At 66.3% G+C, this 41,327-nt stretch carries 40 protein-coding genes and 1 pseudogene; 23 read left to right on the plus strand and 18 right to left on the minus strand.

Translation table 11 applies throughout. The annotated features are described in order from the left end of the window. Nucleotides 1-1,051: NAD(P)/FAD-dependent oxidoreductase (locus VML93_RS13285; protein ID WP_325611231.1), on the plus strand; the 1,051-nt coding region annotated here is incomplete at its 5' end. Here VML93_RS13285 and VML93_RS13290 read toward each other — a convergent pair. The 4 genes from VML93_RS13290 to VML93_RS13305 form a co-directional block, all read right to left on the minus strand. Continuing rightward, nucleotides 1,048-1,611: a YbhB/YbcL family Raf kinase inhibitor-like protein gene (locus VML93_RS13290; protein ID WP_325611232.1), complete on the minus strand. Its 564-nt coding sequence runs from the start codon at nucleotides 1,609-1,611 to the stop codon at nucleotides 1,048-1,050. The genes VML93_RS13285 and VML93_RS13290 overlap by 4 nt on opposite strands. 51 nt (nucleotides 1,612-1,662) lie before the next feature. Then, on the minus strand, nucleotides 1,663-2,109 hold the full coding sequence (locus VML93_RS13295; RefSeq protein ID WP_325611234.1) for an SRPBCC family protein: 447 nt from the start codon (nucleotides 2,107-2,109) through the stop codon (nucleotides 1,663-1,665). A gap of 43 nt (nucleotides 2,110-2,152) precedes the next feature. After that, nucleotides 2,153-3,157: a zinc-binding dehydrogenase gene (locus VML93_RS13300; protein ID WP_325611235.1), complete on the minus strand. Its 1,005-nt coding sequence runs from the start codon at nucleotides 3,155-3,157 to the stop codon at nucleotides 2,153-2,155. A gap of 116 nt (nucleotides 3,158-3,273) precedes the next feature. After that, complete coding sequence (locus VML93_RS13305) at nucleotides 3,274-4,008, minus strand: hypothetical protein (RefSeq protein WP_325611237.1); 735 nt, start codon at nucleotides 4,006-4,008, stop codon at nucleotides 3,274-3,276. 47 nt (nucleotides 4,009-4,055) lie between these two features. Between VML93_RS13305 and VML93_RS13310 the strand changes: the two are divergent. Next, nucleotides 4,056-4,785: pseudogene (locus VML93_RS13310) on the plus strand (MBL fold metallo-hydrolase). Here the strand turns inward: VML93_RS13310 and VML93_RS13315 are convergent. After that, nucleotides 4,760-5,128, minus strand: a complete 369-nt coding sequence (locus tag VML93_RS13315; protein WP_325611239.1) for a hypothetical protein — start codon at nucleotides 5,126-5,128, stop codon at nucleotides 4,760-4,762. The pseudogene VML93_RS13310 and the gene VML93_RS13315 sit on opposite strands and share 26 nt — an antisense overlap. A gap of 139 nt (nucleotides 5,129-5,267) precedes the next feature. On the opposite strand from VML93_RS13315, the gene aceA reads away from it, so the two are divergent. The 3 genes from aceA (at nucleotide 5,268) to VML93_RS13330 (ending at nucleotide 9,273) form a co-directional block, all read left to right on the plus strand. After that, the gene (gene aceA, locus VML93_RS13320) at nucleotides 5,268-7,556 is read left to right on the plus strand and encodes an isocitrate lyase ICL2 (protein WP_325611240.1); all 2,289 of its coding nucleotides are present in this window, start codon (nucleotides 5,268-5,270) and stop codon (nucleotides 7,554-7,556) included. A 177-nt stretch (nucleotides 7,557-7,733) separates the two neighbouring features. Further along, nucleotides 7,734-7,970 (plus strand): hypothetical protein, encoded by a 237-nt coding sequence (locus VML93_RS13325; RefSeq protein WP_325611242.1) that lies wholly within the window; start codon nucleotides 7,734-7,736, stop codon nucleotides 7,968-7,970. Between the two features lie 139 nt (nucleotides 7,971-8,109). Then, nucleotides 8,110-9,273: an LLM class flavin-dependent oxidoreductase gene (locus tag VML93_RS13330; RefSeq protein ID WP_325611244.1), complete on the plus strand. Its 1,164-nt coding sequence runs from the start codon at nucleotides 8,110-8,112 to the stop codon at nucleotides 9,271-9,273. A 4-nt stretch (nucleotides 9,274-9,277) separates the two neighbouring features. Here the strand turns inward: VML93_RS13330 and VML93_RS13335 are convergent, their stop codons facing one another. After that, entirely contained in the window at nucleotides 9,278-10,840 is a 1,563-nt protein-coding gene (locus VML93_RS13335) for an FAD-dependent monooxygenase (RefSeq protein WP_325611245.1), read from the minus strand. 25 nt (nucleotides 10,841-10,865) lie between these two features. Here VML93_RS13335 and VML93_RS13340 point away from each other — a divergent pair, with 25 nt between their 5' ends. Further along, the gene (locus VML93_RS13340; RefSeq protein ID WP_325611247.1) at nucleotides 10,866-11,378 is read left to right on the plus strand and encodes a hypothetical protein; all 513 of its coding nucleotides are present in this window, start codon (nucleotides 10,866-10,868) and stop codon (nucleotides 11,376-11,378) included. A gap of 35 nt (nucleotides 11,379-11,413) precedes the next feature. On the opposite strand, the gene VML93_RS13345 is transcribed toward VML93_RS13340, so the two are convergent. Next, nucleotides 11,414-11,872: an SRPBCC family protein gene (locus VML93_RS13345; protein ID WP_325611249.1), complete on the minus strand. Its 459-nt coding sequence runs from the start codon at nucleotides 11,870-11,872 to the stop codon at nucleotides 11,414-11,416. 163 nt (nucleotides 11,873-12,035) lie between these two features. Between VML93_RS13345 and VML93_RS13350 the strand changes: the two genes are divergently transcribed. The 4 genes from VML93_RS13350 to VML93_RS13365 are packed head-to-tail and all read left to right on the plus strand — an operon-like array spanning nucleotide 12,036 to nucleotide 15,827. After that, on the plus strand, nucleotides 12,036-12,788 hold the full coding sequence (locus VML93_RS13350; RefSeq protein ID WP_325611297.1) for a lysophospholipid acyltransferase family protein: 753 nt from the start codon (nucleotides 12,036-12,038) through the stop codon (nucleotides 12,786-12,788). A 7-nt stretch (nucleotides 12,789-12,795) separates the two neighbouring features. After that, on the plus strand, nucleotides 12,796-13,368 hold the full coding sequence (locus tag VML93_RS13355) for a TIGR03086 family metal-binding protein (RefSeq protein ID WP_325611251.1): 573 nt from the start codon (nucleotides 12,796-12,798) through the stop codon (nucleotides 13,366-13,368). Between the two features lie 56 nt (nucleotides 13,369-13,424). Next, entirely contained in the window at nucleotides 13,425-14,708 is a 1,284-nt protein-coding gene (locus VML93_RS13360) for a serine hydrolase domain-containing protein (protein ID WP_325611253.1), read from the plus strand. Nucleotides 14,709-14,726: 18 nt separating this feature from the next. Then, the gene (locus tag VML93_RS13365; protein ID WP_325611254.1) at nucleotides 14,727-15,827 is read left to right on the plus strand and encodes a serine hydrolase domain-containing protein; all 1,101 of its coding nucleotides are present in this window, start codon (nucleotides 14,727-14,729) and stop codon (nucleotides 15,825-15,827) included. 10 nt (nucleotides 15,828-15,837) lie between these two features. Here VML93_RS13365 and VML93_RS13370 read toward each other — a convergent pair whose 3' ends face one another. Continuing rightward, complete coding sequence (locus VML93_RS13370; protein ID WP_325611256.1) at nucleotides 15,838-17,268, minus strand: TIGR00366 family protein; 1,431 nt, start codon at nucleotides 17,266-17,268, stop codon at nucleotides 15,838-15,840. Nucleotides 17,269-17,371: 103 nt separating this feature from the next. Between VML93_RS13370 and VML93_RS13375 the strand changes: the two genes are divergently transcribed. From VML93_RS13375 to VML93_RS13385, 3 genes are all read left to right on the plus strand, one after another. Further along, nucleotides 17,372-19,207 (plus strand): fatty acyl-AMP ligase, encoded by a 1,836-nt coding sequence (locus VML93_RS13375; protein WP_325611257.1) that lies wholly within the window; start codon nucleotides 17,372-17,374, stop codon nucleotides 19,205-19,207. A gap of 98 nt (nucleotides 19,208-19,305) precedes the next feature. Beyond that, a complete protein-coding gene (locus tag VML93_RS13380) occupies nucleotides 19,306-19,674 on the plus strand; it encodes an STAS/SEC14 domain-containing protein (protein ID WP_325611258.1) in 369 nt (122 codons plus the stop codon). A 74-nt stretch (nucleotides 19,675-19,748) separates the two neighbouring features. Next, nucleotides 19,749-20,516 carry a YqjF family protein gene (locus tag VML93_RS13385; protein ID WP_325611260.1) on the plus strand — a complete coding sequence of 256 codons (768 nt, stop codon included), beginning with the start codon at nucleotides 19,749-19,751 and terminating at the stop codon, nucleotides 20,514-20,516. 16 nt (nucleotides 20,517-20,532) lie between these two features. On the opposite strand, the gene VML93_RS13390 is transcribed toward VML93_RS13385, so the two are convergent. Next, entirely contained in the window at nucleotides 20,533-21,360 is an 828-nt protein-coding gene (locus VML93_RS13390) for an FHA domain-containing protein (protein WP_325611262.1), read from the minus strand. Nucleotides 21,361-21,385: 25 nt separating this feature from the next. Then, on the minus strand, nucleotides 21,386-22,153 hold the full coding sequence (locus VML93_RS13395; RefSeq protein WP_325611264.1) for an SDR family oxidoreductase: 768 nt from the start codon (nucleotides 22,151-22,153) through the stop codon (nucleotides 21,386-21,388). A 157-nt stretch (nucleotides 22,154-22,310) separates the two neighbouring features. Between VML93_RS13395 and VML93_RS13400 the strand changes: the two genes are divergently transcribed. Beyond that, nucleotides 22,311-23,141 (plus strand): hypothetical protein, encoded by an 831-nt coding sequence (locus VML93_RS13400; protein WP_325611266.1) that lies wholly within the window; start codon nucleotides 22,311-22,313, stop codon nucleotides 23,139-23,141. On the opposite strand, the gene VML93_RS13405 is transcribed toward VML93_RS13400, so the two are convergent. Next, complete coding sequence (locus VML93_RS13405; RefSeq protein WP_325611268.1) at nucleotides 23,138-23,869, minus strand: DUF4190 domain-containing protein; 732 nt, start codon at nucleotides 23,867-23,869, stop codon at nucleotides 23,138-23,140. The genes VML93_RS13400 and VML93_RS13405 overlap by 4 nt on opposite strands. Nucleotides 23,870-23,950: 81 nt before the next feature. Here VML93_RS13405 and VML93_RS13410 point away from each other — a divergent pair, with 81 nt between their 5' ends. Next, nucleotides 23,951-24,427, plus strand: coding sequence for a nuclear transport factor 2 family protein (locus tag VML93_RS13410; protein ID WP_325611270.1), 477 nt, complete (start codon nucleotides 23,951-23,953; stop codon nucleotides 24,425-24,427). A 111-nt stretch (nucleotides 24,428-24,538) separates the two neighbouring features. Beyond that, nucleotides 24,539-26,071, plus strand: coding sequence for a wax ester/triacylglycerol synthase domain-containing protein (locus VML93_RS13415; protein ID WP_325611271.1), 1,533 nt, complete (start codon nucleotides 24,539-24,541; stop codon nucleotides 26,069-26,071). Nucleotides 26,072-26,085: 14 nt separating this feature from the next. Here VML93_RS13415 and VML93_RS13420 read toward each other — a convergent pair whose 3' ends face one another. The 3 genes from VML93_RS13420 to VML93_RS13430 all read right to left on the minus strand — a co-directional run bounded on the left by VML93_RS13420 (nucleotide 26,086) and on the right by VML93_RS13430 (nucleotide 29,025). Beyond that, a complete protein-coding gene (locus tag VML93_RS13420) occupies nucleotides 26,086-27,147 on the minus strand; it encodes an alpha/beta hydrolase (RefSeq protein WP_325611273.1) in 1,062 nt (353 codons plus the stop codon). Nucleotides 27,148-27,297: 150 nt separating this feature from the next. Continuing rightward, on the minus strand, nucleotides 27,298-28,041 hold the full coding sequence (locus VML93_RS13425; RefSeq protein ID WP_325611274.1) for a DJ-1/PfpI family protein: 744 nt from the start codon (nucleotides 28,039-28,041) through the stop codon (nucleotides 27,298-27,300). 33 nt (nucleotides 28,042-28,074) lie between these two features. Further along, nucleotides 28,075-29,025 (minus strand): GlxA family transcriptional regulator, encoded by a 951-nt coding sequence (locus VML93_RS13430; protein WP_325611276.1) that lies wholly within the window; start codon nucleotides 29,023-29,025, stop codon nucleotides 28,075-28,077. Nucleotides 29,026-29,146: 121 nt separating this feature from the next. Here VML93_RS13430 and tpx point away from each other — a divergent pair, with 121 nt between their 5' ends. After that, the gene (gene tpx, locus VML93_RS13435; protein WP_325611278.1) at nucleotides 29,147-29,641 is read left to right on the plus strand and encodes a thiol peroxidase; all 495 of its coding nucleotides are present in this window, start codon (nucleotides 29,147-29,149) and stop codon (nucleotides 29,639-29,641) included. A gap of 57 nt (nucleotides 29,642-29,698) precedes the next feature. On the opposite strand, the gene VML93_RS13440 is transcribed toward tpx, so the two are convergent. The 4 genes from VML93_RS13440 to VML93_RS13455 form a co-directional block, all read right to left on the minus strand. Then, nucleotides 29,699-30,646, minus strand: coding sequence for a nitronate monooxygenase (locus VML93_RS13440; RefSeq protein WP_325611279.1), 948 nt, complete (start codon nucleotides 30,644-30,646; stop codon nucleotides 29,699-29,701). Beyond that, nucleotides 30,636-31,031, minus strand: coding sequence for an NYN domain-containing protein (locus tag VML93_RS13445; RefSeq protein WP_325611281.1), 396 nt, complete (start codon nucleotides 31,029-31,031; stop codon nucleotides 30,636-30,638). The genes VML93_RS13440 and VML93_RS13445 overlap by 11 nt, the downstream gene beginning before the upstream one ends. A gap of 4 nt (nucleotides 31,032-31,035) precedes the next feature. After that, complete coding sequence (locus VML93_RS13450; protein ID WP_325611283.1) at nucleotides 31,036-31,314, minus strand: hypothetical protein; 279 nt, start codon at nucleotides 31,312-31,314, stop codon at nucleotides 31,036-31,038. 168 nt (nucleotides 31,315-31,482) lie between these two features. After that, nucleotides 31,483-32,145, minus strand: coding sequence for a PE family protein (locus tag VML93_RS13455; RefSeq protein WP_325611285.1), 663 nt, complete (start codon nucleotides 32,143-32,145; stop codon nucleotides 31,483-31,485). 469 nt (nucleotides 32,146-32,614) lie between these two features. On the opposite strand from VML93_RS13455, the gene VML93_RS13460 reads away from it, so the two are divergent. The 6 genes from VML93_RS13460 to VML93_RS13485 form a co-directional block, all read left to right on the plus strand. Next, a complete protein-coding gene (locus VML93_RS13460) occupies nucleotides 32,615-34,072 on the plus strand; it encodes a condensation domain-containing protein (RefSeq protein WP_325611286.1) in 1,458 nt (485 codons plus the stop codon). A gap of 365 nt (nucleotides 34,073-34,437) precedes the next feature. Further along, nucleotides 34,438-35,823, plus strand: a complete 1,386-nt coding sequence (locus VML93_RS13465) for a hypothetical protein (protein ID WP_325611288.1) — start codon at nucleotides 34,438-34,440, stop codon at nucleotides 35,821-35,823. Nucleotides 35,824-35,884: 61 nt separating this feature from the next. Continuing rightward, a complete protein-coding gene (locus VML93_RS13470) occupies nucleotides 35,885-37,249 on the plus strand; it encodes a hypothetical protein (RefSeq protein ID WP_325611289.1) in 1,365 nt (454 codons plus the stop codon). A gap of 64 nt (nucleotides 37,250-37,313) precedes the next feature. Then, nucleotides 37,314-38,678, plus strand: coding sequence for a hypothetical protein (locus tag VML93_RS13475; protein WP_325611291.1), 1,365 nt, complete (start codon nucleotides 37,314-37,316; stop codon nucleotides 38,676-38,678). A 167-nt stretch (nucleotides 38,679-38,845) separates the two neighbouring features. Further along, nucleotides 38,846-40,258 carry a hypothetical protein gene (locus tag VML93_RS13480; RefSeq protein WP_325611293.1) on the plus strand — a complete coding sequence of 471 codons (1,413 nt, stop codon included), beginning with the start codon at nucleotides 38,846-38,848 and terminating at the stop codon, nucleotides 40,256-40,258. Nucleotides 40,259-40,445: 187 nt separating this feature from the next. After that, nucleotides 40,446-41,327: MMPL family transporter (locus VML93_RS13485; protein WP_325611295.1), on the plus strand; the 882-nt coding region annotated here is incomplete at its 3' end.

The following is a 41,327-nucleotide window of genomic DNA, read 5'->3' on the forward strand; positions in this document are numbered from 1 at the left end:
CGACCGCTACCTGCCCGACAAGGACAAGCACGCCGTGATGCGGGGAATGCTCGCGTTTCTGGCCGTCAACTCCACCTACCGCGGACCGTATACGCCCGGCAGCGCGGCCTGCCTGGCGTTCGCCCTGGCGGTCCCCGACAACAACACCGCGATGATGACCAAGCTCAAGGGCGGCATCGGCGCCCTCACCGAACACCTGCGCGAGATGTTCGTCTCGCACGGCGGTGAGATCCGATTCCGGTGCAAGGTCGAACAGATTCTCGTCGGCAAAGTCGGCGACAAAAGCACCGTGACCGGGGTGCGGCTACGCGACGGGTCGACGATCACGGCGCCGATCGTCGTGTCCAACCTGTCGCCCGACCTCACGCTCACCGAGCTCATCGCATCCGAACACGTTCCGGCGGAATTGGTTTCGCGCGTGTCGGGTCGCGATCACCGCGCGTCGTTCGTGCAGATCCACTTCGCGCTGGACGGTCTGCCGCAATTCGCGCCGCCCTATGAGCTGTTGAACGAGGAGGGCATGCAACAGTCGGTCGGCATCTTCGGCTCTCCGGAGGAGCAACAGCTGCAGTGGGAAACCTGCCGACGGGGCCTCATCCCGGACAACCCGTCAATGGGAATGCAGATCCCGTCCGTGCACGATCCGGGGATGGCCCCGCCCGGCAAGCACGCCGCCAGTGCGTTCGCGTACGCGTTCCCCGTCGAGGTGGACCGGGATCAGCATGGGCACCTCAAAAATGAGATGGCACAACGCGTTATCGACAAGATCACCCGGTTGGCGCCCAACTTCAAAGACATCATGATCCGCCACATCACGTTCGCGCCGTATCACATGAACACGATGTTCGGCGCGCCCGCCGGCGACTTCTGCCATGGGCTGCTGCACCCGGACCTGATGGGCCCCAACCGCCCTGGGCCCAGAGGCTTTCTCGATATGCCGATTCCGATCGACGGCCTCTACCTAGGCGGCGCGGGATGCCACGGCGGCCCAGGCATCACCTTCACCCCCGGCTACAACGCGGCCTATCAGGCCCTCGACGAGATGGCCTAGCCGAACGTGCCGGTGAGCTGGGCGTGCCCGGTTGCCGCACCGGCGATCGTCTGCGCCGCCTGCGCGCCGGCCAAATGGGCGGGCAGTTTGTAGTCGTTGGGAAGCTGGTACAGCGTGAACCGGTAGTGGTGCACGCCGCTACCCCCCGGCGGGCAGGGCCCGGTGTAGGAGGCCTGGCCTTTGGAATTCGGCAGAACCTTTCCGCCGCCGGGAATCTGGCCATCCGGGGTGCTGCCCGGACCGGGCGGAATTCCGGTCACGATCCAGTGGATGTACGCGCCTCCGGGAGCGTCCGGGTCGTCGACGACCAGCGCCGCGGGCGACGGCGCCGACCACGCCAACGGCGGCGCGAGATTGGCTCCCTTGCAGCTGTATTGCACCGGGATCGGCGCGCCGTCGGCGAACGCGGGACTCGTGATGGTCAACGGTCCGGGTTCCGGCGCCGCCTCGGCCGTGGCGAGCGCACCGAAGCCGGTCAGCCCCACCAGCAATGCCGGCGCCGCGATCGACGATGCGAGCCGCCTGGGGAAGCCGACTGTGCTTGCCGTTGTGGATTTCATAGGGCGATTCTCCCTGACTTTGCCGCGAGAAGGTACCCGCGCCGGCGCGGGCTACTCGCCGCCCCTCTTTACTTGCTCGACTCGCTTGCGCAGGCCCTTGGTGGCCGTGTCCATGACACCCTTGGCCCCTTGCCTGACCAGGAATCCGGGGACCGGGATGGTCAGGTCGACCATGAGCCTGAAGTGAACCTTGGTGGAATCGCCTTGCGGGGTCAGCGTGTACCGGCCGGTCTGACCCTTTTGCGATTTGGCGCTTTCCAGCGTCCAGCTCACCCCGTCGTCGTGCACCGAGTAGACCAGGATTTGCTCATCGGTGATGCCGACGATCTTGACGAACTGCCGGGACCTGGTCGGATGACCCTCGTCATCGCGCTCCAAGACTTCGACCTTCTTGTGCGAAAAGGACCACTCGGGCAACGTTTCGATGTCGTACAGCACGTTCAGGATCTCGTCGGGAGTCGCCTCGATGACGATTTCCCGGGTCTCGATAACTGCCATTCCGCAAACATAGCCAGATTCGCGGTGCCGAAAACAATTCGGCCTACGGCACCAGCACAACCTTGCCGACGTTCTCCCGCGCGGCCAGGATCCGGTGCGCCTCGGGCGCTTCGGCGAACGGCACCGCGGCATGCACAATCGGGTCCGCGGTGCCGTCGTCGAGCGCTTTGGCCAGCGGCGTGATCCAGGGCTCGAGCGTGCCCCGGTCGTCCCACAACCGCAGCATGTTCAGGCCGATGACGGTCTTCGACTCCGAGAGCTGGTCGAGCAGGTTGAACCCGCGCAGCATCGCCAACGCCTGCGGCGCCGCGGTCCGCAGCGAGCGCTTCTCACCCTGCTGCATGTTCGAAATCCCATAGCCCACAAGCCGTCCGCCGGGACGCAGCAGAGCATAGGACCGTCGCAGCGACGTGCCGCCCAGAGCGTCGAGCACCAAATCGTACGGGTCCAGGCCCTTCCACCAGCCGTCGCGGCGGTAATCGATGGCGCGGTCCACACCCAACTCGGCCAGCTTCTGATGCTTTCCGGGTGATGCGGTGCCGTGCACTTCGGCCCCGGCAGCCTTCGCGAACTGGATCGCCGCGGTCCCCACACCGCCGGCCGCAGCATGGATCAGCACCCGCTCGCCGGCCCGCAGCGACCCGTAACCGTGCAGCGCGGCCCAGGCGGTCGCGTAGTTGACCGGGACCGCGGCGCCTTGTTCGAAGCTCACCGCGTCGGGGAGCGTCACAGAGTCAGCGGCGGCAACGTTGACGATTTCGGCGTAGCCGCCGAATCGCGTTCCGGCCAGGACGCGTTCGCCGACGCGACTGGCATCGACGCCGTCGCCGACGGCCGCGACCGTCCCGGCGACCTCATAGCCGACCACCGACGGAGGCTTCGGCGCATCCGGGTACAAACCGACGCGGGCGAGGTGGTCGGCGAAGTTCACCCCCGCGGCGCGGACCGCGATCTGCATCTGGCCGGGGCCCGGCGGCGGCGGGTCGGGCCGCTGCTGCACCTGCAAGACCGAGGGGTCGCCGTGCTTGGTGATGACCACTGCGCGCATTGTTTCTCCTTGTCGGGCGTTCGTAAGCGTACGGGTCTTCGGCCACCGCCCCTTCCGGCGGCCACCACCACGCCGTCGCCGCGACCCGAGCGCGGATCATCCGAACATGTTCCGTGTCACGCACCACCGGCGTTGCCGGCGAACCAGGCCGTGGTCACGATGCGCGTCTGGGGCGGCGGCAAGTGCGCGTCGCCGGCACCGAGCGAACCAACCTTGACCGTCCACAACGGCTTTGACTGATCGATCGCCGACAACGAACTGTGCGCGCTCTGCTCGACGAGCACGACCGGGTTCCCGGTGCCGCATCCGTAGGCTCCTACCAGGCCGTCATCGCGCCCGCCCCAGGCGCCGCCGTTGCGCAGCCGGCATTGCGTGCCGTCTTCGAGTTGCAACGCAAATGGCGCCGGGGCGGGCGTCGGCTGCACCTGCGGAAGCGGACCGGTGGTCACCCGGTGCAGCTCCTGCTTCCACGGATCGTTGAGGCACAGCAGGGATCCCGGTGGCGCGGGCCAGCACACGTCCGCGCCGGCGGCGGTGGGCGCGCACGAGTAGATGTCGGCGGCGACCGCCGCCGGCGACGCACTGCAGCCGGACACCTTGATGACGTTGCCAGGAGCCTGGGTGACGGGCGCCTCCCGGTAACCGTTGGCCGGGTGCCCGCTGGCGTCGACCGCTACCGCCGTGATGACCTGGGTGCCCTTCGACGCCGCCGGCGAGGTGGAAGGTGCGGACGCCGCGGGCCGGTCCGTCTTTTCATCGCGCACCAGCAGCCACGTCACGACCGCCGCGACGACCACGACGACGGCGGCAGCGACCGCGATGAGGATCACCCGGGAAGATCTCGACGCCATTGGCGAATCGTACTGACACGGCAGGGCCGCGCGGCTACGTTTTCTGTGTGCATTTCGACTGGGAGCAGCTGACCGGCGGCGTGCACCGCTGCCGGCTGCCGTTCTGCGACGTCACCATCGGACTGGTGCGCGGCAGCATCGGAACGCTGCTCGTCGACACCGGCACCACCCTCACCGAAGCCGCTGCGATCGATGCCGACGTCCGGCACCTCACCGGCGGCCTGGTGACGCATATTGTGTTGACGCACAAGCACTTCGACCATGTGCTGGGCTCCTCGGGCTTCGCCGGCGCCGAGGTGTACTGCGCACCCGAGGTTGCCGAATACCTGTCGTCGTGCACCGACCAGATCCGTGACGACGCGCTGAGTTACGGCGCGGACGCCGCCGAGGTTGACCGCGCGATCGCGGCCCTGCGGCCACCGCAGCACGAGATCCAGGACGCCACAATCGATCTCGGCGACCGCTCAGTGACCATCACGCATCCGGGCCGCGGCCACACCACCGCGGACCTGGTCGTGATCGCGCGCGACGCGGGCCCGGTCGTGGTGTTCACCGGCGATCTGGTCGAGGAGTCCGCCGACCCCTTCATCGACGCCGATTCCGATCTGGCGGCCTGGCCGGCGACGCTGGATCGGGTACTCGCCGGCGGCGGACCCGACGCCATCTACGTGCCCGGCCACGGCAAGGTCGTCGACGCGGAATTCGTCCGCCGTCAACGGGATTGGCTTCATCGACGCGGTTAGCCGCCGGGCTACTTTGCCGTGCATGCGGCGATGAAGGCATCCGGGTCGGTCACGCTGAGCAACAGCTTGCCCAAGGTCACCGACTTCCGCCACACCTTCGCCGTTGCCGGCGGCTCGATCGTCAGGGCCACCAAGCCATTCCGCGACCCGTTGACCAGCCAGCGCGACCCCAGTCCATGGACGCCGGTCGAGTACACCCGGTCGTTGCTCGGCTCGGCCTTCGTGATCGACGCCAACGGGATGTCGGCGGTGAACGCCCACCCCATCTTGACGTGCAGGTTGCCCGCCTCGACCCGCAACTCGCTGTTCTTGGGACCCACGCCCAAGGGCACCGAGAGGGGAAGAAACCAACGGTCAAAGCGCAATTCCGGCTGCACGGCGCTGACCTTACTCGCAGGTTTGGCAGCCTCCTGAGCCGAGCCGTTTAAGCACTTTGCTGACCGGTGATTCGCCCGTGGAGCCCGGGGATAGACTCTCTGCGTCATCGGAATCGTGCTGAAAGAGGAGCGTAGGTCCATGGCCATCATCGAATCGGACACTGAGGTCCATTCACCGTTCGAACAAGAAGTCGCCGCCACGCAGCGATACATCGACGGCGCACGCTTTGCCGGGATTATTCGCCTCTACACCGCCCGCCAAGTAGTAGAGCAGCGCGGCACCATCCCCACCGACTACACCGTGGCACGGGACGCGGCGGCGGGTTTCTATGACCGGCTGCGTGAACTGTTCGCCGAGAAGAAGAGCATCACGACGTTCGGGCCCTATTCGCCGGGCCAGGCCGTGAGCATGAAGCGGATGGGTATCGAGGGGATCTACCTCGGCGGCTGGGCAACCTCGGCCAAGGGGTCCACCACCGAAGACCCGGGACCCGACCTGGCCAGCTACCCGCTGAGCCAGGTGCCCGACGACGCCGCGGTACTGGTGCGCGCACTGCTGACCGCCGACCGCAATCAGCAGTACCTGCGGCTGCACATGAGCGAACAGCAGCGGGCCACCACCCCGGCAATCGACTTCCGGCCGTTCATCATTGCCGACGCCGACACCGGGCACGGCGGTGATCCGCACGTGCGCAACCTGGTCCGGCGCTTCGTCGAAGTGGGCGTGCCGGGATACCACATCGAGGACCAGCGTCCGGGCACCAAGAAGTGCGGCCACCAGGGTGGCAAGGTGCTGGTGCCCTCGGACGAGCAGATCAAGCGCCTCAACACCGCGCGCTTCCAGCTCGACATCATGCGGGTGCCCGGCATCATTGTCGCGCGCACCGACGCCGAGGCGGCCAACCTGATCGACAGCCGCGCCGACGAGCGGGACCAGCCGTTCCTGCTCGGAGCCACCAACCTCAAGGTTCCCGCCTACAAGGCGTGCTTCCTGGCAATGGTGCGGCGCTTCTACGAACTGGGCGTCAAGGACCTCAACGGCCATCTGCTCTACGCACTGTCCGACGGTGAGTACGTGACAGCCAACGCGTGGCTGGAGCGGCAGGGCATCATGGGTGTGATCTCCGATGCCGTCAATACCTGGCGGGAGAACGAAAAAGCTTCCGTCGACGACCTTTTCGACCAAGTCGAGTCGCGGTTCGTGGCCGCCTGGGAGGACGACGCCGGGGTGATGACCTACTCCGAGGCCGTCGCGGAGGTGCTCGAATTCGACCAGAGCGAAGGCGAGCCGGCCGACATGAGCCCCGAGGAGTGGCGTGCCTTCTCCGCACGGGCCTCGCTGTACACCGCACGGGCGAAAGCCAAGGAGTTGGGCGTAGACCCGCCATGGGACTGCGAGCTGACCAAGACCCCCGAGGGCTACTACCAGATCCGTGGCGGCATCCCGTACGCGATCGCGAAGTCGCTGGCCGCCGCGCCGTTCGCCGACATCCTTTGGATGGAGACCAAGACCGCCGACCTCGCCGATGCCCGGGAGTTCGCCGAGGCCATCCACGCCGTGTACCCGGACCAGATGCTGGCCTATAACCTCTCGCCGTCGTTCAACTGGGACACCACCGGCATGACCGACGAAGAGATGAAGCAGTTCCCCGCCGAACTCGGCAAGATGGGCTTCGTCTTCAACTTCATCACCTACGGCGGACACCAGATCGACGGCGTGGCCTCCGAGGAGTTCGCCACCAACCTGAGGCAGGACGGCATGCTGGCGCTGGCGCGCCTGCAGCGCAAGATGCGCCTGGTCGAGTCGCCCTACCGGACACCGCAAACCCTGGTCGGTGGGCCGCGCAGCGACGCGGCGCTGGCTGCCTCGTCGGGACGCACCGCGACCACCAAGTCGATGGGCAAGGGCTCGACCCAGCACCAGCACCTGGTCCAGACCGAGGTGCCCAAGAAGCTGCTGGAGGAGTGGCTGGCGCTGTGGAGCGACCACTACCAGCTCGGCGAGAAACTCCTTGTGACGCTGCGGCCCCGCCGCGCCGGCTCGGACGTCCTCGAACTCGGCATCTACGGCAGCGGTGACGAGCAACTGGCCAACGTCGTCGTCGACCCGATCAAGGACCGGCACGGCCGCAGCATCCTGCAGGTGCGCGACCAGAACACGTTCGCCGAAAAGCTGCGCCAGAAGCGGTTGATGACGCTGATCCACCTCTGGCTGGTGCACCGCTTCAAAGCCGACGCGGTGTACTACGTGACGCCGACAGAGGACAACCTCTATCAGACCGAGAAGATGAAGTCGCACGGCATCTTCAGCGAGGTCTACCCGGAGGTCGGCGAGATCATCGTCGCCGAGGTCAACCACCCGCGCATCGCCGAGCTGCTCAAGCCCGACCGCGTGGCGCTGCGGAAGTTGATCACCAAAGAGGGCTGAACACCACTACATCCCGCCTTGGGTACATCCCGCCTTGGGGCTACCGCCACGAACACGGCGGTAGCCCCAACGCGTTATTGGGCACGCGTGTGACGCAAGTCCCCCTTGTAGAAACAGTTGCATAGGCATACTGTTTACTCATCGGCAACAATCTTTGAACCACGAAGGGAGAGTGCAATGACTGGACATGGAATCAGGAAAGCAGCTGCGATGGTCGGTGGTGCCGCCGCGCTGGCTCTGACGATCGCAGTCGGCGGCGTCGCGGCAGTTGACAGCGTGACCGCGTCGGCGCCCGCGCCGGCTTCGGTCAACGGGACGCCCGCGCTCCCCAGCACCCCGCCCGCCGCAACCAACGGGACCGGCGTTCACACCGCCGTGCTCACGAACTGCGTCGTCGTCCCCGGCGGCTGCTGACCACCCACATCTGCTAGGCCATTGGGTTGCTCCCCTCAACCCAACGGCCTCGCGACGTTTGCGGCGGCTGGCCGCGATCCATCGCCAGGCGCGGCCTAGGGTTAGGGTTCTGCGCAACTCGACTGCAAGGGGAACCGTCATGGCCAAGCTCAGGTTCGGTTATTTCATCGCCCCGTTCCACCGGGCCGGCACCAACCCGACGCTCGCCTTGCAGCGCGACCTGGAGTTCGTCGAACACCTCGACGCCCTCGGGTTCGACGAAGCCTGGATCGGCGAGCATCACTCCGCCGGCAGCGAGCTCATCGCCTCGCCGGAGATCTTCATTGCCGCCGCCGCGGAACGAACCAAGTGGATCAAGCTCTGCACCGGGGTCATCTCGCTCGCCTATCACAACCCGCTCTGGGTCGCCGACCGGTTGATGATGCTGGATCACCTCACCCACGGTCGCGTGATCGGCGGGGTGGGCCCGGGCTCGCTGCCCAGCGACTCGTCGATGATTGGACTGACCCCCACCGATACCCGCGAGCTGCTGGAAACCAACCTCGACATCTTGGTCCGGCTGCTGGCGGGGGAGACGGTGAGCGCCAAGACCCCCACGCACGAGCTCATCGACGCCAAGTTGCAGCTGGCTCCCCACTCCGAAGGCGGAGTCCCGCTAGCGGTGGCCGCAGTCGCCTCGCCGACGGGCGCGCGGCTGGCCGGCAAGCACGGCATCGGCCTGCTGTCCATCGGGGCGACCCTGACCATCGAAGGCTTCAACGCGCTCCAATATCACTGGAACATCGTCGAAGAGCGCGCCGCCGCGTTCGGCACCAAGGTCGATCGCAGGAACTGGAGCCTGGTCGGTCCCTTCCATATCGCCGAAACCGAAAAGCAAGCGCGCGAAGACGTGAAGTTCGGCCTCGAACCCTGGTTCCGGTACTTCCAAAAGGTGGCCGCGTTCCCGCAAATGACCATGCCGGGCGAGCAGCTCGACGAGATGATCGACGTCATCAACGACAACGGCGCGGGCGTGATCGGCACGCCCGAGCGGGCCCGGGCACAGGTGCAGCGGATGTGGGATCAGTCCGGCGGGTTCGGCTGCATGTTGCAGATGGGCCACGAGTGGGCCAATCCGGCGGCGACCAAACGGTCGGCCGAATTGTTCGCTGCCGAAGTCATGCCGCATTTCCAGGGCCAGGCGCAGCCGACGCTGGACGCCGCCGCACGCGCCAGCGAGGCCCGTCAAGGCCTCGCGGAGTCGCAGAATCAGGCCGTCGCGCACATGACCCAGAAGTATCAGGACGAGATCGCGTCGAAATAGCGGCTCAGATGCCGAACCACCGCCTGAGTACACCTCGCAACTCGGACAGTTCGTCAGGGCCAGGCCCGTCCGCCGACGACGCCCACGCCACATAACCGTCAGGACGCACCAGGACCGCGGTCGCCGGCACATCGCCGACCGGGTGTCCGGCCGCGACGGTGAGCTGGTCGTTGATGCCGGCCACCGCGGCGGCCACCACGGAGCCCTCGGTGAGATCGATGAGCAGAGGCCGCCCGGCGCGGGCGAGTTCCGCTACCCGCGTTGTCCCGCAAGCGTTTTCGACTGCGAAGTCAGGCACCCAGCGCCCGACGAGCGGGTGCGCGTCGACGCTCGCGGCATAGCGGTTCTCCGCTCCGGACAGCAGGTCGCTGAGCCGCCGGACCATCTCGGGATCAGTGATCAACTCGGCGAACAGCTGGCGCAGGGCGGTGACTTCCGCGCCGGGCCGGACCAGGGCCAGCTGGGCACGGCTGTGCATGACGACCCGCTCGGCAGCGGGCCGGCGCTCGGCCTCATAGGTGTCCAGCACCGTCGGCTCGACGCGCCCGTTGAGGACGGCCGCCAGCTTCCAGCCCAGGTTCACCGCATCCTGCAAACCCAGATTGAGACCGGGTCCGCCCATCGGCGAATGCACATGCGCGGCGTCGCCGACCAGAATCACCCGGCCCACCTGGTACTGGGAGGCGATCCGTGAGTTGAGGCCGCGGAACCGGCGCAGATCCAACGGCTCCCCGGATGACGCGGCACGCAGCGGCACGTCCGCGCCGAGCACTCGCTTGGCGGTGGCCTCCAGTTCGGCGAGGCTCATGGGCACCTCGTCGCCGATGTCTTCATCCGGCTGTTCCCGGGCCGTGCTGTCCAATTCGAAGGCGATCACCGCCGCCCGACCGCCGAGCGCGCCCCACGCGAAAACACCATGCTCGACGCGGTGGAACTGCAGGGGCGGGACGCGGCCAAACCCGGGCACGTCGAGCCCGCCGCTGACCGGATCGATCCATTCGGCGGGCGGCAGCACGTCAAAACCCACGCAGGCGACCACGTCATACGACGACATGCCGGCGAAGTCGATGCCGGCCAGCTTGCGGGTCACGCTGGTGCCACCGTCGGCGCCGATCAGATATTTGGCCGTCAATTCGTAGGCGCCGTCGGGACCGTTGACCTGCACCGTCACGTGGTCGTCGTCCTGGTCGAAACCGCTCAGCGTGTGACCCCAGCGAATGTCCACGTCGTATTCGCCGGCCCGCTGCGCAAGCAGCTGGACGAGTCTGGGTTGCTGGATCGGGAGCATGAACAGCTGGGAATCCGGATTCAGGGCGAGGTCAAGCGCAAAGGCCGCGAACATTGCCCGCGGAGCGAGCTGGGGACGCTCAGCCGCCCTGCCGAGCGCACTGTACAGGCCGCGGTGGTCGAGGATCCGAACTCCTTGGCCGACAATGCCGTTGGCCCGTGGTTGCGGGTTGGGGCCGGACAGGGGATCCAACACCACCGGCCGGATCCCGGCCAAGCCCAGTTCGCAGGCCAGCATCAACCCGTTGGGACCGCCACCCGCGATGACAGCGTCAATCACTTAGCCCAGCTTAATAGTTTCGGATATGCGCGACAACTGGGAGTTCGCTGTGCAAAATGGAACCACCATGCGCATCGTCCGGTTACTCCCCACCGCGATCCTCGCCGTCGTCGGCTGTGCGGTCGCGACGGCTGGTCCGGCCCTGGCCGACGACAGCCTCAACGGCCACTACTTCGCCGTCGTCGATGGCTCACGTTCCAATCTGCTGAGCACGATCCTGACCTTCCAAACCACATGTGATCCCGCGGGCAACTGCACAGGCTGGGTGACGACCCCCAAAACCTGGGGCGCACCGGTAAGCAAGCCCCCGGGCGGCTCGTGGACCATCAACCGCACCGACCGCGCGGGCTGGACGTGCCCCAACGGCGGAACCGCCCCCGCGGACCTGGTCTACACGTTCGCTCCGGCGAACCTGGCCGGATCGATCATCACAACGAAAGCGGCGGGCGGATGCGGCGACCCCGCAAGGCCTACCACTACCCACTCACTGCAAGTTCAAAAGTGCGTCGACGACCCCACCAAAGGGGTTTGCCCGTGACGGCACCGAAACCCCTTGGGCCGCAAGGCTAGACGCTATCCACCCGACTCGCGTTCGGCGGCCTTCACCAACTTGCCCGCGAAGAAGCGGACCGCGCCGCCCATCCCGGCCTTTACCAGCGGACCCGTCCCGCGCACCTTTTCGACAAACGAGCCACTCCACCGGATGTCGGTGCCGCCGGCCGCATTCGGCGTAAAGACCACCTCGGCCAGGTAGTCGTCGACCGGGGCAGGTCCCACCAGCTTGTAGACGTGGCGCCGGTCCTGCTCGTACTCGACGGTCTCCTCCTGCACGAACACCGGCCACGCGCCTACCTTGCGAACAGCCCCGATGCCGCTCGGCGCCGGATCACCTTGGCGCGCCCAGCTTGAACTGATGACGATCGGCTTGGCCCACTTCGACCAGTTGGCGCCGTCAGTCTCGAGCCGGAACAACGTCGCCGCAGGCGCACTACTGGTCTTGGTGACCTCGAACGAATACTTCCGACCCGACATGCCCAACTCCCTGGTGAAATCGCTGAACAACCCTGACTAGGACTGCCGCGTACCCTACCCTTGCCCGCTGCGGCGCGTGCATACTCACCCTGTGAGTCAAGCCGACACCCTTACCGTTCCGCCCGCGCCCAGCAAAGCCGACGTCGCCTCGGCGCTGCGACTCATGGAGCCCCTACGAAAGGTGGTCAAGCCCAAGGTCTACGGCATCGAGAACGTGCCCAAGAAGCGGGCCTTGCTGGTCGGCAACCACAACACGCTGGGCATGGTCGACGCGCCGTTGCTGGCCGCCGAGTTGTGGGAGCGGGGGAGGATGGTTCGCTCCCTCGGCGACCACGCCCACTTCAAGGTGCCGGGGTGGCGAGACGCACTGACCCGGATGGGCGTGGTCGAAGGCACCCGCGAGATCACCTCGGAGTTGATGCGACGCGGCGAGCTCGTCATGGTGTTCCCCGGCGGCGGCCGCGAGGTCAACAAGCGCCGCAACGAGCAATACAAGCTGGTGTGGAAGAACCGACTCGGGTTCGCGCGCTTGGCAATTCAGCACGGCTATCCGATTGTGCCGTTCGCGTCGGTGGGGGCCGAACACGGCATCGACATCCTGCTCGACAGCGATTCCAAGCTGCTCGCGCCGGTCGGTTTCCTCGCCGGGAAGCTGCTCGGCACCCCGGACGCCCCGCCGGTGGTCCGTGGTGTCGGCCTGACGCCGGTGCCGCGTCCGGAACGGCAGTACTACTGGTTCGGCGAACCGATCCCCACCAAGGAGTTCCAAGGACAAGAAGGCGACGACACCGTGGCCCGCAAGATCCGCGAGCACACCGCCGCCGCAGTCGAGAAGGGCATCGCGTTGATGCTGGCCGAGCGCGAGGCCGACCCGAACCGCTCCCTGGTGGGAAGGCTGTTGCGGTCGGACAGCTGAGTTTCAAATGACCGCCGACGCGGGCGAGCTGCACCTGGCGGTGTGCCGGCGGTTTGGTCGTGTGGTGCTGGCGGCGGACGGGAAATGGGATCGCCGGTCCCCGTGCGCGGGCTGGCAGGCCAGGGATGTGCTCGAGCACGTGATCGGCTTTCACGACGTGCTGCTGCTGCGGCCGCTGGGGCGCAAGCCCCAACGCCCCCGTGCCGACCCGCGGCAGCGGTGGCAACTGACCTACCAGCAACTCAAGCAGGCATTGGGCGATCGAGAACTGTTCGAGCGGGTCGTTTCGGTGCCGGCGGTCGAGAAGAACCCGGCGACGCAGTTGGATGCCGGCAAGCTTCTCCCGCGCCTGACGCAGGACGTCTTGGTGCATACCTGGGACTTGGCCCGGGCGGTCGGAGCGGACGACACGCTGGACCCCGCCTGGTGCGCGGTCTTCTTGGCGCAACTGCCAACCGATCCCGACGCCCTGAAGGCGTCCGGGATGTTCGCGGCGCCCGTCGCCGTCCCCGAGGACGCAGACACTCAGTCGAGGCTGCTGGGCCGCCTCGGCCGGGACCCGTCGTGGCAAAGCAGCTGACCCCGTAAATCGTCATTCCCGTGCGCCGGGCACACTCCGGGCGCAATCATTCATCCATGGCGAACGCGTCTGTCCTCACCCCTGACAATGGCCTGCCGTCCGGCGTGCAAGGCGCCTGCGATTCACGATTCGGGGCAGCCATCAAAGCGTTCTCCGCGCTGTTCCCCGCGCGCAAGTTCGGCGGCGGGGCGCTCTCGGTGTACATCGACGGCGTCCAGGTCGTCGACGTATGGACCGGATTTGCCGATCGAGACGGCAAGGTGCCCTGGACGGCCGATACCGGCGCGATGGTGTTCTCGGCGACCAAAGGGTTGGCCGCGACGGTAATTCACCGACTGGTCGACCGCGGGCTGTTGGACTACGACGTGCCCGTCGCGGAGTACTGGCCGGAGTTCGGGTTCAACGGCAAGGCCGCGGTGACCGTCAACGACGTGTTGCGGCACCGATCCGGCCTGGCCCACCTCAAGGGGGTCGGCAAAGACGAGATCATGGATCACCTGGGGATGGAGGCACGGCTGGCCGACGCGCCACTGGACTCCCAGCACGGAAAGATGGCCTACCACGCGATCACCTACGGATGGCTGCTGTCCGGGCTGGCCCGCGCGGTGACCGGCAAAGGCATGCGTGAGCTGTTCCGCGAAGAGTTGGCCCTACCGCTCGACACCGACGGCCTGCATCTGGGCCGCCCGCCGGCCGACGCCCCGACCACCCCGGCCCAGACGCTGCTGCCGCAGACGAACTTCCCGACCCCGGTGCTCGACTTCGTCGCGCCCAAGATCGCCGGGCTGTCGTTTTCCGGCCTGCTCGGCTCGATCTACTTCCCCGGCATCTTCTCCTTGCTGCAGGGCGACATGCCGTTCCTCGACGGGGAGGTCCCGGCGGTCAACGGCGTCGTCACCGCACGTGCCCTGGCCAAGGTGTACGCCGCCATCGCCAACGGCGGTGAAATCGAGGGGACGCGGCTGCTGTCGTCGGAGTTGGTGGACGGCTTGAAGGGAAAATCGGATCTGACGCCGGACCTCAACCTCGGTATCCCGTTCACCTACCACAAGGGCTTCCAATCATCGCCGGTCCCAGGACTATTGCCCGGGTACGGACACATCGGTCTGGGCGGAACCGTCGGGTGGGCCGACCCGGACACCGGCAGCTCCCTGGCCTATGTGCACAACCGTCTGCTGACCCTGATGTTGTTCGACGTCGGGTCGTTCGCCGGTTTGGCACCGCTGTTGAGTGGCGCCATCGCGGCCGCACGCAAAGACGAGCCGCTTGAGGTACCGCACTTGGGCGCGGTGTACTCCGAGCCCGACAACCAAGAGGCGGCCTCCGGCAGCGCTTCCTGAAATACGCGGCAGCACATCGTGATACGACTGCTGCTCATTCTCGTGGTGGCGCTGCCGCTCAGTGCTTGCGGCGGCCGAACCGCGCCGCCCGCCGCCCGTACCACGACGACAACCGGGCCGGCCATCGTCGTTGACCCCGCACTCGTCGCCCGCAGCCAGGCCGTGCTGGACGCCGCCATCAAGCCCGGCGCGCCGGGCTGCTCTGCTGCGGTGGGCAGCAACGGAAAACCCTTCTGGACCGGGGCTCGCGGCGTGGCCAACCTGGCCGCCGGCGACGTGATCACACCTGACACCGTGTTCGACATCGCCTCGGTCTCAAAGCAATTCACCGCGACCGCGGCGCTGCTCTTGGTCGAGGCGGGAAAGCTGGCGCTCAATGACCCGTTGTCGCAGCACGTGCCTGATCTGGCTGCGTGGGCCGGCACCGTCACCGTCGCGCAACTCATGCACCACACCAGTGGCATCCCGGACTACACCGGACTGCTGCAAGCCCAGGGCTATCAGTACCGCGACCGCACCACCCAGGATCAGGCCCTGCACGCCCTGGCGGGCGTGTCGGAGCTGGAGTTCGCGCCGGGCAGCAAGTTCGAGTACTCCAACTCCAACTACCTGCTGCTGGGCGAGATCGTGCATCGGGTGTCGGGGCGACCGCTGCCGCAGCACCTGGATGCCGCGATCTTCCGCCCGCTCGGACTGAGCATGGTGCTGGATCCGGTCGGGCATGTTCCCGGCAAGGCCGTCTCGTATGCGAAGGTAGGCGGCCAGTACCAGGTGGCCGACTCTCCGTGGGAGCAGCTCGGTGACGGCGGCATCCAAACCACGCCAAGCCAATTGGTGCGCTGGGCGGACAACTACCGAACCGGGGCGGTGGGCGGCAAAAGGCTGCTCGACGACCAACTCGCCGGCGCGGTGGAAACCGAAGCCGGCGGCGCCGACCGCTACGGCGCCGGAATCTTTCTGATGGCGAACGGCACCCTCGATCACGACGGCGCCTGGGCCGGATTCGTCACGGAATTTCGTATCAGCGCCGACCGGACCAAGTCGCTGGCCATCAGCTGCAACACCGACAAGCAGGACGTGGCAGCCCTCGCCGACGCGCTGGCGAAATTGTGGATGTAGGCCTGCGGCGTCAGATGAAGTGCGGGGCGATGAGGACTGCACCGCCGAGGATCACGAACCCGATGAGAAACGCGATCACCGTAAAGCCCATCACCTGGCGGACATTGAGCTTCGCGATGGCCAGCAGCGGCAGCAGCCAAAACGGCTGGATCATATTCGCGACCCCCTCGCCGACCGCGACCGTCATCGAGATCAGCCCGAGGTAAGCCGGCGAGTGCTGACCGACATGCAGCGCCGAGTCGACCGCGATCGGCCCCTGCACGGCCCAGTGCCCGCCGCCCGACGGAACGAACAACGAGATGATCACGGAGCCAACGAAAGTCAGGAACGGCAGGGTGTACTGGTTGGCGCCGGTCACCAGCGCCTCGGCCAGCACCGTCTGGAGCGGCTTGCCGGCTCCGGGCCCGGACGGCAGATAACCGAGCAGACCAACCAGCCCGCCGTAGAGGGGGTACTGCAGTAACAGCGGACCACTCACCTTGGCCGCACCGGAGAATGCCCGGATAAAGCGAATCGGTGTGCGGTGCAGCAGCGCGCTCGTCACGGTGAACAGCATGATCATCGAGGAGATGTTGAGCGCAAAGTGGCTCAGCACGAAATACGAGATGCCGGCGGCGAATACCAGCACATTGAGGATCCATAGGTTTTCCAGCCATTCGGCAAACGTGCGCTTCGCACCGGGATCGCGCTCCGATGTGTCTGCTGCCTCGTCGTCGTCCTCGAAGACCGCGGGATCAGGCTCGAGGCCCTCTGCCGGCGCCATCCGCCAGATCGCCAGCGCAAGCACGGCAAGCACCACGATCACCGATATCCAGCTGTAGGGCTGGAAGATCGTCAGCGAAAGCGGCACGTTCATGCCGGTTACCTTGTGTATCACGTTGATTGGGCTGCTCGCGTCGGTGTTCGCGAGCGCGATCGACGAGGACAAGCCCTGCGTCCAGAGGATGAAGCCCATGAACGCGGCGGCGATCAGGTAGCCGAAATGCGCACTGCCGCCGAGGCGTTTCGCGACCTGGCGGGCGACCAGAGCGCCGGCTACCAGTCCGAGTCCCCAGTTGAGCAAGGACAACAGCGCGCTGACGCCGAAACACAGCAGAGCTCCTTGAACCTGGTTCTTCGGCTTGCTCGCGATACGGATGATGGCCCGCTTGAGGATGGGTGCCTCGGCGAGCGTGTAGCCGGTCACCAGGATCAGCACCATCTGGAAGGCGAACGTGAAGATGTTCTGCTGTCCCCACACTCCGCCGTACCACGCCTTGAGCATGCCCGACGCCGACGCGTCTTTGACCAGCAGCGCGACCAGCCCGGCCACGACCAGGGTGAGGATGACCGCGAACAAGTAGGGGTCGGGCATCAAGCGTTCGACGTAGCGCACACACAGCGCGGTGAGATGCTGCATCAAGCCGCGTCGTTTGAGTTCTCGGTCCTGTTCTGCCGTCATCGACCTACCTCTGATTTCGTTGCCCGGGTCGCGAGAAGTGAGCCGGCCGGGAAGCAAGTACGGCACGGACTCTATCGGAGGACCGCCTGCTTAGACTTCGGTTATGGATTACGGTTCCCGGCAGGACTCCGTGGCTCCAAAAGGCCTGCTACAGATCGATGATTGCCTGGACGCCGACGGCAACATCGCGTTGCCTCCCGACCTCACGCTGATCTCGCTCATCGAACGCAACGTCGCCAACATCGGTGAGCTCGTGGCCTATCGCTACCTGGACTACGCACGCACCGAAGGCCAGGCCCACGAGGTGACCTGGGCCGAATTCGACGTCCGGATGCAAGCCATCAGTGCCCAGGTGCAGCAGTTCGCGGGACCCGGTGACCGAGTTGCCGTCCTCGCACCACAGGGCATCGACTACGTCGCCGGCTTCTACGGAGCGATCAAGGCGGGCAGCGTGGCGGTGCCGTTGTTCGCCCCCGAACTGCCGGGTCACGCGGCACGTCTGGAAACGGCGCTTCGCGATTCGCGGCCCACCGTCGTGCTCACGACGTCGGCGACCCAAGAGGGTGTCGAGAATTTCCTGACCAGCCTCCCGCGGCTGCAGCAGCCGCAAGTCATCGTCATCGACCAGATACCCGACGCGGCGGGGGAGCAGTTCAGGCCGGTCGAGCTGGATTCGGACGCCGTCTCCTATCTGCAGTACACCTCGGGCGCGACCCGGCCCCCGGTCGGCGTGGAGATCACCCACCGTGCTGTCCAAACGAACCTGGTACAGATGATCCTGTCGATCGACCTGCTGGACCGGAATACCCACGGCGTCAGCTGGTTACCGCTCTACCACGACATGGGCCTGTCCATGATCGGCTTTCCCGCGGTCTACGGCGGACACACCACCCTGATGTCGCCGACCGCGTTCGTCCGCAGGCCCCAGCGCTGGATCCAGGCCCTGTCCGCCGGATCCCGGACCGGACGCGTGGTCACCGCGGCGCCCAACTTCGCCTACGAGTGGACCGCCCAACGTGGACTGCCCGCGCCCGGTGACGATATCGACTTGGGCAATGTCGTCCTCATCATCGGCTCCGAGCCGGTCAGCATCGACGCGGTGACGACGTTCAACAAAGCGTTCGCCCCGTACGGATTGCCGCGCACCGCGTTCAAACCGTCGTACGGCATCGCCGAGGCCACACTGATGATCGCGACCATCGACCAGGCCGCCGAGACGTCGGTCGTCTACCTCGATCGCGAGCAACTGGGTGCCGGCCGGGCGGTACGTGTCGAGGCGGATGCCCCCAACGCCGTCGTACAGGTGTCGTGCGGTCAGGTCGCCCGCAGCCTCTGGGGCGTGATCGTCAACCCGGAAACGGGAACCGAACTTCCGGACGGTCAGGTGGGCGAAGTCTGGCTGCAGGGTGACAACGTCGGCAGGGGTTACTGGGGACGGCCCGAAGAAACCCGGCTGACCTTCGATAACAAACTGCAATCGCGGCTCACCGAAGGCAGTCATGCAGCCGGCGCGCGGATCGACGGAAACTGGTTGCGCACTGGCGATCTGGGGGTGTACCTGGACGGGGAGCTCTACATCACCGGGCGCATTGTAGATCTGGTCACCATCGATGGTGATAAGCACTACCCGCAGGACATCGAAGCCACAGCGACGGAGGCGTCGCCGATGGTCAGACGGGGATACGTCACGGCTTTCGCGGCGCCGCAAGGCACCGAGCAACGCCTGGTCATCGTCGCCGAGCGCGCCGCCGGCACCAGCCGCGCCGACCCGCAGCCGGCGATCGAGGCCATCCGCGCCGCGGTGTCGAATCGCCACGGGCTGTCCGTCGCCGAGGTGGTATTCCTGCCGGCCGGCGCCATTCCGCGCACCACCAGCGGCAAGCTGGCCCGCCGGGCCTGCCGCGACGCATACCTCAGCGGTGAATTAGGCACGCATTAAAGGTTCACCGGGCCGTTCGCCGGTTGTCATCTTGTGACTTTGGCCTCTTATCCGCGCATCCCCGCGCAAGCGACCATGGGGTCGAGATAGGAGCCAACATGATCGAATACCGCTTCGACGCAGCCAATGCCATCCTCTCGGTGCGGCCGGAGTCCGCGCTCGACACGAAGGATTTCGTGGAACTCGCGAAGTCCATCGACCCGCAGATCCAGGAAAGCGGCGACCTCGCGGGCCTCATTATCGATGCTCAGAGATTCCCGGGTTGGGACAGTTTCGGGGCGATGCTCACTCACTTTCGCTTCATCCGGGATCACCAAAAGCACATCAAGAAAGTCGCGGTCGTGACCGACTCGCACCTCGGAGACGTCGCCGAGCATCTGGCATCACACTTTGTGTCCGCCACGATCCGTCACTTCCCCGCCGGGCAGGTCGACGAAGCTCGGCACTGGATCATCGACGGCGCGTAGTTTCACAATGGCGCGGTTTCACAATGGCGCGGTCATGAGGGTCATCGTCACCGGCGGCATGCCACCATGGTCAGGTGACCGCGACCCCGTCTGCTGGCGAACCCGACCGGAGTCCCGACCTGGGGGGGTACCCGGTCGCTGCGCCACCGCTGCCTGGCCCGGTCACTTTCGAGCAGGACTGGAGTGACGTGACCTTCGTGCACTGGCCGGTGCGTCCGGACAGCGTTGCTCACCTGTACCCGCCCAGCGCCCGTCCGGACGTCTTCGCCGACGGCAACACCTACGTGGGGCTGATCCCGTTCGTCATGACGAACACCAACCTTGGTACCGCACTGCCGCTTTCGTACCTCGGCCGGTTCGCCGAGACCAACATCCGGCTCTACTCGGTTGACGACGCCGGCCACCACGGCGTGCTCTTCCGGTCGCTGGACTCAGAACGGCTGGCGGTGGTACCGCTCACCCGAATCGGCCTCGGCATCCCCTACACGTGGGCGCGGATGCGGGTGACGCGGTCGGCTGACCAGATCACGTATCACACTGTGCGCCGCTGGCCGCGCCGCGGATTGCGCAGCCGGGTGACGGTAGCGGTTGGCGACGTCGTGGAGCCGACACCGCTGGAGGTGTGGCTCACCGCCCGCTGGGGCGCGCACACCCGTAAGGCCGGCCGCACCTGGTGGGTGCCCATCGATCATGAGCCGTGGCGGTTTCGCGCGGCCGAGATCGTCGAGTTGGACGACGAACTGCTGGGCGGGGGCGGGGTACAACCCGACGGCGAGCGGTTACGCGCGCTGTTCTCACCCGGTGTGCGAACATATTTCGGCCGTCCCCGCCTCGTGCGGTAGGCCGTCACGTCTCCGATCAGCGGACGTTGGTCCCCTGTGCGGCGTGCCGCAGCTGTTGCATCGCCGACATGTTGGAAAACAGCGCGATCCAATTGAAGATCAAGGCCGACAACAAACCCCACCAGCCGGCCAGCAGGTTGTGCGTCTGCGCGGCGCGGTACGCCCGTTCACATTCCTCGAAGCTGCCGGTGACGACGTAGCTCTGCCGCAGCATCAGAATCACCAGACCGGTGTGCTTGTGCAGTTTGATCTGGAACACCCCGGCATTACCCTGGCCCGGCAGCCCGGGTGGCGGCATTGAATAACCTTGCGCACCAGCGGGATAACCCCCTGCATATGGTGCGGCCGGGGCAACCTGCTGAGCAGGTGCCGGCGCGGAGTAGTGCTCCGTCCACGCGCTGCCGTCGAAATAGCGCAACCGCCCGCTGCCGGCCGGGTCCGGATACCAGTCGGCCGGGGGAAGCGTGGGTGGCGGTGGGGGCGCGGGGGCCGGGGGCTGCTGGGCGGGGGCGTGCTCGGGCTGCAGGTAGACGACCAGGCCCGGAACGGCTCCCAACGAGACGTTCATCGGGTGCTGAACCGCGAGACGTTCCACCCGTTGGCCGTCGACGAACATCCCGTTGGAACTGTGGTTCACCAGAACCCAGCCGTCGGGTGTGGGCTCGAGCGTGGCGTGACGTCGCGAAATGACCGGCTCGTCCAGGCGTACATCTGCTTCGTCTGCCCGTCCGATGAGCCAGGTCCGCTCCGGTGTCGCACGCCAGGCCTGCCCGCCCACCCGCAGCACCACGGGCACGCCGCTCGGCCGGTTGCCGGCGAAGACCGGATTACTCGCACCGTCCATGAGCCTTCTCCTCGCTGAATCGTAGTCAGGGGCAGGTGTATCCACCGTCGATCACGACGTCCGACCCGGTCATGTAGCTGGAAGCCGCGCTGGCCAGGTACAGGTACAGGCCGGTGAGTTCCTCGGGCCGCCCGATCCGGCCGAGCGGGATCTTCGGCTCCCACAGGGCGTGGTACTCCGCGAGGGGCTCGACGAGCTCGGTGAGGATGTAGCCGGGGCTGACGCTGTTCACCCGGATGTTGTGCGGCGCGAACTCCACGGCCATGGCTTTGGTCAGGTGAATGACCGCCGCCTTGGAGGTGGTGTAGTGGCCGACCTGCTGGGGGATGTTGATGATGTGGCCGGACATCGACGCGGTGTTGATGATGACGCCGCCCTGTCCCTGTCTGACCATCGCCTTGGCCGCCGCCTGGGCGGTGAGGAACACGCCGGTGACGTTGGTGTTCTGGATGCGCTGGAACTCTTCGAGCGACATTTCCAGCATCGGGGTCACCGCAACGATGCCGGCGTTGCACACCGCGATGTCGATCCCGCCCAACTCCGCGGTCACCTGGTCGAGCATGCTGGTCACCTGCTCTTCCTGGGTGACGTCGCAGCAGATGGGCACGACCTTGCCGCCGGCAGCGGCGATCTCGGCCGCGACCTTCTCCAATGCGTCGAAATGCCTGGCGGCAATGGCAACTTGAGCCCCGGCTTCGACGTACGCCAAGGCCACCCGTCGACCGATACCGCTGGAGCCCCCCGTCACCAGCGCCCTCTTGCCATGCAAGTCGAACAAGTCCAACACGCTCATTGGTTGTCGATACCTCCAGCCGGTCGGAGCCGTTGCGCGGTCGGCAAATTGGTCGGCGACCTTTAGCTTGATTGAGCCTAGAGGGTGTCGGGGCCCGGATGACACCAACCGGTCAGATCGGTACCTGGCTCGCCGTTGCCGGTGTTAGCGTGCGTCAATGCACCACCACCTGGCGTATTTCTCGTCGAGTTCCTCCGGGGGTTGGGACTGGTTTTCGGTCCTGCTGACGGTCGTCATCATTGCCGTGATTATCGGCCCTTTCATCGTGCGCCGGATGAGACAGATTCGCGGTCCGGTGCTGACCGGAACGGCACAGGTTTTGTCGCTGCGGCAATTCGGGTCAGGGGCGGTGAACGGTCCGCCCCGACAGATATGCCGGTTTCGGCTGCGGGTGGAGATCCCCGGCCAGGAACCTTACGAAGTCGCGCATTGGCAGAATGTCGGGGCTTGGGAGTTGGCCGCTGTGGCCCCCGGCGAGACCGTCGCGGTCGAAGTCGATGCCACCAACCCGAAAAAGGTCCGGATCGGTGGCCGATCGACCCGGCGGCATGTCGGACCAGGCGGTTCGACGCATACCGTCTTTACTGCGCCCCCGAAAGTCGTTTTCCAGCAGTCGACTACGCAGTCGGATCCGATCGACATCGCCGACCTGTTGAAGCAGAGCCCCGGTGCCGGTCCGGTCATTTCGGCAGCCGATCTACTTGGGTCAGGTCAGCGCGCACCCGGGGTGCTCAAGTCGTTTTCTGCCACCGGGACCACGCCGCGCAGCCTGGGCAGGACTCCCAGTAGGCCGGAATTCCTTGACGCTCCGCACTATGTGTTGGAGGTCGAGCTGCAGTTCCCCAATCTGGCGCCGCTGACAGGTCGGTCCATCCAGCCGGTGCCGCTATCGCAGGTGCCCAACCTCGCCATCGGGCTCAAGCTGGCCTGCGCCGTCGATCCGGCCGACCCCGTCCACCGTTTCGTGGTGGACTGGCCCGGCGTTTAGGAGCCCTTGACCGACCCGGTTCGCGGGCTGGAAAATGTTACGGCACAAGCCATGTCGTGGTCGCCGTCTTTCCATGCCTGTTCCGAAGGAGACAAGAAGTACAGCTTGGTGGTGGGGTCGTCCGACGCACTGGGGGAGTAGGACGACAACTGGTCTCGACACTTTTGCCTGAAGTCCTGGAACACCGAATCAGCCGGGAAAGAACCGCTGGGCATCCCCAACACCGCGAACACCTCAGCGCGATGTGGACGATCGCAGCTGGTGGTGTTCACTCGGGCAACGAGGTTTTCGGTGGGCACGTCGGCCCAGCAGTCGCCGACTTTGACGTTTTGCGCGCTGGTGCTGTGGGTCGGCGCTAAGGCGCCGATGATGATGAGCGTCGTCCAGAGCACAGACCCGATGATGGAAATCACCACACCGGCGATTGCCATGCCCCGGCCACGTTGAGCGCCGCTTTTGGTTTTGACTATTCCAATGATGCCGAAAATCAGGCCGAGCAAGCTGACGCCCAGGAGGCTGAGCACCAACGACGCGACCGCGAACCCGCTGGTCGTTTGAGCCGGCGCGACCGGCTGCCCATAGACGGGCGGCGGCGGGGGGTAGGGGGGCGGGTATTGGCCCGCGGATGGCGGGGGCGGGTACGGCTGCCCGGCCGGCGTTTCGGGAGGGTACGGCGAACCCGCGGGCGGTTGGTACGGGTACGGAGGACCTGCGGGCGGTTGCGTCATGGCGTAAGGGTAGATCCTGGCGGGCCGTTGATCGCCGGATTGACGGACTCACGCCGTTGGCCGGCCTTTAGGCTGTCCGTTATGGGCAAGTTCACCAAAACCGAGGTCGAGGAAGCCGTCAGGAACTACACAACCGTGGTCGAGGGGTGCTCCGCTTCCGGCGACTGGCGCCCGTTTGCCGACCTCTTCACCGAGGATGTCGTCTACACCGAGCACCACTACGGGGTCTTTCACGGGCGTGAGGCGGTGCGGGAATGGATCGTCGGGGTCATGGCCCCGTTCCCGCACATGCGCTTCCCCAGCGACTGGACCGCCTACGACGAGGAGAATGACGCCGTCGTCGTCATGATCAAGAATCTGCTCGACCACCCGACCGACCCCGACGGTGAACCGTTCTGGTTCCCGAATTGGACGCGCCTCGTCTACGCCGGTGATGGACTGTTTTCCAGCGAGGAAGACATCTACAACCCGAACCGTGATGCGCCGCGGGTTGTCGGTGCCTGGCTGCAGGCCGGCGGCAAGCTCGCCACCGACGAGATCCCGCAGCCCAAGGCATAGATTTTTTATTCGGGTACTCAACGGATAGCTAAGCAGCACAAGCCATTTCACGACACCAGGGCGCACCGGCACGCCCTGCGGTAGCCCGGCCTGTTTAAAGGTCTCGGGTGTTTGGGAACGCGTTCGAGTAACACGCTGATCACCGAACGCATGGAGGCGCGCCTGCCGATGGAGACCGGGTTGCCGGGATGGGACGGGGTTTCGCTGCATGCGGGGAGTCCCGGGGTCCCGCTGCACGCCGTCGCGGTGCTGACCATGGAGGCGTCCGGTGGGATCAGCCACCAACGATTGCGGGAGCTGGTGGCATCGCGCTTGGCCCGCATGGCGCGTTTCCGCAGCCGCCTGGTGGGCAAGCCGCTGGGCCTGGGTCAGCCGGTGTGGGGCGAGATCGACCGCTATGACCCGACGCCACAGATTCACTCCACAACGGTTGGTAGCTCGAATGGCGGGAGTGAGTTCGCTGAGCTGATCGACGAGCTGGCCGCCCGGGAAATGGATCGGCGTGCGCCGCTGTGGGAAGCGTGGACCGTCGACGGCCTCGTCGGCAACCGGTGGGCGTTGGCGGTGACGGTGTCACCCGCGGTCATCGACGGCATCGCCGAAGGGGTCGCGGCGATGTGGGCTCAGCTGCTAGCCCCCGATCAGCATGGCGAGCCGACCAACCTGGTGATAGTTGAGGCGGGTCCTGGTGCTTTGCCGTCGGTCGGCGAACTCATTGCCGACACAGTGCTGGAGCTCTGGGAAAACTCCCTGTTGGGCGCGTGGCTGATCGCCACGGCGATGCCTGCTGCGGTACAGGCCGCGGGGCGGCTATTCTTCGGCGGCGGACCTGAGTCGCCGCAGGGGGAGTCGTCGATCAGCGCGCCGGCATCGTCCACGGTGTTCAGTGCCCACCTGACGGCGCGTCGCGCGGTCGGCTTGGCCTCAGTGAAACTGTCTCACTTGAAGGCAATCGCATACGCGTTCGGCAGCAGCGTCAGCAACGTGGCACTGACCGCTTGCGCGCTGAGCCTACGGACCTGGCTGCGCCACCATGACAGCCCGCTCGACCATCCGCTGGTAATGGAGGTGCCGTTATCGCTGTTCAAGGCCGATTCGACGGACGCCTCCGCGCGAGTCGGCTTTCCGGTGCACAGCGATGATCCCGTTCAGGTTCTGCTTGACCTCCATGCGGCAACCGACGGGCTGACCGCGGACCGCCAAGACACCGTCGTTGCTGGTCAGGCGGTTGACATCGGGCAGCTTGCGGCGCTGCTTCCGCCCAGCGTGGTACACGCCGGCATAGCGCTGTCGACCAGACTGCCGTGGCGGCCCGGACCGACCTGTCATGGCGTCGTGTCCTACGTGCCCGGGCCGTCGCGCGCGAGCTATTGCGCCGGGTCCAGGGTCGTCGGGATGCACACCGTGACGCCCCTGGCAGATGGCTCCGGGTTGGGCATCACGCTGACCCGACACGGAGAAGTGCTGGATCTCGCCGTGTGCGTGTGTCCCGACAACGTGCCCGGGGTGCAAGACCTCGCGACCGGCATCGTCGAATCCGTCGACATCCTGCTGGCCGCCGCCCAACAATCGCCACGCGGACAGGGCCCCTCGGTTATCACCCGACTCACCCAACGCGCCGAGTACCGCCGACACCTGCACTGACCGGCGCGGCTGCCTTAGATGACGGCCTCGCGGAGGTATCCGGGGGTGGCCTCCCGGATGTACTCGCCGATTTGCCGCAGTGACCGGTCAGCTTCCGGGACGATTCCCGCGGCAAGCTGGAAGCCGTGCATCTGGCCGGGCCAGATCCGCACCTCGACCGGAACATCGGCGTCGGCCAGCCGGCGCGCCGCCAGGCGCGCGTCGTGCAGCATGACCTCCGACCCTGACACGTGGATGAGGGTCTTGGGCATTCCGAACTCGACATGGTCGAGCGGCTCGATCACGTCTTCGACTTCGCCGTCGACGAGCTGACGCGAAGCGGCCTTCTCGATGAGGTCCTTGAGGAAGTCGAACACCCCGCCCGCGAACAGCGCGTCGGTTTCGCTGTTGGCGTGCGACTTCTTCGCCTCCGAGCCGAGCTCCAGCAGCGGCGACATGGCCACCAGGGCTGCGGGCTGCTCCCCGTCGGCCAACAGCCGCTCAGCCAGCGCCATCGAGAGGTAGCCGCCGGCCGAATCTCCGGCGACGACGATCTGATCTGCCTGGTAGCCCATCTCGCGCAGCCAGTAGTAGCCGTCCTCGCAGTCATTGATCGCTTGACCCAGCGAGTGCTGGGGCAGCAAGCGGTAGTCGACCATCAGCACCGGCGCGTCGGCGTAACGGGAGAGGAGCGAGACGAGCCGCGCGTGGGTGTGGTTCCCCTTGCACAGGAATGCGCCGCCGTGCAGGTACAGGACGACGCGCCCGTTGCCGTCGGCCCGTCGCACGCCCTTTGCCCGCACCAGCTCGGCGGTGCAGTTCGCCAACTCCACCGTGGAGCGCACCGTGCCGGGGATCGGCGGCAACACCCGAGCAGCCAAGTCGAGCGCACCATAGGGCCACGGCACCGGTAACTGGGAACCGAGTGACAACGCCGGGCGGACGGCGACGCGGGCACCGAACGAGAGGAGTCGACCGGCCAGGCTCGGGGCGCTTTCGACGGCCTCGACCGGCCCGCCGTCGTCGGAGTGGAACCGGCGACCGCGCGTGCGAACTTCGCCTGCGTACGGAGTGTCCCAACTCGCCAGCGTGGTCATCGCGCTTCCTCTGCTTCGTTCCGCCATCTCGGTGGCGGAAAGCCCCTTGATGTCCCGCTCTCTGCGGGGTTGCGGACGATGATTGCGAGACCGTCTAAAAGAATCCTTGAAGCAGAGGTAGAGCGGGTTGCGGAGCCCGGGCCGGCGTCGTCAGTTCGACGCGCCCAAGGGCAGTCGCTTGCGCCGCCGCGACCGCGCGGCCGCCAGTGCCTGCTGCCAGGCCAGCATCGTCGTGGCTTTCAGGTTGGCCGGCTTGACGCTGTCCCTGGACAGCATTGCCGTCGCCGCGGCTTTCGTGGTCGCCGACGCCTTCGACATGTGGCCGGAGTCGAACGGCGGCTGCGGGTCGTATTCGATCGCGAGCTGAATCGCTTTGGCGCGCCCTTCCCCGCCCAGCTGTCCGGCCAGCCATAGCGCCAGGTCAAGTCCCGCGGACACGCCCGCACTGGTGATGACATTGTCCTGATGGACGATTCGCTCGTCGCCGACGGGAGTGACGCCGAACGCCTTGAGCGCGGGAAGCGCGATCCAGTGCGATGTCGCGCGCTTGCCCTCGAGCAGCCCGGCGGCCGCCAAGATCACCGAGCCCGAACACACCGACGCGGTCCAGCTGGCGGTCTGGTGGGCGTGACGCAGCCACTCGAGCAGCTTCTCGTCACGCGCGTGCACTGGAGTCGACGGGCCGCCCGGCACCAGAATCACGTCGGGTGACGGTGTCTCAGCCAGCGAGTGCGTGGCTCCGATGATCAGCACACCGGAGTCGGCGGTGATCGGTCCGGATTCGTGCCAGACGAAGCGCACCTCGGCATGCGGTAGGTTACGCAGCACTTCGTACGGGCCGATCATGTCCAGCGCGGTGAATCCGGGGTAGGCCACGAATGCGATCTGGGTCATCGTTGTTCCTTATCTGTGGTGTCTTGCGGAGGTCTAGGCGAAGGCTTTGCGGTAGTGGTCCGGCGCGACGCCGATACGTCGAATGAAATTGCGCCGCATGGTTTCTGCGGTACCGAAACCGCAGCGGGCCGCGATGGCCACCACGGTGTCGTCGGACTCCTCCAGCTGCCGGCGCGCGGCTTCTGTCCGGATGCGTTCGACGTAGTGGCCGGGTGCCTCGCCGACTTCGTCGGTGAACACCCGGGTGAAGTGGCGTGGGCTCATCGCCGCCCGGCGCGCCAGGTCCTCGATGCTGTGCGCGCCGCCCGGTTCGGCCTCGATGGCTTCCTGCACCTCGCGGATGGGAGCCCGCTTGGCGCGCGGCATCCACACCGGCGCCGCGAATTGTGTCTGTCCGCCGGGGCGGCGCAGATAGAGCACGAGCCAGCGGGCGACCGTTTGCGCAGTCTCGGTGCCAAGGTCGTCTTCGACCAGCGAGAGCGCGAGATCAATCCCCGAGGTGACCCCGGCAGCCGTCCACACCCGCTCGGAGCTGCGGATAAAGATCGGGTCGGGATCGACGTTGACGTTCGGGAACTCACGGGCCAGCCGCCCGGCAAAGGCCCAGTGCGTGGTCGCGCGGTGACCGTCCAGCAGTCCCGCCTCGGCCGCGAGGAACGCGCCGGTGCACACGGTGACGATGCGCCGGGCTTTGTGCGAGACGTCTTTGATCCAACCGACCAGCTCGGCGCTGGATCGGGCGTCATCGACGCCGCCGCCGCCGGGGAGTACGACTGTGTCGACCGGGTCGAAGGGGTCTGGTAGCGGTTCGGCCATGAACGCCAGGCCGGTCGCCGTGGTCACCGGTTGGCCGCCGGGTGACACCATCGCGACGTCGTATGCGCCGCCGGTCAGCAGCGACGCGCCGGTGAACACCTCATGCGGCCCCACCACGTCGAGAGCCTGCACGCCGGGGAAGCCGACCATGAGCACTTTTCGAGCCATGGACCAAGTGTTGGCCAGACAACGTTGTGTCGTCTACGCCATGTACCCCACTATTTAGGCCATGCCTTCGCAGGCCGGACCTGACCGTAAGCTGCCGTGTCGGCCTTGGCAGACTGTGCGCATGGCACAGATAACCTTGCGCGGAAACGCGATCAACACCGTCGGCGAGCTGCCCGCTGTCGGGTCTCCGGCGCCTAGCTTCGGATTGACCGGCGGGGACCTTGGGACGGTCAGCAGCGATCAGTTCCGCGGCAAATCCGTGGTGTTGAACATCTTTCCGTCGATTGACACACCGGTATGCGCGACCAGCGTGCGGACCTTCGACCAGCGGGCCGCCGCGACCGGTGCAACCGTGGTGTGCGTGTCCAAGGATCTGCCGTTCGCGCAGAAGCGATTCTGCGGGGCCGAGGGCACCGAGAATGTCGTAACGGCCTCGGCGTTTCGGGACAGCTTCGGTGAGGACTACGGCGTCACCATCACCGACGGTCCGATGGCCGGCCTACTTGCCCGGGCGGTCGTGGTGATTGACGGTGACGGCAACATCGTGCACACGGAACTGGTACCGGAGATCGCCCAGGAACCCGACTACGACGCGGCGCTGGCCGCTCTGGGTTAGCGCGAGACGCGAAAGCACCCGCAGGCGGGTCGGGTGCTTTTCTGTCAGCTCGCGCTGTTAGGTGAGGCGCTGCGATGTGGCCGCCAGTACTTCACGGCACCCCGACCACATCTGCTTGATGATCTGGCCGGCCGGCAAGATCTCGTCGATGCGGCCGGCCACTTGACCCGTGTTGGCGACACTGGCGTCCATGTCCCCGTCGAAGTAGAGCCGCTGGACGCGTTGCAGTGCCGCGCCGCCTTCTTCGACGGACATTGAAACGTCGATCTTGTCGGCGGCCGGTGTCCGGATCACTCGCATCATCCGTTTGCCGTCCAGCGGAAGCATGACGGTGGACGTCTCGTCGGCGCGGACGACGGCTTGCTTGAGGTTGCCGTGTACCGGCGAATCCGCCGAGGCGAGCAACCGGGTACCCATCTGCACAGCTTCGGCACCCAAAACGAAAGCCGCCGCCATGGACCGGGCGTCGCAGATCCCTCCCGCCGCGACGATCGGCACGTCGACATGAGCCGCCACCAGCGGCAGCAGCACCATCGTCGACGCCCCGAAGCGATTCTTGAACCCGCCTCCCTCGACACCCTCGACCACCAGCCCGTCCACCCCGGCGTCGACGGCCTTGCGGGCCGTCGCCAGCGTGCCCACCACGTGAAACACAGTGATCCCCGCATCGTGGAGCCCATCGATGAGCAGCGCAGGATCGCCGGCCGAGGTAGTGACGAACCGGATGTCGTTGGCGACCAGCAGGTCCACCACCGCCGGGTCACGGTTGAACAGCAGCGCGATATTCGCGCCGACCGAGCCGTCGGTGAGATCGCGCACTCGTCGCAGGTCGGCTCGGCCCTGCTCAGAAGTGGTCTCGATAATCCCCAGGGCGCCGGCGCTGGACACCGCCGCGGCGAGCTGCGCGCCGGCGATGTAGGTCATCGGGGCTTGAATGATCGGGATCTCGATCTGCGCGAGCTCGCACACGCGGTTGCGCGCCGGCACCGCCCGTTCAGTCGTCATGATGAGCACCACCGCGCGGATCGATGAGGTCGCGGAAGGCCTCCGCCCGGCAGACTGTCGCACCCATGGTTCGAACCCGATCGGTCAACGTCCTGTCCGATGTCACGACACGAATGTCCTGCGGCCGCGCGTCGGCTCCCACCAGCCGGACGATCTCGTCGTCCGCCGAGTTCGCGGCCGCCCTGGGCGCGTGCGCCACCTGGATCACCGACGCGGGGATGGCGTTTGCCGGCGGCCGCTCGAAGACCACCGTCACGTCGTCGCCCGCAGCTGACGCCCAACGATCGAGCCGCTCGACCAGCACGACCATCGCGCGGTGGCGATCCTTCCACCAACCATCCGGGCGGGTCCCGATTACGTTCATGCCGTCGACGATCCATCGCACCGGGTCAGAACCATCTTCCGCGCTTGCGCGACCGCTTCACTTCGGACCGGGATCTGCTGCTTTGGGCCGAATTCATGTGCTCTTCCAGCGCCCCCAGGGCGTTAACCACTTCCAGGTGCGAAATGACGAGCAGCCAGTTCAGCTTGTGTTGTTCGGCGGGATCGGGTTCGCTGTCGCCGCGCTCGATGTAGCTGACCAGATAGTTGCGGAGCTCCTGGCTCCCCGACATCTGCTCCGGAACCTTCATGTTGCGCAAGATGGTGGCCATTTCGGGGTTGGTCACGACAGCTCTCCTTCGCATCCTTCGCTATCGAGTGACAGCGTAGGAGACGGCGTGGTTCGTCCCTCACGCCGAACGTGAAACCACTGCGAAGAATCGCAGCAGTTGTAATCGCGCTGAGCTCACGCTCGGCGAAAGGACCCGCAGCGGGTCACCACCATCACAAGGTGATCACAAACGGCGCTCGCCGGGCAGCTGCTCGTCGTTGGGGTCGCTCTGCTCTGTGTCGTCGACCAGGGACGCGGGCATCCCCGGCCGCGAAGATCCGCCCTGCGCGCCCTGCAGCGCGCCCAGGGGAGCGGTGCCGGCGCCCAAGGCCGTGGACCCGATATTCGCGGCGTTGCCGAGGGCACCTGCGGCCCCGCCGGCACCCGCGGCGCCCGTCCCGACGGGAGCCTCGGCGAAGTTCGCCAGCAGCGGCGCGGCGGCCGCCGCACTACTCAGGCCAGGCGCATGCACCGACCCGGCCCCTGCGAGACCCGCGAGACTCGCCGCCGATCTGCCCGCCAACTGCGCGGCGGCGTGCGACGCGGCGCCGAGCCCCAAAGTGTCGGCCGCCGCCTCGTCCAGGTTCCCGTAGCTCTTGGCGATATCCAGCAGCGCCATGCCCGCGTTCATCAGCTCTGTTTGCGCCGCGACGTTCGAGGCCAGCATCTGGGCGCCCTCGGTCGCGAACGCCATTGCCGCCTGCATCGAAACCTCTTCGGCTCCGGCCGGGATCAGCCCGGTCAGCGACGCCACCGCCGAGGCACCGGACTCCAGGCCACCGCTACCGATGTTGACCATCTGATTGGCGATGTCACCAGCGGAATCATCGTGCGACAACGAATCCATCTGCGTCTTTGCTCCTATGTCTTTGTCACCGGGCACAACTACCCGGTAAGGCGCTGGGCAATCCAGCGATCAACTGGACCCGGCGCGATTGGGCGGTAGCACAATTCTAAAGGCCCGATCGGGTACCAAACGACGCAAATTCGAAGTTGGGCACTTTCCGGCCGACCAGGGGGCCTGACCTGCCCCGGAGCAGGCGCACCAAGGCGGAGCAGGCGTTTCGCCGGACCGCCCCACCTGTGAGCACAATGCGCAAAACCACGGAATCGTGGCTTATTCCGACTATCGCTTACAAGAGCGACACCGCCGAATCGGCGCCGTAAGTTCGGTCTCAACGCAATAACCGAACAACGTCGCACGGCCAGGGGACAAGGTAATTCACGCTACCGCGGAGCTCATTCGCGAATAGCTGTTCCGCGATCCCGCCGCGGCACCAAAAAAATCTCGTTGTCGCACAGATAAGGATCGAGAAATGGTTTCGCTGGGCAATCTGAACGCATGGCAACCGCCGGCTGGTCCAGTTACCACCTGGACGGTTTCACCCGCAGCGGTCGAGTCGGCTCGCGACGCACGCCGATGCGATGTGCCTGCGAGTTTCCAGCGGGCTTCGCACCTCCGGGCCGCCTACGACGGTATCGCAGCGGGCAAGCAGCTGCCCCGGCTGATGATCGCGGCCTGGGATATTCCGGGCGTGTGTGACATTCCGGCGATGACGGCCGCGATTAATGCGCATGTCCGTCGCCACGACAGCTACCACGATTGGTACGAACTCGAGAACGAGGTATTTGTCCGGCGCAGAATCGACGACCCCGAAGTCATCGATTTGGTTCCCGTGGAGTTCGGGCATATGGAGGTCGAACAAATACGTACGCATGTGACGGCGACCACACCGGCGACGCTCGAATGGGGTGGTTTCACCTTCGGCATCGTCCAGCACACCGGCCACTTCACCTTCTACGCCAGTGTCGACCACCTCTACATCGACGGCATGTCCGCAGGCGTGATCTTCTTCGATATCCACTTGGCGTACGACCACCTGCGGCAGGCCCCGAATCAAACGCAGCCTGCGCAGGCCTCCCAGATCGCGAGCTATCGCGACTACGCCGAACGGCAGCACGAGAGAGTGGGGAACTTGACCCTGACGTGCCCCGAGATCAAGACCTGGATCGAGTTCGTGCAGGGCACCGGGGGCAACTGGCCGAGCTTCCCGCTACCGCTCGGTGACACCCGGGCCAGCACCAAAGGCGAGTTTCTGACGGTCGAGTTGTTGGACGCCGCAGACACGGAGTCTTTCGACACCGCTTGCCGTGCGGCCGGTGGCCGGTTCAGCGGCGGGGTGCTGGCGTGCGCGGCGTTGACCGAGCACAACTTGACCGGTGCCGACACCTATTACGGCTTCGCGCCGCACGACACGCGGACGTCGACTGACATGTTGACCGTCGGCTGGTTTGCCGGCCTGTTTCCAGTCACTGTGCCGATCGGCAGCGGCTCGTTTCCCGACCTGGTCAAGACAGCGCAGAAATCGTTCGACGCCAACAAGCCCCTTGCCGGCGTGCCGTTTGAACGGGTCCTGGAGTTGACGACTCCGGATCAACTGGGAGTCGAACTGGGTGACCGTTCCGAATTGATGCTGTCGTTCATGGATGTCCGCAAGATTCCCGTCGCGGACTTGTTCGAACAGACGAATTTCGGTACCTACGGCGACAATCTGTCGCACGGCGGGGTCAACATCTGGATCACCCGGCACGTCGACAAAACCACAGTGACGATCTCGTTCCCGGACAACGCGATAGCGCGGGCATCGGTGCGCCGCTACATCGAAGTACTGCGCCGCGCGTTCACTCGCGCCGTTTTGAGCGGCTCGCAATGGATGGATGCCGTTGTGGATCATGCGAATTCGGCGCAAGGCGTACCCGTCATCAGCCTGTAACCGCCGGCCAGCCGGCCCCCGTGCCGTTCGGCCAACATCGCTGGGCCCTCTCTCGCCCAGCGGTGTTGGCCGAACTTCATTTCGCCGCGACGCCTCACATTGCCGGCGTGGTGTGCCGTTGAATATTGTTGCTATGAAAGCACTTTCATTACTTCTCGACCATATCGCCCGCGCTCCGCGGATCGGTGAGCACAATGCGCAAAACCGTGGAATCACCACTAATTCCGACTATCGCTCACAAGCGCGACACGGGTGCGAGTGGCGCCGTACGTTCAATCGCAACGAAACACAAGAATTACCGACAGGATTGACAACGCGAAAGACACTGGCCGGCAAAGGCAGTGACACGAAAAGGAATTCAGGAAATGAGCAACGTACTCGATCTGGTCGACCAGACCTTCTTTCGCCTCGGACAAGCGGCTGGAGTCGCGCAAGGCATCTGGGTGTACAACCGCCCGATCGACATGGACGGACTGCGCCAGTTCCATCAGCATCTCCAGCAGGGCCGGTTAGCACGACGTATCGAGCGCTCACGCTTGCGGTTCGGCCGGCATCGCTGGGTCGCCGTCGGCGATCAGCAGGAGCTCGAGATCGCGGCGCCTCGGCCGCGCGAAGAATTCGACGCCTGGCTCAACGAGCAGACCAACATCCCCCTGGATGTCGAGCACGGACCCGGATGGCACCTCGCGGTGCTCCCGTTCACCGACGGCGGCGCCGGGGTCAGCCTGGTCATCACGCACTGCCTGACCGACGGCATCGGAGGGATCATGGCGATCGCGGAAGCGGCGTGCGGCTATGACCACATCATCGACTGGCCCGCTGCCGGATCGCGCACCCGGTGGAAAGCACTGCGCGAGGACGCCCGCCAGACCCGCAGCGACATCCCCGCCATCCGCCGAGCCGTCGTCGCCGCAGCCCGAATGACTCGAGCCAACCGCCGCAGCGCCAAGGCAGCCGACGCGGCCACGCCCAAGGCTCCCTCCGCCAAGGCCCTGGCCAAGCAGGCTGCGCTAATCCCCGGAGCAGACGAATTCGTCGCGCTCCCAACGGCAACGGCCTTTCTCGACGCCGACGAGTGGGACGCCTGCGCGGAATCGCTCGGCGGGACCAGCAACACGCTGCTCGCGGGGATATCGGCTCGCCTCGCGCAGCGGGCGGGACGAATCGCCACCGACGGTTCGGTCACCTTGGCGATACCCGTCAACGAGCGCACCCCCGACGACACCCGTGCCAACGCCGTCTCGATGGTCAACATCACCGTCGACCCGGCGACCACCACCGCGGACCTGCGCGAGATCCGGGCCACGACCAAGCAAGCGCTGATCCGCCACCGCGAGACGCCCGACGAGCGGCAGACACTGCTGCCCGTCGTTCCCCTGGTGCCGCAACGGCTGATCAAGCGAATGGTCGGGGTGGCCACCGGCGGTGCGACCAACGTGGTTGTCGTGTCCAACCTCGGCGCCGCCCCGCAGGTCGTCTACCGGCCGGACGGCACAGACGCCGACTACGCCGCCGTCCGGTCCCTGTACCCGGACGTGACCAAGGCGATGATGCACCAGCTCGGCGGGATGCTGTCGGTGCACTCCGGTCGAGTGCAGCGGCAGGTCGTCGTCACGGTCGCCGGGTACCAGCCGGGCGGCACCAACTCGAGCGAGGAACTGCAACAACGTCTTTGCAGCGTTCTGCGCGACTTCTCGCTGACCGCCACGATGGGCTGGACATGCACCGAGCCAGTGAGTGAGACCCGGTAAGCGGTTGCAGCCCAACCGAATTAGCCCGATCTGTATGACCTGACGAAAAGGACCCTGGGAAATGAGCAACGTCATCGACCTTTACGACCAGACCATGTTTCTGGGCGAGCGCGCAACCGGAACCACCAGCCTGCTGCAATGCGTCTGGGTGTACAACCGCGCCGTCGACATCGACGGCCTGCGCCAGTTCCACCGCCATCTGTCGCAAGGGCGGTTGAGCCGCCGCATCGAACGCTCACCGTTGCCTTTCGGCCGCCATCGCTGGGTCGCAGCCGGCGCCCAGTCCGACCTCGAGATCGTCGAAAGCGCACGGCCCCGAACAGAATTCGACACCTGGCTCAACCAGCAGGCCAACACCCCGCTGGACGCCGAGCACGGGCCCGGATGGCACCTCGCAGTGCTCCCGTTCACCGACGGGGGCGCGGGCGTCAGCCTGGTCACCACACATTGCCTCACCGACGGCGTCGGGTTGTGCGAGGTGGTTGCGGAGGCGGCCGCCGGCCGCCAGGACCCGATCAGCTGGCCCGCTGCCGGGTCACGCAGGCGACGGAAGGCACTGCGCGAGGACGCCCGCCAAACCGTACGCGACATCCCGGCCGTCGGCCGGGCCGTCGTTGCCGCATCGCGATTTGCCCGGAGTCAGGGCGACGGGCCGGCCGCGGCGCCCGTGTCCCAGGCCCCTGCCCTGTCGGCCGGAGCCGACGAATCCGTCACGCTCCCATCGGAAACCATCTTTGTCGACGCCGACGAGTGGGACGCCTGCGCAGAGGCGCTCGGCGGGACCAGCAACACGCTGCTCGCGGGTTTGGCGACCCGCCTGGCCCAGCGAGTGGGACGGCTCGCCGCAGACGGCTCGGTCGCGTTGACACTGCCGGTCAACGAGCGCACCTTCGGCGACACCCGCGCCAACGCCATCACCAATGTCGACTTCACGGTCGACCCGGCGCGCGCGACGACGGATTTGCGTGGGATTCGGGCCGCGATCAAGCGCGCGCTGATCCGCTCCCAGGAAGAGCCCAACGAACGGTTCATGCTGCTGCCGCTTGCTCCTTTGCTGCCGCACTGGCTGGTGAGGCGATTGGTCAGCCTCTCCGCCGGCTGCGCGGCCAGCGTCGTCTCATCCAACCTCGGCGTGGTCACCCCGGCGGCCTACCGGCCAGACGGCACCGACGCCGACCACTTCGTCATGAAGTCTCTCGGTCCGGGTGTGACCAAGGAGGTCATGCACCGGTTGGGCGGATTGCTGGTGTTGCTGTCGGGGAGGGCGCAGGGACGGGTTTTCGTCTCGGTCCTTGCCTACGAGCCCGGCCGTCCCAACTCGAAAGGTGAACTGCGACGGAACCTGTCGGGCGCGCTGAGCGACTTCTCGCTCACCGCCACGACGGGCTGGCCTGCCGCTCAGTCGACGGATGTGGTTGCAGTGTAAGCAATTTCGTCAAAAGAAATACCGAACACCGTAGCGAACTAACAAAGTAAAGGACCTCAGAAAAATGAGCAATGTCATCGACCTGGTCGACCAGACCGCCTTTGTCGGCGAGCGAGCGACCGGAACCAGCAACATGATGCAGAGCGTTTGGGTGTACAACCGTGCGATCGACATGGACGGTCTGCGCCGGTTTCATCAGAATCTTCAGCGAGGGCGGTTGTCCCGTCGCATCGAACGCTCGCGCGTGCCGTTCGGCCGGCATCGCTGGGTCTCGCCCAACGGTCAGTCCGACCTTGAGATCGCGACGCGTCGGCCGCGTGCGGAATTCGATGCCTGGCTCGACGAACAAGGCAACACCCCGCTGGATGCCGAGCACGGGCCCGGATGGCACCTTGCGGTGCTTCCGTTCACCGACGGCGGCGCAGGGGTGAGCCTGGTCATCTCGCATACCCTCGCCGACGGGATCGGGCTGGCCGACGCGCTGGTGGCCGCTGCCGCCGGCCGCGACGACCCGATCAGCTGGCCGGCTGCCGGGTCACGCCGGCGGTGGAAAGCACTGCGTCAGGACGCCCGCCAAACCGCGCGGGACGTGCCCGCTATGCGTCGCGCCGTCGCTGCCGCGGCGCGATTCGCACGGCGCAACCCCGGCGCTGCCGGATCCGGCGCTCAGCTACCTGACGCGGTGCGTTCGAAGTTCGTCGGACCTGACGAACCCATCACGCTCGCAAAGGCAACGATCTTCGTCGACGCCGACGAGTGGGACGCCCGCGCACGCTCACTCGGGGGGACGAGCAACGCGCTCTTCGCGGGATTGGCCGCCGGGCTGGCCCAGCGGGTGGGGCGGGTGAACGCAGACGGCTTGGCTACCTTGGCGATACCGGTCAACGAGCGCGTCGACGGCGACACTCGCGCCAACGCCATCACAGCGGTCGACATCACCGTCGACCCGGCAAACGCGACGAGAGACCTGCGCGAAATCCGGGCCGCGATCAAGCAGGCGCTCATCCGCCATCAAGAGGTATCCGACGAACGGATGGCAATGCTGGCCCTCGCTCCGCTGCTGCCGCGGTGGCTGGTGAGGCGAATGGTGCCGCTGGCCCTCGGCGGCCCGACGACCAGTGGAGCGTCCAACGCCGCCGCGCTCGACGCGGCCGTCAACCGGCCAGACGGCACCGACGCCGACTACATCGCGATGAGAAACTTCGTCACGGGGTTGACCAAGGCGACGGTGCATCACACCGGCGGGTTGCTGGGAGTGAGCTCGGCACGAGTGCACAACCAGGTCTTCATCACGGTCCAGGCGTATCAGCCGGACCGTGCCAATTCGAACGACGAGCTGCAACAGCACATTTCGAGTGTGCTGGGCGACTTCTCGCTCACCGCCATGATCGGCTGGCCATGCCCTGAGTCAGTCAGCGGGGCGCGGTAAGCGGACACCCGGCGTCGGACCGGGCCGATGGGCACAATGCGCAAAACCCGGGCATCGTCGCTAATTCCGACTATCGCGAACAAGCGCGACACGGGTGCAATCGGCGCCGTAACTTCGGCCTCAAAGTAGGCGCCAGGCAAATGACAAGAAAAGGAATTCAGGAAGAAATGAACAATGTAATTGATCTGGTCGACCACACCTTCTTTCTCGGCGAGCGTGCGACCGGCGTCACCAGCGTGCTGCAGTGCGTGTGGGTATATGACGGCGCGATCGACATCGACGGTCTACGGCGGTTCCATCGGCAGCTTCAGCGGGGACGGTTATCCCGCCGGGTCGAACGCTCACCCCTGCCGTTCGGCCGGCATCGCTGGGTCTCGCCCACCAGTCAAGCCGACCTCGAGATCGCGGCGCCTCGGCCGCGTGACGAATTCGACGCCTGGCTGGGCGAACAGGCCAACGGCCCGATCGATCCCGAACACGGGCCCGAATGGCGCCTCGCCGTGCTGCCGTTCACCGAGGGCGGCGCGGGAGTCAGCCTGGTCACCCTGCATTGCCTCAGCGATGGCGTGGGCCTGTGCGAGGCGCTGGCGGACGCGACCGCGGGCCGCCACGACCCGATCAGCTGGCCCGCTGCCGGGTCACGCCGGCGCTGGCAAGCACTGCGCGAGGACGCCCGCCAAACCAGGCGCGACATGCCCGCTATCCGCCGAGCGGTCGCAGCCGCGGCACGGCTGGCCCGGCAAGGCCCGGCCGGTGCGGGATCAGCCGCCGCACCGCTACCCACCAACACGCCTGCTCCGCTCGCCGGCGCGGACGAACGCGTGTCGCTCCCGATGGCAACGATCTTTGTCGATGCCGACGAATGGGACGCCCGCGCACACTCGCTGGGGGGGACCAGCAACTCGCTGGTCGCGGGATTGGCGGCCCGGCTCGGTCAGCGGATGGGACGGGTCAACGCCGACGGGTCCGTCACCTTGAGCATGCCCGTCAACGAACGCACCGCCGGCGATACCCGCGCCAACGCCGTGGCGCCTGTCGAGGTCCCTGTCGATATTGCAGACGCGACGACGGACCTGCGCGGGATCCGGGCCGCAACGAAGCTAGCCCTGACCCGCCGGGAAGAGTTCCCCGACGAACGGCTGGCACTGCTTCCGATTACTCCTCTGGTCCCCGAGTGGCTGGCCAGGCGAATGATCGGGCTGGCCGCCGGCGGTGCGACCACCATCACCTCATCCAACCTCGGTGCGATCGACCCGGCCGTGTATCGGCCGGACGGGACGGACGCCGACTGCTTCGCCATTAAGGGCTACAACCTGGGTGTGACCAGGGCGGTCATGGACCGCACCGGCGGAATGTTGGCGGTGGTGGCGGGAAGACTGGGTCGACAGGTCTTCGTCTCGGTCCTGGGGTATCAGCCGGGCCGGTCCAACTCGAATGACGAGTTGCGGCGGATCCTGTGGCGCACGGTGGACGACTTCGGGCTTCCCGCCACCAGCGGCTGGCCGATTACGCGCCGCGAGCCGGCCGGCCGGGTCGCCCAGCTGCACGTACGTAGGAGTCCCGCGGGCTGGCGAGCATAATGCGCAAAACCAGGAAATCGGTGCTTACTCCGACTATCGCCCACAAGCGCGACACCGGTACCCGCGGCGCCGTACGTTCGGTCTCAACCAGATAACCGAATTACCCGCACGATCCGCCGCGCGAAAGCAATTATCGCCAGCGCCGGCGCTCCTTTTGCCCGCCCTGACACGAATGAGGGATTTCACGATGTTCAAAAAGTCCGCCGCAGCAAAGGCGCTACCTGCCAAGCCGCATTTCAACGCCTTTTCGTTGTTGGGCCGCTTCGCCGTGCGCGCGCCCTGGCTCGTCATCGCCGGCTGGATCGCTGTGGTAGCCGTGCTGGCCGTGGCCTTCCCCCCGCTGACGAAGGTCGTCGAGAGCAAGCAAGCTCAGCTGTTGCCGCCGGAAGCCATGGCGTCGGCCGAGCAGATGGCCAAGGACTTCGGTGAATCCGCGCAGAACGTCCTGGTCGTGGTGCTCACCGACAACAAGGGACTGCAGCCCGCAGATGACGAGGTCTACAGCAAGCTGGCAACCACATTGCGCGGCGAGACCAACGACGTATCCGGCGTGCAGGACATGATCACCACGCCCCCATTGCGCGCCTTGATGGTCAGCAAGGACAACAAGGCGGAGTACATGGTGGCGATCCTGAAGGCACCTATCGGATCCCCGCAGTCCTCGCAGTCCTACCAACGAATCGCCGAGATCGTGAAAAAGTCCACCGCGGGTACTTCGGTGACCGCGCAGCTGACCGGGCAGGCCGCCATGGTCGGCGACATGTCGATCGTCACCGCCACCGATATGCACGTCATCGAGATGGTGACCATCGCGCTGGTGCTGATCATCCTGCTGGTGATCTACCGGCGACCGGTGACCGTGTTGCTGCCGTTGATCGTCATCGGAGCTTCGGTGGGTGCATCCCAGGGCGTGGTGTCCGGGCTGGCACAGATCGGGCTCGGGGTTTCGCCGCTGACGATCGCGTTGATGACGGCGATGATCGCGGGCGCCGGCACCGACTACGCCGTCTTCTTGATCAGCCGCTACCACGAGTACATCCGGTCCGGCATTGATTCCGACCAGGCGGTG

It is taken from the genome of Mycobacterium sp. (assembly GCF_035499775.1).
Lineage (GTDB): Bacteria > Actinomycetota > Actinomycetes > Mycobacteriales > Mycobacteriaceae > Mycobacterium.

Bases quoted from the DNA above. Each gene is read 5' to 3' on its own strand.
- VML93_RS13290 (WP_325611232.1), bottom strand. From the start codon at position 1,611: ATGAAATCCACAACGGCAAGCACAGTCGGCTTCCCCAGGCGGCTCGCA.
- VML93_RS13295 (WP_325611234.1), bottom strand. From the start codon at position 2,109: ATGGCAGTTATCGAGACCCGGGAAATCGTCATCGAGGCGACTCCCGAC.
- VML93_RS13300 (WP_325611235.1), bottom strand. From the start codon at position 3,157: ATGCGCGCAGTGGTCATCACCAAGCACGGCGACCCCTCGGTCTTGCAG.
- VML93_RS13305 (WP_325611237.1), bottom strand. From the start codon at position 4,008: ATGGCGTCGAGATCTTCCCGGGTGATCCTCATCGCGGTCGCTGCCGCC.
- aceA (WP_325611240.1), top strand. From the start codon at position 5,268: ATGGCCATCATCGAATCGGACACTGAGGTCCATTCACCGTTCGAACAA.
- VML93_RS13325 (WP_325611242.1), top strand. From the start codon at position 7,734: ATGACTGGACATGGAATCAGGAAAGCAGCTGCGATGGTCGGTGGTGCC.
- VML93_RS13330 (WP_325611244.1), top strand. From the start codon at position 8,110: ATGGCCAAGCTCAGGTTCGGTTATTTCATCGCCCCGTTCCACCGGGCC.
- VML93_RS13340 (WP_325611247.1), top strand. From the start codon at position 10,866: ATGCGCGACAACTGGGAGTTCGCTGTGCAAAATGGAACCACCATGCGC.
- VML93_RS13345 (WP_325611249.1), bottom strand. From the start codon at position 11,872: ATGTCGGGTCGGAAGTATTCGTTCGAGGTCACCAAGACCAGTAGTGCG.
- VML93_RS13350 (WP_325611297.1), top strand. From the start codon at position 12,036: ATGGAGCCCCTACGAAAGGTGGTCAAGCCCAAGGTCTACGGCATCGAG.
- VML93_RS13355 (WP_325611251.1), top strand. From the start codon at position 12,796: ATGACCGCCGACGCGGGCGAGCTGCACCTGGCGGTGTGCCGGCGGTTT.
- VML93_RS13360 (WP_325611253.1), top strand. From the start codon at position 13,425: ATGGCGAACGCGTCTGTCCTCACCCCTGACAATGGCCTGCCGTCCGGC.
- VML93_RS13370 (WP_325611256.1), bottom strand. From the start codon at position 17,268: ATGACGGCAGAACAGGACCGAGAACTCAAACGACGCGGCTTGATGCAG.
- VML93_RS13375 (WP_325611257.1), top strand. From the start codon at position 17,372: ATGGATTACGGTTCCCGGCAGGACTCCGTGGCTCCAAAAGGCCTGCTA.
- VML93_RS13380 (WP_325611258.1), top strand. From the start codon at position 19,306: ATGATCGAATACCGCTTCGACGCAGCCAATGCCATCCTCTCGGTGCGG.
- VML93_RS13390 (WP_325611262.1), bottom strand. From the start codon at position 21,360: ATGGACGGTGCGAGTAATCCGGTCTTCGCCGGCAACCGGCCGAGCGGC.
- VML93_RS13395 (WP_325611264.1), bottom strand. From the start codon at position 22,153: ATGAGCGTGTTGGACTTGTTCGACTTGCATGGCAAGAGGGCGCTGGTG.
- VML93_RS13400 (WP_325611266.1), top strand. From the start codon at position 22,311: ATGCACCACCACCTGGCGTATTTCTCGTCGAGTTCCTCCGGGGGTTGG.
- VML93_RS13405 (WP_325611268.1), bottom strand. From the start codon at position 23,869: ATGACGCAACCGCCCGCAGGTCCTCCGTACCCGTACCAACCGCCCGCG.
- VML93_RS13410 (WP_325611270.1), top strand. From the start codon at position 23,951: ATGGGCAAGTTCACCAAAACCGAGGTCGAGGAAGCCGTCAGGAACTAC.
- VML93_RS13420 (WP_325611273.1), bottom strand. From the start codon at position 27,147: ATGACCACGCTGGCGAGTTGGGACACTCCGTACGCAGGCGAAGTTCGC.
- VML93_RS13425 (WP_325611274.1), bottom strand. From the start codon at position 28,041: ATGACCCAGATCGCATTCGTGGCCTACCCCGGATTCACCGCGCTGGAC.
- VML93_RS13430 (WP_325611276.1), bottom strand. From the start codon at position 29,025: ATGGCTCGAAAAGTGCTCATGGTCGGCTTCCCCGGCGTGCAGGCTCTC.
- tpx (WP_325611278.1), top strand. From the start codon at position 29,147: ATGGCACAGATAACCTTGCGCGGAAACGCGATCAACACCGTCGGCGAG.
- VML93_RS13440 (WP_325611279.1), bottom strand. From the start codon at position 30,646: ATGACGACTGAACGGGCGGTGCCGGCGCGCAACCGCGTGTGCGAGCTC.
- VML93_RS13455 (WP_325611285.1), bottom strand. From the start codon at position 32,145: ATGGATTCGTTGTCGCACGATGATTCCGCTGGTGACATCGCCAATCAG.
- VML93_RS13460 (WP_325611286.1), top strand. From the start codon at position 32,615: ATGGTTTCGCTGGGCAATCTGAACGCATGGCAACCGCCGGCTGGTCCA.
- VML93_RS13465 (WP_325611288.1), top strand. From the start codon at position 34,438: ATGAGCAACGTACTCGATCTGGTCGACCAGACCTTCTTTCGCCTCGGA.
- VML93_RS13470 (WP_325611289.1), top strand. From the start codon at position 35,885: ATGAGCAACGTCATCGACCTTTACGACCAGACCATGTTTCTGGGCGAG.
- VML93_RS13475 (WP_325611291.1), top strand. From the start codon at position 37,314: ATGAGCAATGTCATCGACCTGGTCGACCAGACCGCCTTTGTCGGCGAG.
- VML93_RS13480 (WP_325611293.1), top strand. From the start codon at position 38,846: ATGAACAATGTAATTGATCTGGTCGACCACACCTTCTTTCTCGGCGAG.